This window comes from Corallococcus macrosporus (genome assembly GCF_017302985.1).
Classification (GTDB): domain Bacteria; phylum Myxococcota; class Myxococcia; order Myxococcales; family Myxococcaceae; genus Corallococcus; species Corallococcus macrosporus_A.
In genome coordinates, this window is sequence record NZ_JAFIMU010000004.1 from 1,031,313 (window position 1) to 1,088,983 (window position 57,671).

Annotated in this window: 20 protein-coding genes (2 of these 20 cut by a window edge); 9 read left to right on the forward strand and 11 right to left on the reverse strand. The window is 70.2% G+C overall.

Annotated elements, in window-relative coordinates:
• Together JYK02_RS09570 and JYK02_RS09575 are read right to left on the reverse strand one after the other, a co-directional pair.
• Nucleotides 1-243 carry the 5' portion of a hypothetical protein gene (locus JYK02_RS09570; RefSeq protein ID WP_207050561.1) on the reverse strand. It extends 129 nt beyond the left edge of the window, so 243 of the gene's 372 nt are visible here — the first part of the coding sequence; it begins with the start codon at nt 241-243; its stop codon lies beyond the left edge, outside the window.
• Between the two features lie 2 nt (nt 244-245).
• A complete protein-coding gene (locus JYK02_RS09575; protein ID WP_207050562.1) occupies nt 246-965 on the reverse strand; it encodes a hypothetical protein in 720 nt (239 codons plus the stop codon).
• A 229-nt stretch (nt 966-1,194) separates the two neighbouring features.
• On the opposite strand from JYK02_RS09575, the gene JYK02_RS09580 reads away from it, so the two are divergent.
• Nucleotides 1,195-2,097 carry a hypothetical protein gene (locus JYK02_RS09580; protein WP_207050563.1) on the forward strand — a complete coding sequence of 301 codons (903 nt, stop codon included), beginning with the start codon at nt 1,195-1,197 and terminating at the stop codon, nt 2,095-2,097.
• Between the two features lie 417 nt (nt 2,098-2,514).
• Nucleotides 2,515-3,486: a hypothetical protein gene (locus tag JYK02_RS09585; RefSeq protein WP_242588511.1), complete on the forward strand. Its 972-nt coding sequence runs from the start codon at nt 2,515-2,517 to the stop codon at nt 3,484-3,486.
• Between the two features lie 69 nt (nt 3,487-3,555).
• On the opposite strand, the gene JYK02_RS09590 is transcribed toward JYK02_RS09585, so the two are convergent.
• Nucleotides 3,556-4,809 (reverse strand): MFS transporter, encoded by a 1,254-nt coding sequence (locus JYK02_RS09590; RefSeq protein ID WP_207050565.1) that lies wholly within the window; start codon nt 4,807-4,809, stop codon nt 3,556-3,558.
• A 103-nt stretch (nt 4,810-4,912) separates the two neighbouring features.
• Between JYK02_RS09590 and JYK02_RS09595 the strand changes: the two genes are divergently transcribed.
• The gene (locus JYK02_RS09595) at nt 4,913-5,881 is read left to right on the forward strand and encodes a LysR family transcriptional regulator (RefSeq protein WP_207050566.1); all 969 of its coding nucleotides are present in this window, start codon (nt 4,913-4,915) and stop codon (nt 5,879-5,881) included.
• A gap of 385 nt (nt 5,882-6,266) precedes the next feature.
• Here JYK02_RS09595 and JYK02_RS09600 read toward each other — a convergent pair whose 3' ends face one another.
• Together JYK02_RS09600 and JYK02_RS09605 are read right to left on the reverse strand one after the other, a co-directional pair.
• Entirely contained in the window at nt 6,267-7,397 is a 1,131-nt protein-coding gene (locus JYK02_RS09600; RefSeq protein WP_207050567.1) for a 50S ribosomal protein L11 methyltransferase, read from the reverse strand.
• 63 nt (nt 7,398-7,460) lie between these two features.
• Complete coding sequence (locus tag JYK02_RS09605) at nt 7,461-7,955, reverse strand: endonuclease V (RefSeq protein ID WP_207050568.1); 495 nt, start codon at nt 7,953-7,955, stop codon at nt 7,461-7,463.
• A 134-nt stretch (nt 7,956-8,089) separates the two neighbouring features.
• Between JYK02_RS09605 and JYK02_RS09610 the strand changes: the two genes are divergently transcribed.
• Nucleotides 8,090-10,060, forward strand: a complete 1,971-nt coding sequence (locus tag JYK02_RS09610; protein ID WP_207050569.1) for a DUF4185 domain-containing protein — start codon at nt 8,090-8,092, stop codon at nt 10,058-10,060.
• A gap of 61 nt (nt 10,061-10,121) precedes the next feature.
• Here the strand turns inward: JYK02_RS09610 and JYK02_RS09615 are convergent, their stop codons facing one another.
• Nucleotides 10,122-11,102, reverse strand: a complete 981-nt coding sequence (locus JYK02_RS09615; protein ID WP_207050570.1) for a hypothetical protein — start codon at nt 11,100-11,102, stop codon at nt 10,122-10,124.
• A 64-nt stretch (nt 11,103-11,166) separates the two neighbouring features.
• On the reverse strand, nt 11,167-48,231 hold the full coding sequence (locus JYK02_RS09620) for a non-ribosomal peptide synthetase (protein WP_207050571.1): 37,065 nt from the start codon (nt 48,229-48,231) through the stop codon (nt 11,167-11,169).
• A gap of 300 nt (nt 48,232-48,531) precedes the next feature.
• Here JYK02_RS09620 and JYK02_RS09625 point away from each other — a divergent pair, with 300 nt between their 5' ends.
• Nucleotides 48,532-48,963 carry a hypothetical protein gene (locus JYK02_RS09625; protein WP_207050572.1) on the forward strand — a complete coding sequence of 144 codons (432 nt, stop codon included), beginning with the start codon at nt 48,532-48,534 and terminating at the stop codon, nt 48,961-48,963.
• Between the two features lie 23 nt (nt 48,964-48,986).
• Here JYK02_RS09625 and JYK02_RS09630 read toward each other — a convergent pair whose 3' ends face one another.
• Nucleotides 48,987-50,252, reverse strand: coding sequence for an amidohydrolase family protein (locus tag JYK02_RS09630; RefSeq protein WP_207050573.1), 1,266 nt, complete (start codon nt 50,250-50,252; stop codon nt 48,987-48,989).
• A gap of 151 nt (nt 50,253-50,403) precedes the next feature.
• On the opposite strand from JYK02_RS09630, the gene JYK02_RS09635 reads away from it, so the two are divergent.
• The 3 genes from JYK02_RS09635 to JYK02_RS09645 all read left to right on the forward strand — a co-directional run bounded on the left by JYK02_RS09635 (nt 50,404) and on the right by JYK02_RS09645 (nt 53,135).
• Entirely contained in the window at nt 50,404-50,700 is a 297-nt protein-coding gene (locus JYK02_RS09635) for a hypothetical protein (protein ID WP_207050574.1), read from the forward strand.
• Complete coding sequence (locus tag JYK02_RS09640) at nt 50,701-51,399, forward strand: MBL fold metallo-hydrolase (RefSeq protein ID WP_277991362.1); 699 nt, start codon at nt 50,701-50,703, stop codon at nt 51,397-51,399.
• A gap of 164 nt (nt 51,400-51,563) precedes the next feature.
• A complete protein-coding gene (locus JYK02_RS09645; protein ID WP_207050576.1) occupies nt 51,564-53,135 on the forward strand; it encodes a PKD domain-containing protein in 1,572 nt (523 codons plus the stop codon).
• An 8-nt stretch (nt 53,136-53,143) separates the two neighbouring features.
• Here JYK02_RS09645 and JYK02_RS09650 read toward each other — a convergent pair whose 3' ends face one another.
• The 3 genes from JYK02_RS09650 to JYK02_RS09660 are packed head-to-tail and all read right to left on the reverse strand — an operon-like array spanning nt 53,144 to nt 56,283.
• Nucleotides 53,144-54,178 (reverse strand): hypothetical protein, encoded by a 1,035-nt coding sequence (locus JYK02_RS09650; RefSeq protein ID WP_207050577.1) that lies wholly within the window; start codon nt 54,176-54,178, stop codon nt 53,144-53,146.
• Between the two features lie 60 nt (nt 54,179-54,238).
• On the reverse strand, nt 54,239-55,474 hold the full coding sequence (locus JYK02_RS09655; protein WP_207050578.1) for a PKD domain-containing protein: 1,236 nt from the start codon (nt 55,472-55,474) through the stop codon (nt 54,239-54,241).
• A gap of 5 nt (nt 55,475-55,479) precedes the next feature.
• Nucleotides 55,480-56,283 carry a hypothetical protein gene (locus JYK02_RS09660; protein ID WP_207050579.1) on the reverse strand — a complete coding sequence of 268 codons (804 nt, stop codon included), beginning with the start codon at nt 56,281-56,283 and terminating at the stop codon, nt 55,480-55,482.
• 250 nt (nt 56,284-56,533) lie between these two features.
• Here JYK02_RS09660 and JYK02_RS09665 point away from each other — a divergent pair, with 250 nt between their 5' ends.
• Nucleotides 56,534-57,671, forward strand: the beginning of a protein-coding gene (locus tag JYK02_RS09665; protein ID WP_207050580.1) for an ATP-binding protein. 1,592 nt of this gene lie beyond the right edge of the window; the window shows 1,138 of its 2,730 coding nt (coding positions 1-1,138); its start codon is at nt 56,534-56,536; its stop codon lies off the right edge, out of view.

Sequence of the window (57,671 nt, forward strand, 5' to 3'; positions counted from 1 at the left end):
GATGAGCGCCCAGCCAGCGTCTTCCGCCTTCTTCGCCTGCTCCGTGCCCTCGAAGAGGCACACCGTGGCCTCCAGGCCGCTCACCTTGCCGGCCTGGCACCTCCCGCCCGGCAGCTTCTCCCCGACGTCGGTAAAGCCAGAGGGCGACTCACCCGCCGCCTTCCACGCGTCCAGCACGTCGTTCGCATTGCTGGAGCATCCCGCCAGCAGCAATGCCCCCAGCGCCAATCCCTTGCGCCGCATGCTCAGTCCCGTCCCTTGTGCTTGTGCTTCTTGTGCTTGCCGTGACCGTGACCGTGGCCATGACCGTGGTCATGGTCGTCATCGTCGTCCTCGCGGATGATGATGACCTCGCGGGAGGGCGGAGGCGGCCTGCCACCGACCCTCACGTCCACGTCCACGTTCACGCCCACCTGGATGATGGGGCCGTGGTACTGGGGCGGCGGCGCGAACGCCACCACCGGCCGCGGCATCTCCCAGCCGCGATAGACCGTGTTGACCCGCACCAGCCTCGGGTTCTCCCGCCGGTAGGTTTCAGGGTACTCGCCCGCGTAGAAGTGGACGTCCTCCTTGTCCACGAACTCCTGGCGCGGCGGCGGCTCGTAGGCGTGGTAGTGCGGCCCGTCGTGGTAGCAGTACTCCACCACGTCCACGTCCACGTCGATGTTGACGATCACGTTGAGCACCACCGGATGGTGCCCGTAGTAGGAGTGCCGGGGACCCTCGTAGCCGAAGGGCGTCGGGTCGCCGATGAAGACGTAGACGTTGTCGCGCGTGCGGTAGAGCGTGTCCGCGTACAGCGGCGCGGCGGAGTGCACGTGCGTCGATTCAAGATGGCACAGCCCGTCCCGGGGCTGACCGGTGCGCGGGTGCATCCCCGCGTACCGCCACTGCTTCGCTTCGGCCGCGCTGGTGGCCACGAGCAGCAGTGCCGTGGCCAGAATGGCCAGATTCCTGTGTGACATGGTGGGGGTCTCTCCCTGGAGGCGGGCACGCTCCAGCGAACCTCTGACCCCGACCGCCCGGGAGCGATCACATCCGGGCGCGTGGCCCGCATCCGCCATGTCCGTGGAGGTGCTCCACGCGCCTCCCGGCGACAGCACGCGCGAAACATTTCGGTGCCGCGACACGCCCCGCATCCGGCGTGCTTCGCGGCCCCCGCCAGCCGCGAGGTGTCGACTAGGGTCCCGCCGCATGAACCCCCGTCTCCCCCTCGTGTTCCTCTCCGCCTTCCTCGCTGTGTCCAGTGCGGGAGCAAAGCCCTACCGCGCCATGGTGACGCGCACCGCGTCCACCACGAAGGCCGGCAACCTGGAGCTGGGTCTGCGCTACCAGGGCTTCTTCGCGCTCGACCTGGACGCGTCGCAGCCGTACCAGCAGATCTCCCCCAGCCTGCGCTTCGGCATCGTCGACAACCTGGAGGCCAACCTCTACGTGGAGGTGCTGGCGCTGGGGCTTCCCGGCGAGGACGACTTCAAGGTCGCCTTCGGTGACATCCCGCTCGGGTTGCAGTGGACGTTCCTGGAGACGAGCCAGGCGGCGCTCGCGGCCTACGGGCGCGTGACGCTGCCCACCGGACCCAGCGACGAGGACGGCATCATCCCCAGCCTGTCCGACGGCACCTGGGACTATGAGGGCACGCTGGTTGGTGAGCTGCGCGCGAGCAAGGACCTGCGCTTCATGCTCAATGGCAGCTATCTCCACCAGGGCACCCGGGACCGGGGAAGCCTGCCCGAGTTCGACGTCCCGGACGCGGTGCAGCTCGCGCTCGCGGCGACCTACAACCTGGACAACTTCACGATGCTGGGGCTGGAGGTGGTGGGCCGCCTCTACTTCGAGGACGTCATCACCCCTGTCTGGCGGGACAACGCCGCGCAGGTGGAGATCCTCCCGATGGTGCGCCACGAGGCGTTCCCGGGCCTGGTGCTGGAGGCCGTCGCGGGCGTGGCCGTCACCGAGGACCTGCGGGACATCTACCAGTTCCGCGTCCTGCTCGGCGCGACCTACGAGTTCGACCTCTCCTCGGGGCCCAAGCTGCCCAAGAGCAAGGAGGACCTGCGTCCGCCCAGGAAACCCGCGCCCAAGCGCCGCCGCTGAACATTCCCTCTGTGCGAACCCAGACGCCCCGGCGTGGGGAGGCAGGCGCGCCGGGGCATGTGGGCGTCCAGTCCTGAAAGCGCGGCTGTTGCCTGGGGGGCATTGGGAGGGGGCCGGGGCGTCCATACCCTTGCAGGCCACATCGACCTGAAGCGAGGCCCCCCGATGTCGAAACCCCGCTGCCCGTGTCACTCGCGGTTGTTGCGTGTCCCGGCCCTGGTGCTCTCCTTGATGCTGTGCAGCGCATGTGAGCCCGTGGGCCGGATCGAGCTCCCCGAGGCGCAAGCCTTTCCCGTGGATCCGGCGTCTTCGCCTCAGGAGGATTCGACTCCGCCCGTCGTACCGCCGGCCCCCGCCGGTCTTCGCTCCGTCGCGACCTGGGAGGGGATGTTCCTGGAGGAGTGGGGGCGTGCGCACATGCAGACCTTCCTGCCCTGGAGCAACTCGCGCGACAGCTGGGACTTCTACAACCTGGCCTACGGCCTGGACGCCAACACCGCGATGTACCGCGCCACCGGGAGGCGGGCGTACCTGGACCGGGCGCTGCTCTACGTCAACAACCTGGTGGCCTCCGCGCGCGTCTCCTCGGCGCTCCCGGGCAGCCAGTTCAAGGACGGGTACCTGGGCTGGACCTCGGCGCTCTCCGTGCCGGCCGGGCAGGAGGTGCCGCTGTATGAGAGCTATTGCTGGCGCTACGTGACGCGCCTGCTGCGCGTCATCCGTGAGACGCCGGACCTCTACGCCTCCGCCACCTACCGCGCGCAGTACGACCGGCTGCTGGCGTTCACCGAGAAGAACATCTTCGACAAGTGGTTCACGCGCGGGGCCAACGACTTCATCTATCGCAACCGCACGCACATGGCCGCGCACTGGGCCTTCATCTCCATGGACCTGTCGCGGATGACCCCGGACCCCGAGCGCAAGGCGCGCTACCTGGAGGTCTTCGACAACATCAACCGCGGCATGCCGAACTTCCCGTCGTCGCTGCGCTCGAAGCTGGAGCCCAACCCGGACCACCCGGCGGCCTGGTTCTGGAATGACAGGTGGGACTCGGACGCCCAGCCCGGTCAGGACGTGGCGCACGCGAACAACGTGCTGGCCTTCATCGTCGAGGCCCACGACGCGGGCATGGAGTGGAAGGACGCGGACATCCGCGGGTTCGTCGCGACGCTCAACACCGTCATCTGGCCCGCGCCCAGGGTGTATGCGGAGTTCGTGGATGGCACGGGGACGGGGGATGGCTGGTTCAACGACGGGTTGATGAAGCTGGGCCGCTACGACATCGACCTCCAGCGCCGTCTGGAGCAGCACCGCGTCGGGCAGAACAGCCAGTTCTTCGCCAACGGCGCGCTCAACGTGCGGCTGCTGTCCGAACAGGCCCTGCGGTAGGCCGCGTGGCTTTGGGGAGGGGAGGCCGGTGCGCGTCTTGCGCGTGCCGGCTCCTCCTTCCCCCGCGGGTCAGCGGGCCGTGCGCGCTCCAGGGAGCAGGCGGACGCCCAGGGCCGCCAGCGAGGTGAGCGTCGCGAGCAGCGTCACCGCCGTCCATCCCCACCGCGCCAGCACGAGGCTGCCGCTGGCCGCGCCGATGGACATGCCGATGAACATGGTGACGAACAGCACCGCGTTGAGGCGGCTGCGAGCGGCGGGGTCGATGCCGAAGACCAGGGTCTGGTGCGCCACGAGCGTGATCTGCGCCCCCAGGTCGAAGCCGATGGCGCTGGCGCCAATCAGCCACAACTGGTGGTTCGGCTCCAGCCACGGCGCCGCGAACATCGTGGCGAAGGAGACGACGGTCAGGCCGGCGCCCAGCCGGGTGACGACCTCCGGCCCGAAGCGATCCGCGATGCGTCCCGCCACCGGCGCGCCCAGGGCGCCCGCCGCGCCCGCCAGGCCAAAGGCACCCGCGGCCGCGCTGCCCAGGTGGAACGGAGCGCCATGCAGCATCACCGCGAGCGTGGACCAGAACGCGCTGAAGCCGATGGAGATCAGCCCCTGCGCCAGCGCCGCCCGGCGAAGCGCCCCGTACCTGCGCCACAGGACAGCGAGCGAGCCGAGCAGGGCGCCGTAGGACAGCGTGTTGGTCGGGTGGAAGCGGGGCAGGCCGCGCCAGGCCGCCACGCCGATGAACGCCACGCTGGCGGCGGCGACCGCGTACATGGCGCGCCAGCCGAAGTGCTCGGCGACCACGCCGCTGATGACGCGGGACAGGAGGATGCCGAGCAGCAGGCCGGTCATCACCGTGCCGACGACCTTGCCGCGCTCCTGCTCGGGGGCCAGCGTCGCGGCGGCCGGCACGATGTCCTGCGCCAGGGTCGCCGTCAGGCCGACGGCGAAGCTCACGAGCAGCAGCAGGTGGATGCCCGGGGCGATGCCGCCCAGCAGCAGCGCCACGCTCAGCAGGGCCGCCTTGATGAGGATGATGCGGCGGCGGTCGAAGCGGTCGCCCAGCGGCGTCAGCAGCAGGATGCCCAGCGCGTAGCCCAGTTGCGTGAGCATGGGCACCAGGCCCACCGCGGTGTCGGAGGCGCCGATGGAGCCCGCCATCACCCCGAGCATCGGCTGGCTGTAATAGATGGACGCCACGGACAGGCCGGCGCTCGCGGCCAGCAGCAGGCGCAGGCCGCTGGACAGGGACGGGCTGGCGGCGGCGGAGACCCGCGAAGGGAGGGGGAGGTTTCCGGCGGTTCCATGTACGGCGCGAATGAAGGACATGATGTGCACCTCGGGTGCTGCGCGACGAGGTGACAGTGCGCCAGAGGGGAAGGGCGCGGTAGACGCGTGCTCCGTACAGCGGTTATACGCTGGGCGTATCACCATGCCCTCCTCTTCGAAGCCGTCCCGGTCGCGGGTCCCCGTCCCCGCCGCGCCCGTCAGCGCGGACCGGCTGGAGCTGATGCAGACCTTCCTGCGCATCGTCGACGCGGGGAGCCTGTCCTCCGCCGCCGCGCAACTGGGCACCACGCAGCCCACGGTGAGCCGCCGGCTCCAGGCGCTGGAGCGCTCGCTGGGGCTGCGGCTGCTGCAGCGCTCCACCCACGCGATGAAGCTCACCGAGGACGGCGTGCGCTGCTACGCGCGGGCGAAGGAGCTGCTGGCCAGTTGGGAGCTGTTCGAGTCCGACCTGCGCGGGGCGAGCGACGAACCGGAGGGCACGCTGCGCGTCGTGGTGCCGCACGCGTTCGGGCAGCAGTTGCTGGTGGAGCCGCTGACGGAATACCTGGGCCGCCACCCGCGAGTCTCCGTCGAGTGGCTGCTGCACGACCGGGCGGTGGACTTCATCGCGGACGCCATCGATTGCGCGATCCACGTCGGCGAGGTGCATGACCCCAGCGTGGTGGCGCTCCGCGTGGCCGAGGTGCCGCGCATCGTCGCGGCCGCGCCCTCCGTGCTGGCGGGCATCCCGGTGCCGACGCATCCCGACGAGCTGGCCAGGCTGCCCTGGCTGTCGCTGCGCACGTTCTATCGCAACGAGCTGTCCCTGACCCACGTGGCCACCAGCGAGGTCCAGCCCATTATCTTCCAGCCACGCATGAGCACGGACAGCCTCTACGCGCTTCGCAGCGCGGCGGTGAAGGGGCTCGGCGTCTGCGCAGGCTCGTCCTGGGTGATGCACGAGGAGATCCAGCGGGGGCGGCTCGTGCACCTGGTGCCGCGATGGCAGGCTGCGCCGCTGCCCTTGTACCTGGTCTATCCCGCCGCGCGGTTCCATCCGGCGAGGCTGCGCAGGTTCGTGGAGCTGATGCGGGAGCGGATTCCCGCGGCCCTGGCCGTGGCGGTGCGCTGATCCATCCGTGATAGGCTTTGAGCGCTTTCCCGGTGCAATGCCATTCCACGAAGAGGAGCGTCCATGAAGAAGACCGCGCTGCTGTCCTTGCTGTCTGGGTTGCTGCTGGTGGCCTGTGGTGGCGTCCCCGACTCGAGCTCCGAACCGGCCGATGCGCCCCTGGGCACGACCGAGGCCGCGGTGTGCTCCGACGGAAGCTGTACGTGTATCGCGCCGGACTGCGACGCCCTGAACTGGACGACCTGCGGGAAGGGAAGCGCCACGACGACGTGCTCCTGGAATGACGGCACCACTTGCAGGACCGCCACCTGCACCTGCTCGAGCATGAGGTGGCTCTGCCCTTGAGGAGGCCGTAACGCCTCGGCGGCGCCCGTGTCCCGCCGTGCTACCTGGCGGCGGGCACGAGGCCGTAGAGGGTGGTGATCTCCTTGGAGCGCGCGGCGTGCAGCGGGTCCGCCTTGTCCTTCGCCTTGGAGTGCCGCGCCGGGTTGGACTTGCGCCACGCCACCTTCAGCCCGCAGCGCTCGAACTGCTCCTCGAGCCACCCGGCCGGACGCAGACCCAGCAGCACCGCCAGGTCCGACAGGATGAGCAATCCCTCTCCACCTGGCGTCAGCGCGGCGGGGAGCCCTTCGAGGAAGCGCCGCAGGAACTGGCTGTCCTCGTCGAACACCGCGCGGTCCACCCGGTTCTTGGGCGGCTCGGGGATCCACGGCGGGTTGCAGACGACGAGGTCCGCCTTGCCCTCCGGGAACAGGTCCGCCTCCGCCACCTGGAAGCGCTGGGCAAGGCCGAGCCGCTCCGCGTTCTCCCGTGCGCACGCCACCGCGCGGGAGTCGCAGTCCGTGGCCTGCGCGAACGCCGCGCCGCGCTGCAGGAGGAGGAAGGAGAGGACACCGGTGCCGGTGCCCACGTCGAACACGCGCTTGCCCTTCACGTCCGGTACAGCGGCCAGCAGCTCCACGTAGTCGGTGCGCGTGGGCAGGTAGACGCCGTAGTGCGGGTGGAGCAGGCCCTTGAGCCCGGGGACCTCCAGACCCTTGCGGCGCCACTCCGCCGCCCCCAGCATGCCGAGCAGCTGCTTGAGCGGCACGACGGTGAAGTCCGTCGTGGGCTCGCCCCACACCTGCCGGCACGCCTCCGCGACGTCCGGCGCGCGAGAGAGCTCCATGCGGTAGTCGCGGTCCAGCGCGACGACGATGCGCGACAGCGTCGCATGCTCCTGCTGCCGAGCCCGGCGTTCGGCCCGGAAGGCCTCCAAGGGTGAGCGGGCCTGCCAGGGCCGTTCGAGCCGCCGGCCCAGCGCGCCGAGCAACTGCTTGGCGTTGTGGAAGTCGCCGGTGTAGCGGAGGAACTCGCCCCGGCGGACGCGCTTGAGCGCGGCGTCGGCGCTGAGCCCGTCATCCACGGGCGACAGGCGCGTGGGTGCGGGCTCGTCACTCTCCGAGTGCCAGGTGAACGCGGCGTCGGCCGGAAACTCGAAGGTCGCGGCGGCGGGGCGGCGGGAACGATCCATGGGCCGTGGGGTAGCACGTCCTGGGCCCTCCGGCCCCGCGTCTTGCGACGAATTGTTCCGGAGTCAGGACTGACGGCACAGCCGGTCCACGAACTTCAACATCGTCGGCAGGCGCGATGAGCCATGCATCCGCCGGATGTGCTCCGCGGCGGTCGCGGTCTCCATGCCGATGGCCGTGATGAGCAACGGCTTCAAACTCTGGCCTCGCACGATGGGCAGGGCCGAGCCGGTGGTGACATAGGGCGTCTTCGCCACGCCGATGACGGGCACCGCCTGGCAGAGCGCCTCGTACAGGTGGGCACCCAGGCCCGGCTTGTCGTCCCCGAGCCACACGTAGCCGTCCACGACGATGGCCTCCAGCGGCTCCTGCACGCCCGCGAGCACGCGCAGCAGGTGCGGCAGCTCGCGGCGGTAGAACTGGCCGGGCTCATAGGGCGCCGCGACCGGGCCCCGCTCCACCAGGTGCCCTGCCTCCTTGCCGTCCGTCCAGCCACGGAAGAGGACGCACGCGGCCACGGTGACGTCAGGGCGGTAGTCCACGTCCACGCAGGCGAGCATCCAGGCCTCCTCGGCGGCCCCAGGCTACACGCGCCCGCGCTCCCCGACTGGAGTCTTCCGAGCAAGACCGCATAGATTCAGGATTTATCTGTTTTGCGGTGAATGCCCATTCGTGTGCCGGAGGAGTCCAGGTGATGCGGCGTGTGACGACTTGGAAGCGGGCGGTGGTGCTGCAGGTGATGTGTCTGCTGAGCGGTGCGGGGACGGCCGGGGCGGTGACGCCCACGAACGTGACGAAGGTGGCGCGGGTGACGGGCGCCACGCCGTCGGGTGAGCTGCTGCCCAACCCGAACCAGACGCATACGAACTACGAGGTGTACGGCACGGACCTGGGCATCGTCTGGGACAAGGGCGGAGGCGAGGTGTTCGTCCTGTTCGGCGACACCTTCGGCGCGGGCTGGTGCGGCAACGGCGGGTGCGGCGGCGGCTGGCGCAGCAACGTGCTGGCGCGCTCGGCGGACACCACGCTGTCCAACGGCCTGACCTTCACCACCATGGTGCAGGACGGCCCCCGTCACGCGAAGGAGGTGCTGCCGTCCAGGAAGGTGGACAACGACGAGATCACCGTCATCCCCACCGCGGGCGTCAGCGTCGGGACGCGCCACTACATCCACTACATGTCCGTGAAGCACTGGGGCGACCCGGGGCAGTGGACCACCAATTACGCGGGCATCGCGTACTCGGATGACAACGGCCAGAACTGGGTGAAGCACCCCACGGCGCGCTGGGTGAACAACGCGTCCTTCACCCATCCCTTCCAGATGGGCGCCTTCGTGAAGAACGGCGGCTTCGTCTACCTGTACGCCACGCCCAACGGGCGCTACGGCAACGTGCACCTGGCGCGCGTGCCGGAGGGCTCGCTGCTGGACATCAACGCGTACCGGTACTGGGACGGCAACGGCTGGTCCGCGTCCCAGGCGGCGGCGCGGCCGGTGGTCATCGGCATCGCAGGGGAGCTGTCCGTCGCCTACAACGCCGCGCTGGGCCGCTTCCTGATGACGTACCTCAACGAGCACCGGCAGGCCGTGGTGCTGCGCGACGCGGGCACGCCCACGGGGCCCTGGAGCGGGGAGAAGCTGCTGGCCACCGGCGCCGCCTTCCCCGGGCTCTACAATGGCTTCATCCATCCGTGGGGCAACAGCGCCAGCGAGCTGTACTTCATCACCTCGCAGTGGACGCCCTACAACACGTTCCTGATGCGCGCGACGCTCACGGCGGACGCGGACGGCAACAACCTGCTGTCCGAGCCGGGCTTCGAGACGCAAGCCGCGACGCCGACGATGGCACCCTGGTACCTGGCGGGCGCGGGCGGCATCGACCGGGCGCTGGGCGGCGCGCACTCCGGCCAGGACAACGGCTTCGTGCGCGCGTCCAGTGGCTGGAACGCGCTCAAGCAGAGCGTCGTGGTGCAGCCGTACACGGACTACACCCTCAAGGGCTGGCTGCGCTCCTCGTCCAACACCACCCGGGGCTACTTCGGCGCGCGCGCTGCGGGCAACGGCCCCATCCTGGGGGAGACGCAGTACGGCTCGCTGCCGTCCTGGGCGGAGCGCACCGTCACCTTCAACTCCGGCGCCAACTCCATCGTGGAGGTGTATGGCGGCGTGTGGGCGGACGCGGGCGACACGTGGGCGCAGCTGGATGACGTGCGTCTGACGCGTGGCGCGAACCTGGTGGCGCAGGGCGGCTTCGAACAGCAGACGTCCTCCACCGCGACCTCCCCCTGGTCGGTGTTTGGAAAGGGCGGCATCGACCGGGGGCTGGGCTTCGCGCGCACGGGCGCCAACAACGGCTACGTGCGCAACGACACCGGCTGGAACGCGCTCAAACAGGAGGTCGCGGTGACGCCCAACACCGCCTACACACTGACCGGCTGGGTGAAGACGTCCTCCAACCAGAACGACGGCTACTTCGGCGCGCGCGTGCTCAACGCCGGCCCCATCCTCAACGAGGTGCACCTGACGCAGCCGCTGGGCAGCTACACGCTCCAGACCGTCACCTTCAACTCCGGCGCGAACCACAGCGTGGAGATCTACGCCGGGACCTGGGCGAACGCGGGCGACACCTGGCTGCAGGTGGACGACGTGGCGGTGGTCCGCGACTGAAGGGGGCGCGCGGGCCGAGGGCCGTGCGGTCATCGGCCCTCGGCGTCTGGGGCCCGGCGGCTCAGGCGATGAGGACCTGGAGCCCCTGGAGGAGGTGCATCGCGGCGTCGCGCGAGGGCAGTCCTGCCTGTTGGACGAGCACGGCGTCGGGCTCCTCCTGGGCAACCCTGCGCTCCAGGTCGTGGAATGCAGCGAGCCGCGCCTCACGCAATCGCTGGCGCGCGTCGGAGGAGAGGCGCTCGGTTGCCCAGGCCTCCACGGCCCAGGACAGCTCGGCATGGCGCAGCTCATCCTCGGCGATCTGGCTCAGCGCCTCCCGCACCTGCGCATCGCGGGCCGCGCGTGCCTGCCACCCGGCCACCAGCGCGCCATGGGTTTCGCCGACGCAGCCTTCCTTCGCGTTCTCGTGCAGCAGGGCCTCCAGCGAGCGCGGGGAGAACGGAGCGACCTCCACCTCGGGCACGGTGGCGCCGTGTCGCCGGGCCAGTGCGCGTGCGGCGCGCGTGTGGCGGACCTCCTCTCCGGCCGAGCGCCGGGCCGCGCGGATCAACTCGGCGGGAGCCCCGTGGGCCTTCAGCTCCTCGGCGAGCCGGAGGAAGGCGGGCACGGAGGCCGCCTCCAGCCAGGCCATCCGCGCGAAGTGACTGCCCAGCGCGCACCGCGCTTCCGCTCGCGCTGCCTGGAGTCCTTCGGGCCGGCGGCCATCGGAAGCGCATCCCGCGGGCACGATGGTGAAGCAATTCGTGTAGGGCTCCAGGGTCTGCCCGCCGTCCGGATGCGTCGTGGGAACGGAGTTGACCTTGCAGCGATGGGCGGTTTGCTTCGTGCACACCTGCAAGCAGTTGAGGTCGTTTGGAACGCCCCCATCCGGAAGCCGGCTGCTGACGTCGTAGCGTCCCTCGTGTTCGTCATACGGGATGCAGCCCAGATCCTCTTCCGCGCACCCCATGACCGACAGAACGGGCGCGGCGAACAGCAGCCGGGCCACGGTCTGTCGAAGCAGCGGGTTGCGTGGAAGCAGACGGTCTCTGTCATTGGCCATGTGAGTCCCCCCCTCGGGTGTTGAAGGCTTTCAGGCAGGGAGCATTCCTATCACGCTCCCGGCGTCATCGGCTTTCGGAGTCCAGGGCGCGCAGTCGCTCCGTGAGCCGCTCTGCCAGCGTGGGGACCTGGGGCTCCTCCAGGATGGTCAGGTGCGTGCCCGGCACGTGGCATACCGAGACACCTCCTGGCAGCCAGGCCTTCCAGCCTTCGTCCTCGGCGCGGGTGGGATCGCTCGCGCGCACCGCGGCGCGGAAGAGCTCGGCGGGGCCTTCGTAGCGGCTGGCGGGCACGTAGCCTCGGTTGGCTTCTCCCAGCCGCTCGTGGACGGCGAAGAGGCGTTCAATCTGTCCCGGCTCCAGGCCACCCGCGGCGGGCAGGTTGCGCAGGAGGCTGATCATCCGTGACAGCAGGGCTTCGCCCTCCAGGCCTCCCAGTTGCTCCAGCTCGGGAGCAGGGACGTCCTGGACGGGGAGCCCGACCATCTTGCCGAACGCGGCCAGACGGATCAGCGGCGGCGGCTCCGGATCCGGCGCTCCGGACGGCGCGAGGCTGTCGAGCAGCGCCAGAAACTCCACCGGCTCGCCGAGGGCCTGGAGCTGACGCGCCATCTCGTAGACCACCAGGCCGCCGAAGGACCATCCCGCGAGCCGGTAGGGGCCGTGGGGCTGCACTTCGCGCACCTGCTCCAGGTAGAGCCGGGCCAGCGCCTCCATGGACGACGGCGGCAGGTCTCCGTCCTCCAGGCCGGGTGCGAAAATGCCGTACACGGGCCGCTCGTTGCCCAGGTGGCGCACGAGGTCCGCGTAGCTGAGCACGCCACCGCCACCGCCATGGACCAGGAACAGCGGCCGGCGCTGTGAGTCCCCCGTGCCGAGCCGCGCCAGGTTCGGTCCCAGGGCGCGGGTCTTGTCGGAAGGCGAGAGCAGCGCCGCGAGCCGTTCGACGGTGGAGCCCTGGAAGAGCGCGGACAGGGGCAACGCGCGGCCCGTCCGCTCACGGAGGAGCGCCATCAGGTGCACGGCGAGCAGCGAGTGGCCGCCCAGGTCGAAGAAGTCCGCATCGGCGCTGACGCGCTCCAGGCGCAGCACCTCCGCGAAGGCTCGCGCGATGAGCTGCTCCATGGGCGTGCGCGGCGCGACGTAGCGGCCGTGCGACGCGGCGGCGTCCGGAGCGGGCACGGCCCCGCGGTCCACCTTGCCGTTGGCGTTGAGCGGCAGGGCCTCCATCACGACGAAGGCCGAGGGCACCATGTAGCCGGGCAGTTGTTGCTGGAGCTGGAGCCGCAGTGTCTCCGCCAGGTCCTCGGGCGCAGGAGACGACGGGACGACGTAGGCGACGAGGCGCTTGTCGCCGGGCACGTCCTCGCGGGCCAGCACCAGCGCTTCCGCGACGGCGGGGAGCCGCCGCAGCGCGGATTCGATTTCGCCCGGCTCGATGCGGAAGCCGCGCAGCTTGAGCTGGAAGTCGGTGCGGCCGAGGAAGTCGAGCGTGCCGTCCGCGAGCCAGCGCGCCTTGTCGCCCGTGCGGTAGAGGCGCTGGCCGGGCGTGATGGCGAAGGGGTGCGGGATGAAGCGCTCGGCGGTGAGGTCGGAACGGTTCAGGTATCCCCACGCGAGGCCGTCGCCGCCGACGAAGAGCTCACCCGGGACGCCCACGGGCACCGGGCGCAGGTGCGCGTCGAGCACGTAGGCCGTGGCATTGGAGATGGGGCGGCCAATCGGCACGGGACCGTCCACGCGCGTGTCGGGATGGAGCGTGAGCGTGGTGGAGAAGGTCGTGTTCTCGGTGGGGCCGTAGCCGTTGATCAGGACGGAGCCCGGGCTCAGGCGCGAGAGGTGCTGGCGCACGCGCTCCGTGGGCAGCACGTCACCACCCGCGAGGACCTGGCGGACCTGCGCGAGGGCCTCGCCCTGGTGCAGCGTCATCTGCTCGAAGAGTGCGGCGGTGAGCCACAGCGTCGTCACGCGGTGATGACGAAGCAGGGCCGCGAGCTCCTCGGTGGACAGGGCATGGGGCGGCGCGAGGACGAGCTTCCCGCCGTGGAGCAGCGCACCCCAGATTTCGAGCGTGGAGGCGTCGAAGGCAACGGGGGCGAACTGGAGGAAGACCTCGTCGGATCCGAAGTGGATGAAGGAGCCGCCGAGCACCAACCGGGTGACGCCCCGGTGAGGCACCAGGACACCCTTGGGCCGACCGGTGGAGCCGGAGGTGAACATCACGTAGGCGAGGCTGTCCGGAGACGTGGAGACCGCGGGCGCATGCGTGGGCTGACGCGCGAGGAGTGAGGCCTCGTCGTCCAGCAGGAGGGTGCGGCCGGAGAAGGACGGCAGGCGCTGCGCCAGCGAGGCGTGGGACAGGAGCAGGGGCGAGGCGCAGTCCTGCAGCAGCAGGGCAAGACGCTCGCGGGGATGGGTCAGCTCCAGCGGGACGTAGGCCGCGCCGGCCTTGAGGACGGCGAGGAGCACGACGACGAGGTCGAACGAGCGCTCCAGGGCCATTGCGACGGGAACGCCCGGAGCGACGCCCAGGCCGATGAGGGCATGGGCGAGCTGGTTGGCACGTTCGTCGAGCTGCCGGTACGTGAGGCGGTCTTCGCCGGAGATAAGGGCCACGGCGTCCGGCGTCTGGCGTGCCTGGGCCGCGAAGCGCTGGTGGATGGACACCTCGTCGGGGAAGGGCACCCGCGTGTCGTTCCAGTCGAGCAACACCTGACGCTGCTCGTCCGGGGAGAGCATGGACGCGGACGTGAGCGGTGCCTCCGGATGCGAGACGAGCGCTTCGACGAGGGCGCCGAAGTGCCGCGCCATTCGTTGGGCCGTGGCGGGAGCGAAGAGGTCGGTGTTGAAGCCGAGCGAGCCCTCGAAGCCGTCGGAGGACTCGGAGAGGAACAGCTCCAGCTCCGCCTTGACGCTGTGGCCTTCCACGTCCAGGGGACGCAGGGCGAGGCCCGGCAGTTGGACGGCCGGCATGGAAGCGTTCTGCATGGTGAAGAGGGCCTGGAAGAGCGGCGGGCGCGTCAGGTCGCGCTGGGGCCTCAGGTCCTCGACGAGCCGCTCGAAGGGGACGTCCTGATGGGCGTATGCCCCCAGGGAGGCCTCGCGCACTTGCTGGAGCAGCTGGTGGAAGGACGCGCCAGGGGACACCCGCGAGCGCAGCACGAGCGTGTTCACGAAGAAGCCGATGAGGCTCTCCGTCTCCGCGTGCGTGCGGCCGGCGATGGGCGTGCCGACGCTGATGTCCTCCTGCCCCGCGTAGCGCGAGAGCAGCACCTGGAAGGCCGCGAGCAGGAGCATGAACGGCGTGACACCGTCACTCCGCCCCAGGGCCTTGAGGGCCTGCGCGAGCGACGCGGACAGCCGCAGCGGGACGACGTCGCCACGGAAGGACTGCACGGGAGGCCGAGGGAGATCCGTGGGCAGCTCCAGGGGCGCCGCGTCCGCGAGCCGCTGACGCCAGTAGGAGAGCTGGGCTTCCAGGACGTCTCCGTGCAGCCACGAGCGCTGCCAGAGGGCGTAGTCGGCGTACTGGACGGGCAGCTCGCGCAGAGGCGAGGGCTGGCCGCTGGAGAAGGCCTGGTAGAGCGCGGCCATTTCGCGGACGAGGACGCCGCGAGACCAGCCGTCGGACACGATGTGGTGCAGCGTGAAGACGAGCACGTGCTCGGTGGGTGCGAGCGTCAGCAGCAGCGTGCGCACGAGGGGTCCGGAGGCCAGGTCGAAGGGACGCTGGGCCTCAATGGAGGCCAGGCGCCGTGCTTCGTTGAGGGCTGCCACGCCCAGGTGGTTGAGGTCCACCGTGGGCAGGGGCAGGTCGCTGGGGGCATCGATGTGCTGGAAGGGCTGCCCCTGGCGAGAGGGGAAGCGGGTGCGCAGGGCTTCATGGCGGCGCACCAGCTCGGTGAGGCTCTGGCGCAGGGCTTCGACGTGCAGCCCGCCTTCCAGGCGGAGGATGGACGGGACGTTGTAGGTGGACGACCCGGGGACGAGCTGGTCGATGAACCACAGGCGCTGCTGCGCGAAGGACAGCGGCAGTTCTCCCGTGCGAGGTGCCGGCACGAGCGGTGGTGCCTTCACGCCGGACGCATGCTTCGCCGTGTCGTCGATGCGGCGTGCGAGGTCCGTCAGGATGGGTGCTTCGAAGATGGAGCGAAGGGGAAGTTCCACGCCGAACGCCGCACGCACCCGGGCCACGAGCTGAGTGGCGAGCAGTGAGTGACCGCCCAGCTCGAAGAACTGGTCCTGTGCGCCCACGCGGGGCAGACGCAGCACTTCGGCCCAGAGGGACGCGAGCAGCTCCTCCGTGGGAGTGCGAGGCGCCACGTAATCGGAGCTCGAAGCGGAAGCCTCCGGAGCGGGCAGGGCCTTGCGGTCGACCTTGCCGTTGGGAGTGAGAGGCAGGGCCTCCAGGAAGACGAAGGCGGAGGGCACCATGTACTCGGGCAGCCGCTGCTTCAGGTTCTCCCGGAGCGAGGGCACGTCGGTGGAGTCCGCGACGACGTAGGCGACGAGGCGAGCCTCACCGGGCGAGTCCTGGCGAGCGACGACGACGGCTTCATGCACGGAGGGGAGCGCACGAAGCACGGTGGCGACTTCTCCGGGCTCGACGCGGAAGCCACGCACCTTCACCTGGAAGTCGACGCGGCCGAGGAACTCCACGCGGCCGTCCGCGAGCCAGCGCACGCGGTCACCCGTGCGGTACATGCGAGCACCAGGGGCGGGGCTGAACGGGTCCGGCACGTAGCGCTCGGCCGTCAAGTCAGGCCGGGCGAGGTAACCGCGAGTCACCTGTGCGCCACCGACGAAGAGCTCGCCCGGGACGCCCAGCGGGGTGGGCCGCAGCGAAGCATCCAGGACGTAGAGGCGCGAATGGGCCAGGGGCCAGCCCAGCGGCACGGAGGCCAAAGCCGGCTGGGCCGGAGGCAGTTGCACGCGGCCGGCAAGGACGCCGACAGTCGTCTCGGTAGGGCCGTAGTGGTTGTGCACCTCGCACTCCGGAGCAAGTGCGTGCACGGACTGGAGCAGGGCCCAGGTGGAGGACTCACCGCCCAGCACCAGGCGCTTACGAGGCAGGACGTGGCGGGGCTGGGGCGCGGTGAGCAGCGCGGCCAGGTGGGAAGGCACCACCTTCATGCAGTCGATGGGGTGGCGTGAGAAGTAGTCGGCCAGGGCCGCAGGGCTGGAGGCGCACTCCTGGGTGAGGACGTGCAGCAAGCCGCCCGTGGTGAGGGCAGGGAAGAGGACGGTGTTGCCCAGGTCGGCGACGAAGGTGGAGACGAGCGCGAAGCTTGCGCAGGCCTCCAGCCCCAGGCGCTGCGTCACCGAGTCGACGTAGGTGAAGAGTTGCGAGTGGGCGACAGCGACGCCCTTGGGCCTGCCGGTGGAGCCGGAGGTGAAGAGGACATAGGCGAGAGAGTCCGGATGCGACTCAACCGGAGGCGCGTCCGTGCGCAGGCGCGAGAGCACCGTGGCGTCCTCATCCAGGCGAACGACGTGCACGCTGAGAGACGCAATGGAGGACGCGTCCTCATTCAGGCGTACGTTGCGTGAGCTGGTAGAGGCAAAAGCAGACGCATGGCGCGACGTTGTGACGACGACGGGCGCGGAAACCTCCTGCACCAGGGACTGCAAGCGCAGGGCGGGCTGAGCCGGGTCGAGCGGCACGTAGGCACCGCCAGCCTTCCAGACACCCAGCAGCGCGACGACGGTTTCAACGGAGCGCTCCAGGCATAGGGCAACGCACGAGTCGGTGCCGACGCCCAGGGAGCGCAGGTGCCAGGCCAGTTGGTTGGCGCGCGCGTTCAGCTCCCCGTAGGTGAGCACCTGTCCATCGCATGCCACGGCGGGCGCATCCGGATGGAGGGCCGCGCGCTGCTCGAAGAGGGCATGCACGCTGCGTGGCGGAGGAAGCGGCGCCTCGGTGGAGACGAAGTCCGTGAGGAGCAGCTTCTTCTCCGCGTCCGTCAGCAGTGGCAGCTCACTGACGCGTGACTCTGGCGACGCGAGCGCGGCCTCCAGCAGCACGCGCAGGTGTTCCACCATGCGAGTGACGGTGGACGCTTCGAACAGGTCGGTGCGATAGCCCAGGGTGCCGGTGAGGCCCTGCGCCGTCTGGGCGAGCGACAGCGTGAGGTCCGACTTGGTGGCCTCGAAGTCACGCGCGAGCGGCTGGAAGGACAGGCCGGAAAGGCTCAGCTCCGAGGCCGGCGCGTTCTGCAGCACGAGCATGACCTGGAAGAGAGGCGAATGGCTCAGGCTGCGCTGCGGCTGAAGCTCCTCGACAAGCTTCTCGAAGGGCAGGTGCTGGTGCTCGTAAGCCGCCAGGGTCGTGTCGCGCACCTGGGCCAGCAGCTGTCGGAATGAAGCCTCCGGCGCGACGTGGGCGCGCAGGACGAGGGTGTTGATGAACAGGCCGATGAGGCCTTCCGTCTCTCCGCGAGTCCGGCCCGCGATGGGCGTACCGACGGAGACATCCTCCTGGCCGGAGTAGCGCGACAGCAGCACCTGGAACGCAGCCAGCAGGGCCATGAAGGGCGTGACGCCTTCACGCTGGCAGAAGTCCGTCAGTGCATCGGACAGCGGCAGGTTCACGGGCAGGGACGCACCGCGCTGGGACTGCACGGCGGGACGCGGCTTGTCCGTGGGCAGTTCCAGCAGGGCCGGCGCACCGGTGAGCTGCTGCTTCCAGTAACCCAACTGCGCCTCCAGCACCTCCCCCTGCAACCACGAGCGCTGCCACACGGCGTAGTCCGCGTACTGGACCGGCAGCTCCGGCAGCGGCGAAGACCTGCCCTGCACGAAGGCCCCGTAGAGCCCCGTCACCTCGCGCACCAGCACGTCCATGGACCAGCCGTCGGAAACGATGTGGTGCATCGTCAAGAGCAGCACGTGCTCCTGCGAGTCGATCCGGATCAGCGAGGCACGCAGCAGTGGACCGCGCGCGAGGTCGAACGGACGCACGGCCTCGGCGTCGGCGCGTCCCTGGGCCTCGGCCTCCCGTTCGGCCCCGGGCAGCGCGCCCAGGTCCACCACGGTCAGGTGGAAGTCGCCGGCCGAATGGATCTCCTGGAAGGGTTCCGAGTCACGAACCACGAACGTGGTGCGCAGGGCTTCGTGACGGTGGAGGAGCGCACGGAAGGCCTGCTCCAGGGCCGGCACGTCCAGCGCTCCCCGCACGCGCAGCGCGAACGGGATGTTGTACGTGGCGGTGCCGGGCTGCAGCTGATCAATGAACCACAGCCGCTGCTGCGCGAACGACAGCGGCAGCGGACCCGAGCGCGGCACGGGGACCAGCGCAGGCGGAGCGGGCAGCTCCACCTTCCGCTGGGCCACCAGCGCCCGGTACACCTCGCGGGCTCGCCGGTACGCCTCGGCCCAGGTGAGCGTCTCGCCTTCCTGTTCCGCGGCCACGGCCTCGGGTGTGAGCCGGGCCTGGGCCTGGAGCAGCCGGTGCAGACCGGCGTCCTTCGCGGTGGCGGCGGACGGATCGCGCCACGCGTGGAACAGCAGGTGCCGCTCCCCTGCCGTGAGCAGGGGCAGCGCGTGGAGCGGATGATCCGGTCCCGCGAGCGCGCCCTCCAGCAGCACGCGCAGGTGGCCCATCATGCGCTCCGCCGTCGAGGCGTCGAACAGGTCGGTGCTGTACTCCAGCACGCCGCGCAGGCCCTGGCCCCGGTCGTTGACGGACAGGACGAGGTCGAACTTCGACGCGCGGTGCTCGATCTTGATCGAGCCCATCTTCAGCCCGGGCCCGAGCACCTCCGGCATCGGGGCGTTCTGGTACGCGAGCATCACCTGGAAGAGCGGCGCGCGGCCCGCGATGCGCTCGGGCCGCAGGGTCTCCACAAGCTTCTCGAAGGGCACGTCCTGGTGGGCGTAGGCGCCCAGCGTCACGTCGCGAACCCGGGCGAGCAACGCGCGGAAGCTGGGGACCCCAGCGAGGTCCGTGCGCAGGACCAGCGTGTTCACGAAGAAGCCGATGAGCCCTTCCAGCTCCGCGTGCGTGCGCCCGGCGATGGGCGAGCCCACGCTGATGTCCTCCTGGCCGGAGTAGCGCGACAGCAGCAACTGGAACGCGGCCAGCACCACCATGGAAGGCGTGACGCCCTCCTGACGGCAGAGGGTCTGGAGCGCTTCCGACAGCTCCACGGGGAACTGGAACGCGTACGCGCCACCCTGGAGCGTCGGCGCGGCCGGGCGCGGGCGGTCCGTGGGCAGCTCCAGCGTCCGGGGCGCACCCTGGAGCCGGGCCCGCCACCAGCCGAGCTGTGCCTCCAGCACCTCGTCGCGCAGCCATCCGCGCTGCCAGAGGGCGAAGTCCGGGTACTGCACGGCGAGCGGTTCCAGGCTCGCGGGACGCCCCTGCGCGTGGGCCGTGTAGAGCGTCGTCAGCTCCTGGACGAGGACGCCCATGGACCAGCCGTCGGAGATGACGTGGTGCAGGGTGATGATCAGCGCATGGCGTGCCTCCTCCAGCCGGAAGAGGAGCACGCGCCAGAGCGGTCCCATCGCCAGGTCGAAGGGCCGCCAGGCCTCGTGCTCAACGAGGCGCTGGAGCGTGGCTTCGCGTTCGTTGGCGGGCAGGTCGCGGAGGTCCGCCCAGACCGCGGGCAGCGGAGGCTCGGGGGCGATGACCTGGACGGGCTGGTGGCCGTGCTCCTGGAGCGTCGTGCGCAGGGACTCGTGGCGCTGGAGCAGGTCTCGGAGGGCGCGCGTGAGCGCGGGCACGTCGAGCGGGCCCTCCAGCAGCACGGCGGTGGGGAGGTTGTAGTTCGAGCTGTCGGGGTCCAGCTTCGAGAGGAACCACAGGCGCTGCTGCGCGAAGGACAGGGGCGCGGGGTCCTGCGTGGTCCGCGCGCGGAGCGGTGGCACGGGCGCCGCGGGCCGATCCAGGAGCAGCGCGTCGATGCGGCGGGCCATCGCCTCCACGGTGGGGCTCGCGAAGAAGCCGGGAAGCGAGAGCTCGACCCCGAAGTGCTGGCGCACGCGCGCGAGCACCTGGGTGGCGCTCAACGAGTGACCGCCCAGGTCGAAGAAGCTGTCGTCGGCACCCACGTCCTCGATGCGGAGCACGCGGCTCCACAGCGCCGCCAGCTCGCGCTCCGTGTCGGTGTCCGGTGGGCGGGTGGGAATGCGGGTCCGTGAGGTTTCCGGAGCAGGAAGGGCCTTGCGGTCCACCTTTCCGCTGGGAGTCAGCGGCAGTGCGTCCATCACCACGAAGGCGGAGGGCACCATGTACTCCGGCAGCTTCTCGTGCAGCCGCGAGCGCAATGCGCTCACCTCCACCGCTTCGCTGCCCCGGACGACGTAGGCCACCAGCCGCTTGTCACCGGCCGAGTCCTCACGTGCCACGACCACGGCCTGACGCACGCCGGGGTGCTGCTCCAGCGCGGCTTCAATCTCTCCCAACTCGATGCGCAGGCCGCGCACCTTCACCTGGAAGTCCGCACGGCCCACGTACTCGATGGCGCCATCCGGCAGCCAACGGGCCACGTCGCCGGTGCGGTAGAGCCGCGCGCCCGGCGTGTCGCCGAAGGCATCCGGGATGAAGCGCTCGGCCGTCAGCTCCGGACGGCCCAGGTAGCCTCGGCCCACCTGCACACCGCCGATGAAGAGCTCTCCCGCAACGCCCACGGGCACGGGCTCCAGGCGGGAGTCCAGGAGGCGGATTTGGGTATTGGCCACCGGCCGGCCAATGGGCACGGAGCGGCGAGATTCGCCAGGCAAGCACTGGTGGAAGGTGACGTCGACAGCAGCCTCGGTGGGGCCGTAGAGGTTGTGCAGCCCGGCCCAGGGCAGCCGCCGCAGGCACCGCTCAGCAAGCTCCACCGGGAGGGCTTCACCGCTGCAAACCACGCGGCGAAGCGAGGTGCACGCTTCCAGCGCCGGCTCCTCCAGGAACACCTGGAGCATGGAGGGCACGAAGTGCAGGGTGGTGACGCCCGCTTCGGAGATGAGGCGCGCGAGGTAGGCAGGGTCCTGATGGCCGCCGGGCTTCGCGACGACGAGGCGTGCGCCCGTCATGAGAGGCCAGAAGAACTCCCAGACGGAGACGTCGAAGCTGAAGGGCGTCTTCTGCAGGACGACATCCGAAGGCCCCAGGCCATAGGCGGACTGCATCCACCGCAGGCGGTTGACGACGGGGCCATGGGCATTCATGGCGCCCTTGGGGCGGCCGGTGCTGCCGGAGGTGAAGATGACGTAGGCGAGGCCGTCGGCGGTGGCGCGGGGAGGAGGCGCGTGCCGGGGCTGGGAGGCGATGTCGTCCCACTGCGCGTCCATGCACAGCACCTGGGCGTCATGCGCGGGCAGACGCGAGAGCAGGTGCTCCTGGGCCAGGAGGACGGCGGGGCGCGCGTCCTCCAGCATCCAGGAGAGGCGCTGGGCGGGGTAGGCCGGGTCGAAGGGGACGTAGGCGCCACCGGCCTTGAGCGTGGCCAACAGGGCAACGACGAGCTCCAGCGAGCGCTCCAGCAGCAGGCCGACGCGAACCTCGGGCCCGACACCGCGCGCGATGAGGGCATGGGCGAGCTGATTGGCCCGCGTGTCCAGCTCCCGGTACGTGAGGGTGCGGCCCTCGAACACGAGCGCCACCGCATCCGGCGTGCGCTCCACCTGCGCCTGGATCAGCTCAGGCAACGTGGCATCGCGCGGGAAGTCGGTCGCCGTCGAGTTCCAATCGATAAGCACCTGCCGACGCTCGGCGTCCGTGAGCGGGCGGACGTTGGCGGAGTCATCGCCCGGTTCCACCGGTGCGGGCCGTGCCACTTCGCGCGCCGCGACCTCCTCCAGGGGAAGGAGCGGCACGGACAGCGCGGGGCCTTCACTCCGGCGCGAAGGCGTCGGCAGGCCCCTGCCTTCAAGGGCCGCGTCGATTCGTGCGGCCAGTCCTTCGACGGTGGGCGCGTCGAAGAGGGCGCGCAGCGGCAGCTCCACGCCGAAGGCTTCCCGGATGCGGCTGATGGCCTGGGTGGCCAGCAGCGAGTGGCCTCCCAGGTCGAAGAAGCTGTCGGTCGCCCCCACCCGGTTGACGCCCAGGAGCGGACGCCACAGGCCAGCGAGCCGCTCCTCGGTACCTGTGCGCGGCGGGACGTGCTCGCGCTCATCGCCCGTGAAGTCCGGCGCGGGCAGGGCCCTGCGATCCACCTTGCCGTTGGCGGTGAGCGGCAGGGCGGGCAGCGCGACGAAGGCCGCGGGCACCATGTACTCCGGCAGGTGCTGCTTCAGGTGTTCACGGAGCGCGGACACGTCCGGCGCATCCGCGACGACGTAGGCCACGAGGCGCTTGTCGCCCGGCACGTCCTCGCGCACCAGGACCACTGCCTCCCTCACCGCGGGGGCCGTGCGCAGCACCGCCTCCACCTCGCCCAATTCGATGCGGAAGCCGCGCACCTTCACCTGCGCGTCGGCGCGGCCCACGAACTCCAGCGTGCCGTCCTCGCGCCAGCGCACCACGTCGCCCGTGCGGTACAGCCTTGCACCGGCATCACCCGAGAACGTGTCTGGCACGAAGCGCTCGGCCGTCAGCACGGGACGCCCCGCGTAGCCGCGCGCCACGCCCACGCCTCCCAGGTACAGCTCTCCTCGCACGCCCACGGGCACCGGCTGGCCGCGCGCGTCCAGCACGTAGGCGCGTACGTTGGACAGGGGCCTGCCGATGGCGGGCACCAGTCCGTCCGCCACGCAGTCGGTGAGCGTGGCCACCACCGTGGCCTCCGTGGGGCCGTAGGTGTTGATCAGCCGCCGCCCGGAGGCCCACCGCGCCACCACGTCGGCGGGCAGGGCCTCGCCTCCGGAGATGACGGTGCGCAGCGCGGGCAGCCCGTCCGCGGGAGTGGCCGCCAGCGCCGCGGGCGTGAGGCTGATGACCGTCAGGGCCTGCTCGCGCAGCAACTGCTGCAGCGGCGCGCCCGGCATCAGCTTCTCCATCGGTGCCAGCACCAGCGTCGCGCCGGCGCACAGCGTGGTGAAGATCTCCTCCACCGACAGGTCGAAGCTCAGGTTGGCGAACTGGAGGACGCGGTCCCCCGGTCCAATGCCATACGCCACGGCCTCGTGCGTGACGAGGTTGGCCCCGCTCCGGTGCTCCACCAGGGTGCCCTTGGGCAGGCCGGTGCTGCCGGACGTGTAGAGCAGGTAGGCCAGGTGGCGCGGGGTGACGCCGCAGGCAGGCGCGTCGGTGCGCTCCTGCGAAAGGGCGTCGCGTTCAGCGTCCAGGCAGAGCGCGGACGCGCTGTAGGCCTGGGAGAAGCGGTCGCGCAGCGCCGCCTGCGTCAGCAACACCCGGGCGCCGCTGTCCTCCAGCATGAAGGCGCGCCGTTCGCTCGGCAGGAGCGGATCCACCGGCACCCACGCGCATCCGGCCTTGAGGATGCCCAGCAGGCCGATGACGACGTCCAGCGAGCGCTCCATGCTCAGGGCCACGCGCACCTCGGGCCCGACACCCCGGCGGCGCAGCGCGTGCGCGACCTGGTTGGCGCGGGCGTCCAGCTCCGCGTACGTGAGGTGCGTTCCCTCGAACGTGGCGGCGCGTGCGTCTGGCGCACGGCGCACCTGCGCCTCGAAGAGCGAGTGCACGCAGGCGTCAGGGAAGTCCGCGCGCGTGGCGTTCCAGTCCACCAGCACCTGCCGGCGCTCGGTTTCCGTCAGCAGCGGGATCGCGGAGAGCCGGCGTTCGGGAGCGGCCACCAGGGCCTCCACCAGCACACGCAGGTGGTGCATCCACCGCTCGGCGGTGGCGGCGTCGTAGAAGTCCTGGGCGTACTCCAGCGTCCCCGTGAAGCCTCGCGCGGTCCGGCTGAGCGCCAGCGTCAGGTCGAACTTGGCGGCGCGGCCTCGCGACGGGAGCGCTCGGAACGTCAGCCCCGGGACGGACAGCTCCGCGGGGGGCATGTTCTGGAGGATGAACATCACCTGGAACAGCGGCGCCTGGTGCAGGTCGCGCATCGGCTGGAGCTGTTCGAAGGGCACGTGCTGGTGCGCGAAGGCGTCCAGCGCCGTGGTGCGCACGCGCGCCAGCAACTCGCGCACGGTGGGGTCCCCGTCCAGGCGGGTGCGCAGGACGAGCGTGTTGAGGAAGAAGCCGATGAGCCCTTCCAGCTCCGCGCGGTTGCGGCCCGCGACGGGCGATCCCACGCTGATGTCGTCCTGGCCGGAGTAGCGCGACAGCAGCACCTGGAAGGCCGCCAGCAGGAACATGAAGGGCGTGACGCCCTCACGGCGGCAGAGCGCCTCCACGGCCTCACTCAGCGCCAGCGGAAGCTCCACGGGGAGCAGCCCCGCCTGGAACGAGGCGTGGGGCGCGCGAGGCCGGTCGGTGGGCAGCTCCAGCGCGTGCGGAGCGCCGTCCAACTGGCGCCGCCACCACGTGAGCTGCTCCTCCAGCACGTCCCCCTGCAACCACTGGCGCTGCCAGGCGGCGTAGTCGGAGAACTGGAGCGACAGCGGCGGAAGGGACGCGGGGGTGTGCGTGGAGAAGGCCCGGTAGAGCTCCACCACCTCGCGCACCATCACGGACATGGACCAGCCGTCGCTGATGATGTGATGCAGCGTGAGGAGGAGGACGTGCTCCCCGTCGTCCAGGACCAGCAGCGACACACGCAGCAGCGGGCCCGTGGCCAGGTCGAAGGGACGCGAGGCCTCCGCGTCGGAGCGGCGCTGGGCCTCGGCCTCCCGCGCGTCGTAGGGCAGCGAGCGCAGGTCGATGGGCTCCAGCGTCAGCGGGCCGGGTGGCGCGATGACCTGGATGGGGCCCTCGGCGGTCGCGCGGAACGTGGTGCGCAGGGCTTCGTGCCGGTGCACCAGGGCTTCGAGGGCGCGGCGCAGGGCCTCGACGTCCAGCGCTCCGGACAGGCGCAGGGCCAGCGGCATGTTGAACGCCGTGCCGCCGGGAGACAGCTGGTCGAGCAGCCACACCCGGTGCTGCGAGTACGAGACCGGCAGCGCGTCGGAAGACGGCGCGCGCTGGAGGGGCGGCGCCGCCGCGAGCTGGCCGGACTGGAGCGCGGCGTCGATGCGCGTCGCCATCTCCGCCACGGTCGGCCCTTCGAACAGCGCCCGGAGGGGCAGCTCGATGCCGAACGTCGCGCGCAGACGCGAGACGAGCTGCGTGGCCAGGAGCGAGTGACCGCCCAGTTCGAAGAAGTGGTCGGTGGCCCCCACGCGCGGCACGCGAAGCACCTGCGCCCAGAGCGCCGAGAGCTGCTCCTCGGTGCTCGTGCGCGGAGCGACGTACCCGTCGGTGGAGACGGGAGCCTCCGGCATGGGCAGGGCCTTGCGGTCCACCTTGCCATTGGGCGTGAGCGGGAACGCAGCCAGCGCCATGAAGAGCGACGGCACCAGGTGCTCGGGAAGGTGCTGGCGGGCGAAGTCGCGCAGCGCCGCGCGCTCCAGCGTCTGCCCGTCCCGCAGCACCACCCACGCCACGAGCCGACCATCACCGGAAGCGTCGAGCCGCGCCCCCGCCACGGCCTGGAGCACGTCCGGGTGCCGGACGAGAACGGCCTCCACCTCTCCGGGTTCGATGCGGAAGCCGCGCACCTTCACCTGGAAGTCGGAGCGGCCCAGGAAGTCGAGCGTCCCGTCGGAGCGCCAGCGCGCGAGGTCGCCCGTGCGGTACATGCGAGCGCCAGGGTCGCCGGAGAAGGCATCCGGCACGAAGCGCTCGGCGGTCAGCTCCGGGCGCGCCAGGTAGCCGCGCACCACGCCGTCGCCCGCGATGAAGAGCTCACCGGCAACGCCCACGGGCACGGGCTGGCCTCGCGGATCCAGCACGTACATGCGCGTGTTCGCGATGGGCGCGCCAATGGAGATGGTGGCGGGCAGCGCGTCGCCAGTGACGGCGTGCTCGGAGGAGTAGACGGTGGTCTCCGTGGGCCCGTACATGTTCCGCAGCACGGCCGAGGGCACGGCCTCCCGCAGTTGGAGCGCGAGCGCCCCGGGCAGGGCTTCGCCGCCGACGAGCAGGTGCCGCAGCGCTCCCAGCGACGTCACGCTGTCGGGCGCGAGCACGAGCGTGCGCGCGAAGGCGGGCGTGCACTGCATGTGGGTGACGGCATGACGACGCAGGAGCTGCGAGAGCGGGAGCGCGGCGCCCCGGGCCACGGCCTGTTCGTCATGGAGCACGACCTGGAAGCCGCGCGTCAGCGTCCAGAGCAGCTCCAGGACGTGGATGTCGAAGGAGATGCTGGTGACGGCGAGCCAGATGCCTGGAGAGGACGTCCCCAGCACCAGGTCCATGGCCTCCAGGTAGTTCGACAGGGTGTGATGAGGAACCATGACGCCCTTGGGGCGTCCCGTGCTTCCCGACGTGTAGATGACGTAGGCCAGCGTCGAGGAAAGGGATGCGCCCGGAGCCTGCGCGGCCTCGCCGTCGCCGGTCTCCTCGATGAACACCACGTCCAGCCCGTCCGCAGGCACCGTGTCGCGCAGAGGCCGCTGGGTGACGAGCACGCGGGCCCGCGAGTCGCGGAGCATCCACGCGAGGCGATCCGCGGGGTAGCTCGGATCCAACGGCAGGTAGGCGCCGCCAGCGTGGAGGATGGCGAGCATCGCCACGACCATGTCCGGTGACCGGCGGGCGCACAGGGCCACGGGCTCGTCCGGGCGAACGCCCAGTGCCTGGAGTCTGTGGGAGAGGCGCAGGACTCGCTGGTGCAGCTCACGGTAGGTGAGCCGCTCCTCTCCGGCGACGAGGGCGAACGCGTCCGGAGTGCGAGTGGCCTGGGCTTCGAACCGGGCATGGACGCGGGTGGCGTCGAAGGAACGGGCGGTGTCGTTCCAAGCGAGGAGCACCTGCTGGCGCTCGTCGGAGGGAAGCAGGGGCAGATCATGCACCCGTGTGTCCGGCGTGCGAACGACAGCCTGGAGCAGCACACGCAGGTGGCCGGCGAGCCGGCGGATGGTGTCCTCACGGAACAGGGCCGTGCTGTACGTGATGGAACCCGCCAGCCCCTGGGGCGAGTGCGTGAAGGCGAAGGTGAGGTCGAACTTCGAGGACGTGCTGCCGTCCTGCTCGACGGGACGCAGGGACAGGACGTCGGGCTGAGTACCTTCCTCCGCGCGAGGCGCGTTCTGAAGAATGAGCATCACCTGGAAGAGCGGTGAGCGGCTCATGTCGCGCTGGGGCTGAAGCTCCTCCACCAGCTTCTCGAAGGGGATGTCCTGGTGCGCGTAGGCGCCGAGGGTGGCCTCGCGCACGCGGCCGAGCAGCTGAACGAAGGAGGGGTCGTCGTCCATGCGGGAGCGCAGGGCGAGCGTGTTGATGAAGAAGCCGATGAGGCCTTCCAGCTCCGCGAAGCGGCGGCCGGCAATGGGTGAGCCGATGACGATGTCGTCCTGGCCGGAGTGGCGCGCGAGCAGGGCCTGCGTGGAGGCCAGCAGCGCCATGAAGAGCGTGGCGCCGTGCCGCTGGGCGAGGTCCTGGAGGCCGTTGGAAAGCTCCGGCGGGAGCAGGAACTGGACGGAGGCGCCGCGGAAGGACTGGACGGCGGGACGGGGGAAGTCGGTGGGCAGCTCCAGCGCACCCGGCGCGCCGGTGAGGTGCTGGCGCCACCAGGAGCGCTGGCGCTCGAGGGCCTCGCCCCGCAGCCAGTCGCGCTGCCAGAGGGCGTAGTCCGCGTACTGAAGGGGCAGTGCGGCCAGCTGAGAAGTGAGGCCCGAGGAGAAGACACGGTAGAGGGCACCCAGCTCGCGCACGAGGATGCCCATGGACCAGCCGTCGGAGACGATGTGGTGCATCGTCACGAGCAGCACGTGCTGCTGCTCCGCTAGCCTCAGCAGCGAGGCGCGCAGCAGCGGGCCCCTGGCGAGGTCGAAGGGGCGCAGGGCCTCGGCGCCAGCGAGACGCCGCGCTTCGGCTTCGCGCGCGTCCGGGGTGAGGTGTTCCAGGTCCTGCACGGCCAGGGTGAAGTCGGCCGTGGCGTGGAAGCGCTGGACGGGTTCGCCCTCGCGCGAGTGGAAGGTGGTGCGCAAGGACTCGTGACGCTGGAGGAGTTCGCGGAAGGAGCGCTCCAGCGCCGCGAGGTCCAGCGGCCCATCCAGGCGCAGGGCACCCGGGATGTTGTACGTGGCCGTTCCCGGCTGGAGCTGATCCAGGAACCACAGTCGCTGCTGAGCGAACGAGAGCGGCGCTTCATTGCCCCGGGCGATGGCGCTCGGCGGCGGGAGGGCAATGCCGTCGGCGGCCTGCAGCGCTTCGTCCACGCGGAGGGAGAGCCGGGCGAGCGTGGGCGCTTCGAAGAGGGCACGCAGCGGCAGTTCCACGCCGAAGGCCGAGCGGATCCGCGAGACGAGCTGCGTGGCCAGGAGGGAGTGGCCGCCGAGTTCGAAGAAGTGGTCGGTGGCGCCCACGCGGGTCACGCGCAGTACCTGGGCCCAGAGGGCCGCGAGCTTCTGCTCGGTGGGGTTTCGCGGAGCGACGTACTCGGCGGTGGAGACCGGGGCCTCCGGTGCGGGCAGGGCCTTGCGGTCCACCTTTCCGCTGGGAGTCAGCGGCAGGGCCTCCAGCACCACGAAGGCGGAGGGCACCATGTACTCCGGCAGCTTCTCGTGTAGCCGCGAGCGCAGCGCGGAGACCTCCACCGCCTCGTCGCTGCCACGGACGACGTAGGCCACCAGCCGCTTGTCACCGGCCGAGTCCTCACGTGCCACGACCACGGCCTGACGCACGCCGGGGTGCTGCTCCAGCGCGGCCTCAATCTCTCCCAACTCGATGCGCAGGCCGCGCACCTTCACCTGGAAGTCCGCACGGCCCACGTACTCGATGGCGCCGTCGGGCAGCCAGCGGGCCACGTCGCCGGTGCGGTAGAGCCGCGCGCCCGGCGTGTCGCTGAAGGCATCCGGGATGAAGCGCTCGGCCGTCAGCTCAGGGCGGCCCAGGTAGCCGCGGCCCACCTGCACGCCGCCGATGAAGAGCTCTCCCGCCACACCCACGGGCACGGGCTCCAGGCGGGAGTCCAGGAGGCGGATTTGGGTATTGGCCACCGGCCGGCCAATGGGCACGGAGCGACGAGACTCACCGGGCAGGCACTGGTGGAAGGTGACGTCGACGGCGGCCTCGGTGGGGCCGTAGAGGTTGTGCAGCCCGGCCCACGGCATCCGCCGCAGGCACCGCTCAGCAAGCTCCACCGGGAGGGCTTCACCGCTGCAAACCACGCGGCGAAGCGAGGTGCACGCTTCCAGCCCCGGCTCCTCCAGGAACACCTGGAGCATGGAGGGCACGAAGTGCAGGGTGGTGACGCCCGCTTCGGAGATGAGGCGCGCGAGGTAGGCAGGGTCCTGATGGCCTCCAGGCTTCGCGACGACGAGGCGTGCGCCCGTCATGAGAGGCCAGAAGAACTCCCAGACGGAGACGTCGAAGCTGAAGGGCGTCTTCTGCAGGACGACATCCGAAGGCCCCAGGCCATAGGCGGACTGCATCCACCGCAGGCGGTTGACGACGGGGCCATGGGCATTCATGGCGCCCTTGGGGCGGCCGGTGCTGCCGGAGGTGAAGATGACGTAGGCGAGGCCGTCGGCAGTGGCGCGGGGAGGAGGCGCGTGCCGGGGCTGGGAGGCGATGTCGTCCCACTGCGCGTCCATGCACAGCACCTGGGCGTCATGCGCGGGCAGACGCGAGAGCAGGTGCTCCTGGGCCAGGAGGACCGCAGGGCGCGCGTCCTCCAGCATCCAGGAGAGGCGCTGGGCAGGGTAGGCGGGGTCGAAGGGGACGTAGGCGCCGCCAGCCTTGAGCGTGGCCAACAGGGCAACGACGAGCTCCAGCGAACGCTCCAGCAGCAGGCCGACGCGAACCTCGGGCCCGACACCGCGCGCGATGAGGGCATGGGCGAGCTGATTGGCCCGCGCGTCCAGCTCCCGGTACGTGAGCGTGCGGCCCTCGAACACGAGCGCCACCGCATCCGGCGTGCGCTCCACCTGCGCCTGGATCAGCTCAGGCAGCGTGGCATCGCGTTGGGCCTCAATGCGGCCATGCCGAGTGGCCTCGCGCTGGACCTCGAAGAGGCCATTCCGCGTGGCATCGCGCTGAGCCTCAATGAAGCCGTCCGGTGTGGCTTCGCGCTGGGCCTCAATGCGGCCATGCAGCGTGGCATCGCGTTGGGCCTCCTTGAGGCCATTTCGTGCGGCATCGCGCTCAGCCTTGATGAGGCCATCCAGTGCGGCATCGAGCTGGGCCTCACTGAGGCCATTCAACGTGGCATCGCGCTGGGTGTCACTGAGGCCATTCCGTGCGGCATCGAGCTGGGCCTCGCTGAAGCCATTCAACGTGGCATCACGCTGGGTGTCGCTGAGGCCATTCCGTGCGGCATCGAGCTGGGCCTCACTGAGGCCATTCCGTGCGGCATCGTGCTGGGCTTCGCTGAAGCCATTCCGTGCGGCATCGAGCTGGGCCTCGCTGAAGCCATTCCGCGCGGCATCGAGCTGGGCCTCACTGCGGCCATTCAGCGCGGCATCGAGCTGGGCCTCGCTGAAGCCCTTCCGCCCGGCATCAAGCTGGGCCTCACTGCGGCCATTCAGCGCGGCATCGAGCTGGATCTCGATGAGGCTATTCAGCGTGGCATCGCGCTGGGCGTCGACAGGCCCATTCCTCGCAACATCGCGCTGGACCTTGATAGGGCCATTCCGTGCGGCATCGCGCTGGGCGTTGATGGCACTATTCAGCGCAACATCGTGCAGGGCATCGATTTGGCTGTGCCGCGTGGCTGCGCGCGAGAAGTCAACTCGCGTGTCGTTCCAGTCGAATAGCACCTGGCGCCGCTCGGCCTCGTCCATGAGGGGCAGCGCGGACACATGCTGCCCGGCATCCAGGACGACAGCCTGGAGCAGCACACGCAGGTGGCCGACGAGCCGGCGGATGGTGTCCTCACGGAACAGGGCCGTGCTGTACGTGACGGAACCGGCCAGCCCCTGGGGCGAGTGCGTGAAGGCGAAGGTGAGGTCGAACTTCGAGGACGTGCTGCCATCCTGCTCGACGGGGCGCAGGGACAGGACGTCGGACTGCGCACTTTCCTCCGCGCGAGGCGCGTTCTGAAGAATGAGCATCACCTGGAAGAGCGGTGAGCGGCTCATGTCGCGCTGGGGCTGAAGCTCCTCCACCAGCTTCTCGAAGGGGATGTCCTGGTGGGCGTAGGCGCCGAGGGTGGCCTCGCGCACGCGGCCCAGCAACTGAACGAAGGAGGGGTCGTCGTCCATGCGGGAGCGCAGGGCGAGCGTGTTGATGAAGAAGCCGATGAGGCCTTCCAGCTCCGCGAAGCGGCGGCCGGCAATGGGCGAGCCGATGACGATGTCGTCCTGGCCGGAGTGACGCGCGAGCAGAGCCTGCGTGGAGGCCAGCAGCGCCATGAAGAGCGTGGCGCCGTGCCGCTGGGCGAGGTCCTGGAGGCCGTTGGAGAGCTCCGGCGGGAGCAGGAACTGGACGGAGGCGCCGCGGAAGGACTGGACGGCGGGACGGGGGAAGTCGGTGGGCAGCTCCAGCGCACCCGGCGCGCCGGTGAGGTGCTGGCGCCACCAGGAGCGCTGGCGCTCGAGGGCCTCGCCCTGCAGCCAGTCGCGCTGCCAGAGGGCGTAGTCCGCGTACTGAAGAGGCAGTGCCGCCAAGGGCGAAGTGAGGCCCGAGGAGAAGGCACGGTAGAGGGCACCCAGCTCGCGCACGAGGATGCCCATGGACCAGCCGTCGGAGACGATGTGGTGCATCGTCACGAGCAGCACGTGCTGCTGCTCCGCGAGCTTCAGTAGCGAGGCGCGCAGCAGCGGGCCCTTGGCGAGGTCGAAGGGACGCAGGGCCTCGGCGCCAGCGAGACGGCGCGCTTCGGCTTCGCGCGTGTCCGGGGTCAGGTGCTCCAGGCTCTGCACGCCCAGGGTGAAGTCGGCCGTGGCGTGGAATCGCTGGACAGGTTCGCCCTCGCGCGAGTGGAAGGTGGTGCGCAAGGACTCGTGACGCTGGAGGAGTTCGCGGAAGGAGCGCTCCAGCGCCGCGAGGTCCAGCGGCCCATCCAGGCGCAGGGCGCCCGGGATGTTGTACGTGGCCGTTCCCGGCTGGAGCTGATCCAGGAACCACAGCCGCTGCTGAGCGAACGAGAGCGGCGCTTCATCGCCCCGGGTAATGGCGCTCGGCGGCGGGAGGGCAATGCCGTCGGCGGCCTGCAGCGCTTCGTCCACGCGGAGGGAGAGCCGGGCGAGCGTGGGCGCTTCGAAGAGGGCGCGCAGCGGCAGTTCCACGCCGAAGGCCGAGCGGATCCGCGAGACGAGCTGGGTACCCAGCAGCGAATGTCCACCGACCTCGAAGAAGTCATCCTCCGCACCGATGCGCTCGATGCGGAGTACCTCGGTCCAGAGGGCCGCGAGCTTCTGCTCGGTGGGCGTCGTCGGAGGCACGTACCGTCCCGGCTCCAACGCTGTCGCAGTGGGGGCGGGAAGGGCGTTGCGGTCCACCTTTCCATTGGGCGTGAGGGGCAGGGCCTCCATCACGACGAAGGAGGTGGGCACCATGTGCGCTGGCAGCAGTTGCTGGAGGTGGCCTCGCAGTGCCGCTGCGTCCAGCGTCGGTCCACCGTCCCCGGAAGGAATGGCGACGTAGGCCACCAGGCGCTTGTCGCCGGGCACGTCCTCGCGAGCCATGACCAACGTCTCGGCGACGCCAGGCAGTTGTTGCAGCGCGGACTCCACCTCGCCCGGCTCGATGCGGAAGCCGCGCACCTTCACCTGGAAGTCAGTGCGGCCCAGGAACTCCAACGTGCCGTCCGCGCGCCAGCGGGCCTTGTCGCCCGTGCGGTACAGACGCTCGCCTGGAGTCGTGGCGAAGGGATGCGGAACGAAGCGCTCGGCGGTGAGGTCGGGGCGGCGCAGGTAGCCCCACGCGAGGCCGAGGCCTCCGACGAAGAGCTCTCCGGCCACGCCCACGGGCACGGGCCTCAGGCCTGCGTCCAGCACGTACGTCGTGGACTGGCCGATGGGCTTGCCGATGGGCACCGCATGCCCGACGGTCGCCCCCAGGCCCATGACGTGCGCGGTGGAGGCGGTGGTGTTCTCGGTGGGCCCGTAGCCGTTGACGAGCACGGAGCCGGGCGCCAGCTTTGCCAGGTGCTGACGGGCGCGCTCGGCCGGCATCACGTCGCCGCCAATCATGAGCTGAGGCACCCGCGCCAGGGTCTCACCCTGGTGGATCGCCATCTGCTCGAAGAGCGCCGTGGTGAGGATGACGCTGGTGGGCGAGTGGCGGCGGAAGAGGGCCGCGAGCTCCTCCAGCGAGAGTGAATGCGGCGGCGCGAGGACCAGCTCGGCCCCGTGCAGCAGCGCGCCCCAGATCTCCTGCGTGGAGGCGTCGAAGGCGGTGGGCGCCAACTGGACGAAGCGGTGCTCCGGGCCGAACTGGAAGTAGGACGCGCCGCACACCAATCGCACGACACCGCGGTGGGCCACCATCACGCCCTTGGGCCGGCCGGTGGAGCCCGAGGTGAACATCACATACGCGAGGCTGTCCGCCGACGCGGGCACGACGGGCGCGTGGGTCGGTTTGCGATCAAGAAGCGGAGCGTCGTCGTCCAGCAGCAGGGAGGCGCCGAAGAAGGACGGGAGGCTCTGCTCCCAGTCGGAGCGGGTCACCAGCACGGGCGCGCCGGAGTCCTCCAGCAGCATCGAGAGCCGTTCGTGGGGATAGCTCACGTCCAGGGGGACGTAGGCGGCGCCGGCCTTGAGGACGCCCAGGATGGCGACGATGAGGTCGAGCGAGCGCCCCAGGCCCAGCGACACGAGCGTGCCCGGACGCACGCCCAATCCGATGAGGGCATGCGCGAGCTGGTTGGCGCGCTCATCCAGTTGCCGGTACGTGAGGTGGTCGTCACCGAAGACCACCGCTACCGCGTCCGGCCTCGCGCGTGCCTGATCCGCGAAGCGCTGGTGGATGGTGGTCTCGTCGGGGAACGGCGACCGCGTGTCGTTCCACTGCACCAGGAGCTGTCGCAGCTCGTCCTGGGAAAGCATGGGGGCGGCGGCGAGCGGCGCCTCGGGCTGGGAGACGAGCGCTTCGACCAGGGAGACGAAGTGCCGCGCCATGCGCTCCGCGGTGGCGGGAGCGAAGAGGTCGGTGTTGAAGCGGAGCGCGCCCTCGAAGCTGTCGGAGGAATCGAAGACGAACAGCTCCAGCTCGGCCTTGACGTTGTGGCCCTCCAGCTCCAGGGCCCGCAGGGACAGCCCTGGGAGCTGGAGCGATGGCATGGAGGTGTTCTGCATGGTGAAGAGGGCCTGGAAGAGCGGCGGGCGCGTCAGGTCGCGCTGGGGCCTCAGGTCCTCGACGAGTCGCTCGAAGGGGATGTCCTGGTGGGCGTAGGCGCCGAGAGACGCTTCACGCACCTGCTGGAGCAACTGGCGGAACGACGCACCCGATGCGACGTGAGAGCGAAGCACGAGCGTGTTGACGAAGAAGCCGATGAGGCCCTCGGTCTCCGCGCGGATGCGGCCCGCGATGGGCGTGCCGACGCTGATGTCCTCCTGGCCGGAGTAGCGGGCCAGGAGCGCCTGGAACGCCGCCATCAGGAGCATGAAGGGCGTGACGGCTTCACGCTGGGCGAGCGCCTTGAGCGGCCCCGTCAGCGCCAGGGGCAGCCGCAGCGTCTGCATGCCTCCGTTGGACCGCTGCACGGCGGGGCGGGGGAAGTCCGTGGCCAGCTCCAGCGGCGCCGCGTCCGAGAGACGCTGGCGCCAGTACGCGAGCTGGGCCTCCAGGACGTCGCCCTGCAACCACGAGCGCTGCCAGAGGGCGTAGTCGGCGTACTGGACGGGCAGCTCACGCAGGGGCGAGGGCTGACCTTCGGAGAAGGCCGTGTAGAGCGCGGCCACCTCGCGGATCAGGACGCCGCGGGACCAGCCGTCGGACACGATGTGGTGCAGGGTGAAGACGAGCACGTGCTCGGTGGGAGCGAGCTTCAGCAGCAGCGCACGCACGAGCGGTCCGGAGGCCAGATCGAAGGGACGCTGGGCTTCGGTGGACGCGAGCCGCAGGGCTTCATCGAGTGCTGCATTCCCCAGGTGACCGAGGTCCACCAGCGGCAGAGGCAGGCCGCTGGGGGAAGCAATCCGCTGGAAGGGCTGGCCCTGGGTTTCGGAGAAGGTGGTGCGCAGGGCTTCATGGCGGCGCACCAGTTCGGTGAGGCTCTGGCGCAGGGCTTCGAGGTGCAGCTCGCCTTCCAGCCGGAGGATGGACGGGATGTTGTAGGTGGACGACCCGGGGACGAGCTGATCAATGAACCACAAGCGCTGCTGCGCGAAGGACAGCGGCAGTGCTCCCGTGCGCGGCGCCGGCACCAGCGGGGGCGCTTGGAAGGCATGCGCCTGTCGCGCGGCCTCGATGCGCGGTGCGAGGGCCGCGATGGTGGAGGCCTCGAAGAGCGCGCGCAGCGGCACCTCCACTCCGAAGGCGGCACGGATTCGGGAGACCAGCTGCGTGGCCAGCAGCGAGTGGCCACCCAGGGCGAAGAAGTCCTCCGCGATACCGACGCGCTCCACGCGCAGCACTTCGGCCCAGAGGGACGCGAGCACTTCCTCGGTGGGGGTGCTCGGGGAGACGTAGCCCGTGGAAGGCGTGGAGGCCTGGGGGACGGGCAGGGCCTTGCGGTCGACCTTGCCGTTGGGGGTGAGGGGCAGGGCCTCCAGGAAGACGAAGGCGGAGGGCACCATGTACTCGGGCAGCCGCTGCTTCAGGCTCTCCCGGAGCGAGGCCACGTCGGTGGAGTCCGCGACGACGTAGGCGACCAGGCGCATGTCACCCGGGGAGTCCTCGCGAGCGACGACGACGGCTTCATGCACGGACGGAAGCGTCCGCAACACGGTGGCGATTTCTCCCGGCTCGACGCGGAAGCCACGCACCTTCACCTGGAAGTCGACGCGGCCGAGGAACTCCACGCGGCCGTCCGCGAGCCAACGCACGCGGTCACCCGTGCGGTACATGCGAGCACCAGGGGCGGGGCTGAACGGGTCCGGCACGTAGCGCTCGGCCGTCAAGTCAGGCCGGGCGAGGTAGCCGCGAGTCACCTGGGCGCCACCGACAAAGAGCTCGCCCGGGACGCCCAGCGGGGTGGGCCGCAGCGAAGCATCCAGGACGTAGAGGCGCGAATGGGCCAGGGGCCAGCCCAGCGGCACGGAGGCCAAAGCCGGCTGGGCCGGAGGCAGTTGCACGCGGCCAGCAAGGACGCCGACAGTCGTCTCGGTGGGGCCGTAGTGGTTGTGCACCTCGCAGTCCGGAGCGAGTGCATGCACGGACTGGAGCAGGGCCCAGGTGGAGGACTCACCGCCCAGCACCAGGCGCTTACGAGGCAGGACGTGGCGGGGCTGGGGCGCGGTGAGCAGCGCGGCCAGGTGCGAAGGCACCACCTTCATGCAGTCGATGGGGTGGCGCGAGAAGTAGTCAGCGAGGGCCGCGGGGCTGGAGGCGCACTCCTGGGTGAGGACGTGCAGCAAGCCGCCCGTGGTGAGGGCAGGGAAGAGGACGGTGTTGCCCAGGTCCGCGACGAAGGTGGAGACGAGCGCGAAGCTCGCGCAAGCCTCCAGCCCCAGGCGCTGCGTCACCGAATCGACGTAGGTGAAGAGTTGCGCGTGGGCAACGGCGACGCCCTTGGGGCTGCCGGTGGAGCCGGAGGTGAAGAGGACGTAGGCGAGGGCGTCCGGATGCGACTCAACCGGAGGCGCGTCCGTGCGCAGGCGCGAGAGCACCGATGCGTCCTCATCCATGCGAATGACGTGCGCACTGGTAGAGGCAAACGAGGCCTCGTAGCGCGATGTTGTCACGACGACGGGCGCGGAGACCTCCTGCACCAGGGACTGCAAGCGCAGGGCAGGTTGCGCCGGGTCGAGCGGTACGTAGGCACCGCCGGCCTTCCAGACGCCCAGCAGCGCGACGACAGTTTCGACGGAGCGCTCCAGGCAGAGGGCAACGCACGAGTCGGTACCGACGCCAAGCGAGCGCAGGTGCCAGGCCAGTTGGTTGGCGCGTGCGTTCAGCTCCCCATACGTGAGCACCTGTCCATCGCACGCCACGGCGGGCGCATCCGGATGGAGGGCCGCGCGCTGCTCGAAGAGGGCATGCACGCTGCGTGGCGGAGGAAGCGGCGCCTCGGTGGAGACGAAGTCCGTGAGGAGCAGCTTCTTCTCCGCGTCCGTCAGCAGTGGCAGCTCACTGACGCGTGACTCTGGCGACGCGAGCGCGGCTCCCAGCAGCACGCGCAGGTGTTCCACCATGCGGGAGATGGTGGACGACTCGAAGAGGTCCGTGCGGTAGCCCAGGGCTCCCGTGAGCCCCTGGGCCGTCTGCGTCAGGGAGAGCCGCAGATCAAACTTGGTGGATTCGAAGTCCTGCTCCAGGGGCCGGAAGGTCACGCCCGCGAGACTCAGCTCCGCGGCAGGCATGTTCTGCAGCACGAGCATGACCTGGAAGAGCGGCGAATGGCTCAGGCTGCGCTGCGGTTGCAGCTCCTCGACGAGCTTCTCGAAGGGCAGGTGCTGGTGCTCGTACGCCGCCAGGGTCGTGTCACGTACCTGGCCCACGAGCTGCCGGAACGAAGCCGTGGGCTGCACGTTCGAGCGCAACACGAGCGTGTTGACGAAGAAGCCGATGAGGCCCTCGGTCTCCGCGCGAGTGCGGCCGGCGATGGGAGAGCCGACCGAGATGTCCTCCTGGCCGGAGTAGCGCGACAGCAGCACCTGGAAGAGGGCCAGCAGCGCCATGAAGGGCGTGACGCCCTCGAGCTGGCAGAAGTCGGACAGTGCCTCTGACAAGAAGAGCGGCAGGTGCACGGGCAGGGACGCACCGCGCTGGGACTGCACGGCGGGACGCGGCTTGTCGGTGGGCAGCTCCAGCAGCGCGGGCGCGCCGGAGAGCTGCTGCTTCCAGTAGCCCAGCTGCGCCTCCAGCGCCTCGCCTTGCAGCCACGAGCGCTGCCAGACGGCGAAGTCGGCGTACTGCAACGGCAGTTCAGGCAGCGGTGACGGCCTGTTCTCGACAAAGGCCGCGTAGAGCGCTGCCACCTCGCGCACGAGCACGCCGCGAGACCAACCGTCCGAGACGATGTGGTGCAGCGTCACGAGCAGCACGTGCTGGTGCTCGGCGAGCTTCAGGAGCGATGCGCGCAGCAGCGGACCGCCGGTGAGTTCGAAGGGACGCAGTGCCTCCGCGGCGGCGAGCCGCTGTGTTTCCGCCTGGCGCGCGTCCTTGGTGAGGTGCTCCAGGTCCACCCGGTCCAGGACGAAGTCCACGGAGGAGTGGATGCGCTGGACGGGCTCGCCCTCGTGCGCATGGAAGGTGGTGCGCAGGGATTCGTGACGGCGGATGAGCTCGTGGAAGGCGCGCTCCAGGGCGGAGGCGTCGGCCGGGCCCTCCAGGCGAAGCGCGTACGGCATGTTGTACGTGGCGGTCCCGGGCTGGAGCTGATCCAGGAACCACAGCCGCTGCTGCGCGAAGGACAGCGGCAGCTCCCCCGTGCGAGGAACCGCGACCAGGGGCGGAACCAGAGTGCCGGATGCACGGGCCCTGGCCTCATCGATGCGGCGAGCGAGACCTGTGAGGCTCGGGGCTTCGAAGACGGAGCGCAGGGGCAGCTCCACGTCGAAGGCCGCGCGCACCCGGGCCACGAGCTGCGTGGCGAGCAACGAGTGACCGCCCAGCTCGAAGAAGTGGTCGGTGGCGCCCACGCGGGGAAGGCGCAGCACCTCGGCCCAGAGGACCGCGAGCTTCTCCTCGGTAGGCGTGCCCGGGACGACGTAAGCGGTGGAGGGGGAGCTGGCTTCGGGAACGGGAAGGGCCTTGCGGTCGACCTTGCCGTTGGGGGTGAGGGGCAGGGCCTCCAGGAAAACGAAGGCGGAGGGCACCATGTACTCGGGCAGCCGCTGCTTCAGGCTCTCCCGGAGCGAGGCCACGTCGGTGGAGTCCGCGACGACGTAGGCGACCAGGCGAGCCTCACCGGGCGCGTCCTGGCGAGCGACGACGATGGCTTCATGCACGGAGGGGAGTGCGCGCAGCACGGTGGCGATTTCTCCCGGCTCGACGCGGAAGCCACGCACCTTCACCTGGAAGTCGACGCGGCCGAGGAACTCCACGCGGCCGTCCGCGAGCCAACGCACGCGGTCACCCGTGCGGTACAGGCGGGCGCCAGGGGTGGGGCTGAACGGGTCCGGCACGTAGCGCTCGGCCGTGAGGTCAGGCCGGGCGAAGTAGCCGCGAGTCACCTGGGCGCCACCGACAAAGAGCTCGCCCGGGACGCCCAGCGGAGTGGGTCGCAGCGAAGCATCCAGGACGTAGAGGCGCGAATGGGCCAGGGGCCAGCCCAGCGGCACGGAGGCCAAAGCCGGCTGGGCCGGAGGCAGTTGCACGCGGCCAGCAAGGACACCGACAGTCGTCTCGGTAGGGCCGTAGTGGTTGTGCACCTCGCAGTCCGGAGCGAGTGCGTGCACGGACTGGAGCAGGGCCCAGGTGGAGGACTCACCCCCCAGCACCAGGCGCTTGCGAGGCAGGACGTGGCGGGGCTCAGGTGCGGTGAGCAGCGCGGCCAGGTGCGAAGGCACCACCTTCATGCAGTCGATGGGGTGGCGTGAGAAGTAGTCGGCCAGGGCCGCAGGACTGGAGGCGCACTCCTGGGTGAGGACGTGCAGCAAGCCGCCCGTGGTGAGGGCAGGGAAGAGGACGGTGTTGCCCAGGTCGGCGACGAAGGTGGAGACGAGCGCGAAGCTCGAGCATGCCTCCAGCCCCAGGCGCTGAGTCACCGAGTCGACGTAGGTGAAGAGCTGGGAGTGGGCGACGGCGACGCCCTTGGGGCGGCCGGTGGAGCCGGAAGTGAAGAGGACGTAGGCGAGAGAGTCCGGATGCGACTCACCCGGAGGCGCGTCAGCGCGCAGGCGCGAGAGCACCGATGCGTCCTCATCCAGGCGGACGACGTGCGCGCTGAGAGACGCAATGGAGGACGCGTCCTCATTCAGGCGTACGTTGCGTGAGCTGGTAGAGGCAAAAGCAGACGCATGGCGCGACGTTGTGACGACGACGGGCGCGGAAACCTCCTGAACCAGGGACTGCAAGCGAAGGGCAGGCTGGGCCGGGTCGAGCGGCACGTAGGCACCGCCGGCCTTCCAGACGCCCAGCAGCGCGACGACAGTTTCGACGGAGCGCTCCAGGCAGAGGGCAACGCACGAGTCGGTACCGACGCCAAGCGAGCGCAGGTGCCAGGCCAGTTGGTTGGCGCGTGCGTTCAGCTCCCCATACGTGAGCACCTGTCCATCGCACGCCACGGCGGGCGCATCCGGATGGAGGGCCGCGCGCTGCTCGAAGAGGGCATGCACGCTGCGTGGCGGAGGAAGCGGCGCCTCGGTGGAGACGAAGTCCGTGAGGAGCAGCTTCTTCTCCGCGTCCGTCAGCAGTGGCAGCTCACTGACGCGTGACTCTGGCGACGCGAGCGCGGCCTCCAGCAGCACGCGCAGGTGTTCCACCATGCGAGTGACGGTGGACGCTTCGAACAGGTCGGTGCGATAGCCCAGGGTGCCGGAGAGGCCCTGCGCCGTCTGGGTGAGCGACAGCGTGAGGTCCGACTTGGTGGCCTCGAAGTCACGCGCGAGCGGCTGGAAGGACAGGCCGGAAAGGCTCAGCTCCGAGGCCGGCGCGTTCTGCAGCACGAGCATGACCTGGAAGAGAGGCGAATGGCTCAGGCTGCGCTGCGGCTGAAGCTCCTCGACAAGCTTCTCGAAGGGCAGGTGCTGGTGCTCGTAAGCCGCCAGGGTCGTGTCGCGCACCTGAGCCAGCAGCTGTCGGAATGAAGCCTCCGGCGCGACGTGGGCGCGCAGGACGAGGGTGTTGATGAACAGGCCGATGAGGCCTTCCGTCTCTCCGCGAGTCCGGCCCGCGATGGGCGTACCGACGGAGACATCCTCCTGGCCGGAGTAGCGCGACAGCAGCACCTGGAACGCAGCCAGCAGGGCCATGAAGGGCGTGACGCCTTCACGCTGGCAGAAGTCCGTCAGTGCATCGGACAGCGGCAGGTGTACGGGTAGGGACGCACCGCGCTGGGACTGCACGGCGGGACGCGGCTTGTCCGTGGGCAGTTCCAGCAGGGCGGGCCCACCCGTGAGTTGCTGCTTCCAGTAGCCCAACTGCGCCTCCAGCACCTCCCCCTGCAACCACGAGCGCTGCCACACGGCGTAGTCCGCGTACTGCACGGGCAGCGGAGCCACCTCCGGCGTCCGCCCGTCACGGAACGCCTCGTAGAACGAGACAAGCTCCCGCACGAGCACGCCCATGGACCAGCCGTCGGAGACGATGTGGTGCATCGTCAAGAGCAGCACGTGCTCGGTGTCCGTGAGCCTCAGCAACTGGACGCGCAGCAGCGGTCCTTGCGCGAGATCGAACGGACGCATGGCTTCGACAGAGGCCAGGCGCCGCGACTCCTCCAGCGCCGCGGCTCCCAGCGCGCTCAGGTCCACCACGTGCAGGGAGAAGTCGACGGTGGGGTGGATGACCTGGACGGGCTCGGGCTGCCGGGACGCGAAGGTGGTTCGAAGGGGTTCGTGCCGCTCGATGAGGGCGCGGAAGGCCTGCTCCAAAGCGGCGACGTCCACGGCTCCCTGCATCCGCAGGGCGGTCGGAATGTTGTAGGCGAGGCTCCCGGGCTCCAACTGATCAATCAGCCACAGCCGCTGCTGCGCGAAGGACAGCGGCAGGTCCTCCGTGCGCGCCACCGGCGTCAACGCCGGCCCCTCCTCTTCGGGAGCCCGAGGCCCGGACTCGTCAATGCGCCGGGCGAGCGCCGCCAGGGTGGGCGCTTCGAAGAAGGTGCGCAGCGGCAGCTCCACGCCGAAGGCCACGAGCACGCGCGAGACAAGCTGGGTGGCCAGAAGTGAATGTCCACCCACCTCGAAGAAGTCGTCCTCCGCGCCGATCCGCTCCACGCGGAGCACCTCGGTCCAGAGGGCCGCGAGCTTCTGCTCGGTGGGCGTCGTCGGAGGCACGTACCGTCCCCGCTCCAGCGCCGCCGCGGAGGGGACTGGCAGGGCTGCCCGGTCCACCTTGCCGTTGGGTGTGAGCGGCAGGGCCTCCATCACGACGAAGGCAGTCGGCACCATGTGCGCCGGCAGCAGTTGCTGGAGGTGGCCTCGCAGCGCCGCGGCGTCCAGCGTCGGTCCACCGTCCCCGGAAGGGATGGCGACGTAGGCCACCAGGCGCTTGTCGCCGGGCACATCCTCGCGGGCCATCACCAGCGTTTCGGCGACACCGGGCAGCCGCTGCAGCGCGGACTCCACCTCGCCCGGCTCGATGCGGAAGCCGCGCACCTTCACCTGGAAGTCGGTGCGGCCCAGGAACTCCAGCGTGCCGTCCGCGCGCCAGCGGGCCTTGTCACCCGTGCGGTAGAGGCGCTCGCCGGGCGAGGCGGTGAAGGCGTTGGGAACGAAGCGCTCCGCGGTGAGGTCGGGGCGGCGCAGGTAGCCCCACGCCAGACCGGCGCCTCCGACGAAGAGCTCTCCGGCCACGCCCACGGGCACGGGCCGCAGGTGGGCGTCCAGCACGTAGACCGTGGACTGGCCGATGGGCTTGCCGATGGGCACCGCATGCCCGACGGTGGCCCCCGGGCCCATGACATGCGCGGTGGAGGCGGTGGTGTTCTCGGTGGGCCCGTAGCCGTTGATGAGCACGGAACCCGGAGCCAGCTTCGCCAGGTGCTGACGGGCGCGCTCGGCCGGCATCACGTCGCCGCCAATCATGAGCTGGTGGACCCTCGCCAGCGTCTCACCCTGGTGGATCGCCATCTGCTCGAAGAGCGCCGTGGTGAGGACGACGCTGGTGGGCGAGTGACGGCGGAAGAAGGCCGCGAGCTCCTCCAGCGAGAGTGAATGCGGCGGCGCGAGGACCAGCTCGGCCCCGTGCAGCAGCGCGCCCCAGATCTCCATCGTGGAGGCGTCAAAGGCGGTGGGTGCCAGTTGGAAGTAGCGGTGCTCCGGGCCGAACTGGAAGTAGGACGCGCCGCACACCAGCCGCAAGACGCCACGGTGCGGCACCATCACGCCCTTGGGCCGGCCGGTGGAGCCGGAGGTGAACATCACGTACGCGAGGCTGTCCGCCGACGCGTGCACGGCAGGAGCGTGGGTTGGCTTGCGATCAAGAAGCGGAGCGTCGTCGTCCAGCAGCAGGGAGGCGCCGAAGAAGGACGGGAGGCTCTGCTCCCAATCGGAACGGGTCACCAGCACGGGCGCGCCGGAGTCCTCCAGCAGCATCGAGAGGCGCTCGTGGGGGTAGCTCATCTCCAGCGGGACGTAGGCGGCGCCGGCCTTGAGGACGCCCAGGATGGCGAGGATGAGGTCGAGCGAGCGCCCCAGGCCCAGCGCCACGGGAGTGCCCGGACGCACGCCCAGGCCGATGAGGGCATGCGCGAGCTGGTTGGCACGCTCATCCAGCTGCCGGTACGTGAGGTGGTCATCACCGAAGACCACGGCCACCGCGTCCGGCCTCGCGCGTGCCTGATCCGCGAAGCGCTGGTGGATGGTGGTCTCGTGGGGGAACGGCGACCGCGTGTCGTTCCAGTCGATGAGCAGCTGGCGCTGCTCGGCCTCTTCCATGAGCGGCAGTGCGGACAGGGGCTGCCGCACGTCCCGGACGACGGCCTGGAGCAGCGAACGCAGGTGCCCCAGCATGCGCGCGACGGTGGCCTCGTCGAAGAGGGCCGTGCGGTACTCGGCGGAGAGGCGCAGGCCGCGAGCCTCCTCGGACGCCACGAGCGTCAGGTCGAAGCGCGCCACGCCGCCGTCCACCGGCAACGTGTCCATGCGCAGGCCCGGGAGCGGCACGAGCGACAGGGGCGCGTTCTGCAGGACGAACATCACCTGGAACAGCGGTGAGACATTCAGCCAGCGCGAAGGTTGGAGCACCTCCACCAGTTTCTCGAACGGCACGTCCTGGTGCGCGAAGGCGCCAAGGGCGGAGTCATGCACCTGCGATAGCAACTGGCGGAAGGACGGGTCCCCGGACAGGTCCGAGCGAAGGACGAGCGTGTTGACGAACAGGCCGATGAGGCCTTCCAGCTCGGAGCGCGAGCGGCCCGCGACAGGAGTGCCGACGGTGAGGTCGTCCTGGCCGGAGTAGCGCTGGAGCAGGACGTTGAACGCCGCCAGCAGCACGGAGAACAGCGTGCGGCCCTCGCGCAGGGCCACGAGCTTGAGGCGCTGGACGAGCGGAAGGGGCAGCAGCAGCTCGTAGCGCGCACCCCGGCCGTCGGGCTGCGCCTGGCGCGGCCGGTCCGTGGGCAGCTCCAGCACGGCGTGCGGATCCAACCGCTGACGCCAGTACGACACCTGCGCTTCGAGCGCGTCCCCCCGCATCCACTGGCGCTGCCACGCGGCATAGTCCGCGTACTGCAAGCGCAGCGGGGACAGGGACGGGGCCTGACCGGAAGCGAAGGCCCGGTACAGCTCCGCCACCTCGCGGACGAGCACGCCCAGGGACCAGCCGTCGGACACGATGTGGTGGATCGTCAGGAGCAACAGGTGCTCCTGCTCCTCCAGGACCAGGAGGGCCGCGCGCAACAGGGGCCCGGTCGTGAGCACGAAGGGACGAACGGCCTCGGCGGTTGCGCGGCGGCGTGCCTCGGCCTGACGCTCCTCGTGCGGCAGGGCGCGCAGGTCGGTGAGGTCGAGCGTCAGCGCTGAGGGTGGCGCGATGATCTGGACGGGGCCTTCGGGCGTGTCGCGGAACGTGGTGCGCAGGGCTTCGTGCCGGTGCACCAACGCCTCGAGTCCCCGGTGCAGCGCCGCGACGTCCAGGGCCCCGGACAGCCGCAGGGCGACGGGCATGTTGTACGTGGCCGTCCCGGGCTCCAGTTGATCAACGACCCACAGCCGCTGCTGGGCGAAGGACAGCGGCGGAGCTTCCCCGCGCGCCACCGGCACCAGGGGTGGCAACCCGGTCGCGGACTCCGGCGTACCGGCTGCGTCGAGGTGTCGCGCAAGGCCCTCCAGCGTCGGAGCCTCGAAGACGGTGCGCAGGGCCAGCTCCACGCCGAAGACCGCACGCACGCGCGAGACGAGCTGCGTGGCCAGGAGGGAGTGGCCGCCCAGCTCGAAGAAGTGGTCGGTGGCGCCCACGCGGGGCAAGCGCAGCACCTGGGCCCAGAGGGCGGCGAGCTTCTCCTCGGTGGGATTGCGCGGAGCGACGTACTCGGCGGTGGAGACCGGGGCCTCCGGTGCGGGCAGGGCCTTGCGGTCCACCTTTCCGCTGGGAGTCAGCGGCAGGGCTTCCAGCACCAAGAAGGCGGAGGGCACCATGTACTCCGGCAGCTTCTCGTGCAGCCGCGAGCGCAGCGCGGAGACCTCCACCGCCTCGTCGCTGCGGCATGCCACGTAGGCGACGAGCCGCTTGTCACCGGCCGAGTCCTCACGTGCCACGACCACGGCCTGACGCACGCCGGGGTGCTGCTCCAGCGCGGCCTCAATCTCTCCCAACTCGATGCGCAGGCCGCGCACCTTCACCTGGAAGTCCGCACGGCCCACGTACTCGATGGCGCCGTCGGGCAGCCAGCGGGCCACGTCGCCGGTGCGGTAGAGCCGCGCGCCCGGCGTGTCGCTGAAGGCATCCGGGATGAAGCGCTCGGCCGTCAGCTCAGGGCGGCCCAGGTAGCCGCGGCCCACCTGCACACCGCCGATGAAGAGCTCTCCCGCCACACCGACGGGCACGGGCTCCAGGCGGGAGTCCAGGAGGCGGATTTGGGTATTGGCCACCGGCCGGCCAATGGGCACGGAGCGACGAGACTCACCGGGCAGGCACTGGTGGAAGGTGACGTCGACGGCGGCCTCGGTGGGGCCGTAGAGGTTGTGCAGCCCGGCCCACGGCATCCGCCGCAGGCACCGCTCAGCAAGCTCCACCGGGAGGGCTTCACCGCTGCACACCACGCGGCGAAGCGAGGTGCAGGACTCCAGCGCCGGCTCCTCCAGGAAGACCTGGAGCATGGAGGGCACGAAGTGCAGCGTGGTGACACCCGCCTCGGAGATGAGGCGCGCGAGGTAGGCAGGGTCCTGATGGCCTCCAGGCTTCGCGACGACGAGGCGTGCGCCCGTCATGAGAGGCCAGAAGAACTCCCAGACGGAGACGTCGAAGCTGAAGGGCGTCTTCTGCAGGACGACGTCCGAAGGCCCCAGGCCATAGGCGGACTGCATCCACCGCAAGCGATTGACGACGGGGCCATGGGCATTCATGGCGCCCTTGGGGCGGCCGGTGCTGCCGGAGGTGAAGATGACGTAGGCCAGGCCGTCGGCGGTGGCGCGGGGAGGAGGCGCGTGCCGGGGCTGGGAGGCGATGTCGTCCCACTGCGCGTCCATGCACAGCACCTGGGCGTCATGCGCGGGCAGACGCGAGAGCAGGTGCTCCTGGGCGAGCAGGACCGCAGGGCGCGCGTCCTCCAGCATCCAGGAGAGGCGCTGGGCGGGGTAGGCGGGGTCGAAGGGGACGTAGGCGCCGCCAGCCTTGAGCGTGGCCAACAGGGCGACGACGAGGTCCAGCGAGCGCTCCAGCAGCAGGCCGACGCGAACCTCGGGCCCGACACCGCGCGCGATGAGTGCGTGGGCGAGCTGATTGGCCCGCGCGTCCAACTCCCGGTACGTGAGGGTGCGGCCCTCGAACACGAGCGCCACCGCATCCGGCGTGCGCTCCACCTGCGCCTGGATCAGCTCAGGCAACGTGGCATCACGCGGGAAGTCGGTCGCCGTCGCGTTCCAGTCGCGCAGCACCTGACGCTGCTCGGCCTCTTCCATGAGCGGCAGCGCGGACACGCGCTGCCCGGCGTCCCGGACCACGGCCTGGAGCAGGGACCGCAGGTGGCCCAGCATGCGCGCGATGGTGGCCTCGTCGAAGAGGGCCGTGCGGTACTCGGCGATGAGGCGCAGTCCGCGAGCCTCTTCGGAGGCAATGAGCGTCAGGTCGAACCGGGCCGCGCCCGCGTCCACCGGCTGGGCATCCATGCGCAGGCCGGGGAGGGGAGGAAGGGAGAGCGGCGCGTTCTGCAGGACGAACATCACCTGGAACAACGGTGAGACGTTCAGCCGGCGCGAGGGCTGGAGCACCTCCACCAGCTTCTCGAAGGACACGTCCTGGTTCGCGAAGGCGCCAAGGGCGGAGTCATGCACCTGCGACAGCAACTGGCGGAAGGACGGGTCCCCGGACAGGTCCGAGCGAAGGACGAGCGTGTTGACGAACAGGCCGATGAGGCCTTCCAGCTCGGCGCGCGAACGGCCCGCGACAGGGGTGCCGACCGTGAGGTCGTCCTGACCGGAGTAGCGCTGGAGCAGGACGTTGAACGCCGCCAGCAGCACGGAGAACAGCGTGCGGCCCTCGCGCAGGCCCAGGTCCTTGAGCGCCTGGGTGAGCGCCGGGGACAGGACGATGGAGTGGCGCGCGCCCTGGACATCCATGTTCGTGGGACGCGGACGGTCCGAGGGCAGCTCCAGTACGGCGTGGGGATCCAACCGCTGGCGCCAGTACGACAGCTGCGCTTCGAGCGCGTCGCCCTGTGAGCCCTGCCGCTGCCACGCGGCATAGTCCGCGTACTGCAGGGGCAGCGCCTTCAGCGATGACGACTGGCCGGAAGCGAAGGCCTGGTACAGCTCCGCCACCTCGCGGACCAGCACGCCCATGGACCAGCCGTCCGACACGATGTGGTGGACCGTGACGAGCAGCAGGTGTTCGTCCGCGGAGAGCCGGTAGCGCACCGCGCGGAGCAGCGGTCCGCGCTCCAGGTCGAACGGGACGCGGACATCCTGCCGCACACGGCGCAAGGCGTCGGATTCACGCTGCGCTTCTGGCAGGTTCCCCAGGTCCACCTCCGCGATGGACAGCGCCAGGTCCGGAGTGACCTGTTGCAGTGGCCGGCCCTCGTGCTCCGGGAAGGTGGTGCGGAGCGCGTCGTGGCGGTCCACGACGGCCTGGAAGGCCCGCGAGAGCGCCACGGGGTCGAGCTGCCCGGTGAGGCGCACGGTGACGGCCATGTGGAGCGCGGCGTTGCCGGGTGACAGCCGCTCCTGGAGCCACATCCGTTCCTGTCCGAACGAGGCCGCCACGCGGGTGGACGGACGGATCTTTCCACGCAGCAATTCGGCCAGCCGCGAGCGCTTGTCATCAGAGGGGAGGGTCATGTTGGCGCCAGCTCCTTCGTGTCGCACGGACGGGCGCCGACTCCTCCTGTGGAGTGGCGTCTTCCTGAGGTGCGCGACGACGTGAACTGGGCGCCAGCTATGTCACTGAATTGATACCTTGTCCAAACAGCAGACAGCCACGGAGCCTGCCACCCAGGCTGGCGACCAGGATGTCCGAGCCGCGTCAATCGCTGGGCGAGAGCTGGGTGTCCACGAGCGCAATGACACACAGTGCGGGCCGCGCGCTGCGTTGATTCTTCGCGGTTGTCGGACGGGCCCGCGCACTTCTAGGCTTGCCGGATGAAACGACTCCTCGCAGCGCTGGTCCTGCTTCCGTCGATGGTTTTCGGGCAGGTGCGTGTCGACCTCAATGTGAAACTGCCCGACATCGTCTTCTCGACGCCGCCGCCGCTCGTCGTCGTGCAGCCCGGCGTGCAGGTGGTGGAGGACTACGACGAGGACCTCTACGTCGTGGACGATGCGTACTGGGTGCGTCGCGATGGGCGCTGGTACCGGGCGCGCGACTACCACGGTGGCTGGGAGGTCGTGGAGGAGCGGCGGGTCCCCGTCACCGTCGTGAAGCTGCCCCCCGGGCGCTACAAGAAGTGGAAGCGCTCGAAGAAGGGGTCCGTCGTGCCCGCGTCCTACCGTGAAGGTGGCCATGAGGGCCGGGGCCATGACGACGACCACGGCAAGGGCGGGAAGGGGAAGGGCAAAGGCAAGGGGAAGTAGCCCCCCGCTTCGATCCCTGGGCCTCAGTGGCCCGCCGGCTCGCGTACGAAGAGCGCCTTGCCCGCCCGGATGGTGCACTTCACGCCGGTGAATCGCCGGACGTCCGTGGCGGGATCGCCGTCGAGCACCACGAGGTCGGCGTCGAAGCCCGGCTTGACGCGGCCCCGGCGCTCGGCGGCGCTCCAGCGCGCGGCGGGGGCGGTGGTCAACGACGCGAGGATCTGCATCGGCGTCAGCCCCGCGTGCGCCATGAGGACGTACTCCTGCGTCGGGTCCAGGTCCGTCATGTACCCCACGTCGGTGCCGAACAGGACCTGCCCCCCGGCGCTCGAGAACGCCGCGAGCTGCCGCTCGGCTCCCGCCACGAGCCGATCCCGCACGGGGGTGGGCACCTCCGCCTTGGCGAGCTCGTAACCCCAGAGCTGGAGCGTGGGGACGACGGAGACGTGGCGGGCGACGAGCTGGCCGACGAGCTCGGCGCTCCACTCCATCTTCGGCGAGTCGATGGTGGTGTGCACGATGATGTCGGCGCCGGCCTGCACGGCGGTGCTCACCCCGTCGGGGTCCGTGGGATGCACCATGACCAGACCTCCCCGCTGGTGCGTTTCGTCCGCCGCGGCACGCGCGACGTCCGGGGCCATGCGGCGGATCTCGCCCTGCCCCTGGGGCGTGGCCACGAACAGCTTGGTTCCCTGGGCGCCGGTTTCGAAGCCCTGGCGGATGATGGCGCGGGCCTCCTCCGCCGACGCGGGCTGTGGAAGCTGTCGCAGCACCTCGGGGGGCAGGGCGCGCAGGTAGAACGGGATGCCGTTCTCCGGATACAGCGGGGAGCCGACGGTGAGGATCGCCGGTCCCTGGAGTTCGCCGCGCTCGATGCGCTGACGGAGCGCGCCGGTGTTCGCGGGGTCGGAGCCGGTGTCGACGACCGTCGTGAAGCCGAAGCGCGTGGTCATCTGGCTCAGCGGAGCCTGGAGCTCGTCGCGCGGCCGGCTGGCGGCCCCGGCGAACGCGGGGTCCGTGAAGTGGACGTGGCTGTTCTGGAACCCGGCCGTGATGACCCCGTCACCACAGGCGGCCTCGCGCCGGATGCCCACGGGCGGGGCGTCTGACCCGACGGCTTCAATCTTCCCGTCGCTCACGAGCACCCAGGCGTTGTCCAGCGGCGGCGCGTCCGGAGCGACATAGAGCCGCGTGCCCGTCAGGAGCCAACGATCGGAGGTGGCAGGACGCTGGTTCGACGCGCAACCCGCGGTGGCCAGCCAGACAACCAGTGCGACACGCTTCATCATGATGATCACCTCGCTGGGACGCAGCGTGTGCCCAAGGACGGGGCGCGTCAAACGGTTCCGCGATTTGAACGGCGGACGCGCGGGTCGCATCATGCGCGCCACGTCGGCACAAGCCACCCCATCCCTGTGTCGATGGAATGGAGTGCTTCGCATGTTGCCCCCTTCTTCGTCCCTGCTTCGCAATCTCGTCGTGGGCGCGCTGTGGGTTGGCGCCCCCCTGCTCGCGGTCAATGACGCGCACGCCGCGCCGCCTCCCCAGGTCAAGAGCTCCGCCCCGGGCTACTACCGGATGATGCTGGGAGACTTCGAAGTCACCGCGCTGTCCGACGGCACCATGACGCTGCCCATGGACACGCTGCTCACCAACGTCACGGCGGCCCAGCTGAAGACCCAGTTCGCGCACACGGGGCTCGACCCGAGCCACCTGGAAGGCTCCATCAACGCGTAACTGGTCCACACCGGCGAGCACCTCGTGCTGGTGGACGCCGGTGCCGGCAAGGCCTTTGGTCCGGACGCGGGCGGACGCCTGCTGAACAGCCTGCGCGCCGCGGGCTACCGCCCCGAGGACATCGACGCGGTGCTGCTGACCCACTTGCATGGAGATCACTTCGCCGGCCTGACGGCGGAGGGGAAGGCCGTCTTCCCGAACGCGACCGTCTACGTCGAGAAGAACGAAGCCGACTTCTGGCTCGATGCCTCGAAGGAGAAGACCGTCCCGGAGGTGTTCCGTCCCTTCTTCCCGCAGGCCGCCGCCGCGTTCGCGCCGTACCTCGCCGCCAACAAGGTGAAGAAGTTCTCGGGCAGCACGGAGCTCCTCCCGGGCGTCCGTTCCATCGCCACGCCGGGACACACGCCGGGCCATGCGTTCTACGCCGTCGAGAGCAAGGGCCAGCAGATGCAGTTCTGGGGCGACCTCATCCACGCGAAGGACGTGCAGTTCCGCTCGCCCGGCGTCACCATCAAGTTCGACCTCGATTCCGCGGCCGCTGCCCGCCAGCGGCTCAAGGCGATGACCGACGCGGCCGCGAAGGGCTACTACGTGGGCGCGTCGCACATCTCCTTCCCGGGCATCGGGCACGTCGTGCCGGAGGGCAAGGCCTTCACGTGGCTGCCGGCGAACTACAGCGTCGCCGGCCTCAAGCCCTGAGCTGAAGCCGAGCCGGTGCAGGCCGTCCGCCCTGCACCGGTCCAGGGCCAGCGTTTGACAGGAAGATTCCAATGCAGGCAGTTAAGTCTGATTATTATTGACTTGCGGTTTTTGGCGCTCGCAATGTCTCTCCGTCGCCAGGGTTGGCGACAGGGGAGCACACCATGCCGAAGTCGAAGCAACTCGCGTCCTGCCTTGCCCTTGCCCTGGCCGCGTCCGCACCGGCGGCCCTCGCGGATTCGGCCATCTACGGTGGAGGCCCGTTCTATTCCGGCGGCACCGCCGTGATGAACGACCTGCGCGGCTCGGGGTTCACCACGGTGATCCTCTGGAGCTTCCACATCGAGGACAACGGCGACCTCGTCTACAACGACATCCCGGTGGTCCGGAACGGCGCCTATATCGGCGACCCGGCGTGGCCCACGCGGCTGGCCTCGCTCAAGACCGCGCCCACGTCTGTCAATCGCATCGAGGTGTCCATCGGCGCCTGGAGCGTCCCCGACTTCGAGCGCATGGCCCGGCTGGTCAACGGCACCGCCGCGGGCTGCGGCAGCACCCTCGTCTGCGGCACGGGCACCAACAGCATCCTGTACCGCAACTTCCAGGCGCTGAAGACCGCCACCGGCGCCACCGCGGTCAACTTCGACGACGAGAGCGCGTACGACCTCGCCCCGACCACCCAGTTCGGGCAGATGCTCATGGGCCAGGGCTACAAGATCACCTTCGCGCCCTACACCAACCAGACCTTCTGGCGGAGCCTCAAGGACAACCTCGGCAGCGCGGTCGACGGCATCTACCTGCAGGTGTACGACGGCGGCGCCGGCAACAACCCGGCGAGCTGGAACACCGCGATGGGCATGACCGTGGACCCGGGCCTGTGGTCGCGCCACGGCTCAGGCTGCGCCAGCGGTGACAGCCCGGCCACGGTGCAGAGCAAGATGACCCACTGGAAGAGCACCGCCGGCATCAACGGCGGCTTCATCTGGTTGTACGACGACATCCAGGCGTGCTCGGCGCAGGGCACGAGCGCGCAGTACGCGGCGGCAATCAACACCGCGGTCAGCGGCAACACCCCGCCGGTGGCCAACTTCGGCGTCACCGTGAGCGGGCTGACCGCGACCTTCAGCGACGCCTCCACCGACAGCGACGGCAGCATCGCCTCGCGCAGCTGGAGCTTCGGCGACGGCAGCGGTTCGACCGCCACCAACCCCAGCCATGTCTATGCCAGCGGCGGCAACTACACCGTCAGCCTGACCGTGACGGACAACGGCGGCGCCAGCCACACCAAGACGCAGACCGTCTCCGTCGGCGCCGGCTTCGTCAACCTGGCGCTGAACAAGCCGGCGACCGGCTCCACCGCCTGCAACAGCAGCGAGACGCCGGCGAAGGCGGTCAACGGGAGCGTCTCCGGCGGCACGACCGACAAGTTCTGCTCGTTGGCCTCGGGGGCCTGGCTGCAGGTGGATCTCGGCTCGGCGCAGACGGTGAGCAGCTTCGTCGTCAAGCACGCCGGCGCTGGCGGTGAATCAACCACCTGGAACACCCGGGCCTTCACCATCCAGACCTCCACCAACGGCACGGCCTGGAGCACCCCGGTGACGGTGACCAACAACACCGCCAGCACCTCGATCCACGCCATCAGCGCCACCTTGGCGCGCTACCTCAAGCTCAACGTCACCACCGCGTCCCAGAACGGAGACCCGGCGACGCGCATCTACGAGTTCGAGGTGCGCTGACCCCGCCGCTACGGCTGGGGAACCCCCAGCCCGTAGGCCTTGCGGATGGCCTGGGCACAGGCGCGGGACTTCTCGCCCTCCTCGTCACCGAAGAGCTGTCGATTGCGCGCCAGGACCATGTACTGGGTCCTGGCGGCATTCACCCAGGGATAGAAGCCGAACGCTCCCGGGGAGGAGTGACCCGTCACGGTCCACGCCCCGTTGCGCACCTCTCCCTCGATCCAGTGCCCCAGGCCGTAATACGCCTCGCCCCCCGACCACGGCGTGGAGGACACGCCGGGGCCTCCCGGCCAGGCCGGAACGGCGTCCACGGTCAGCAGGGAGGACAGCACGTACTGGTCGTTGATCAGCTTCGTCAGGAAGACGCGGTACTGGGCCGCGCTGGCGGAGAAACCCCCGGCCACGGCGACGTCGCTGTCGGACTCCGGCAGGGTCGTCCCCAGCTTGTTGTTGAGCCAATCCATGACGCTCAGCAGCCCCGTGCCCTTCCTCGCGCCGATGTCATCCAGGGCCAGCTTCTGCATGTGGCCACCGTCGTAGAAGAACCGGCCGTTCTGGAGCAGGCGGTAGGAGACGTCCTTGTAGGCGGGGCCGTAGCACTCCGAGACCGTCGTGCCGGCATCGCCACACAAGGTCCTGCGCTCGTCGACGTAGCCGCTGGTGAAGTTGAGCCGCTTCTTCTCGTCCGGGGTGAGGTTCGCGTATCCCCGCGACTGCACGTAGGCCCCCGCGTACAGCCACTTGCTCGCGGACGCGATGGGCATCACGGTCGTCGCCGTCACGCCGCCGCCTCGCGGGATGGCGTAGACCGGCCCGGTGCCATCGCCAATCTCCCAGTAGAAGTTCCCGAGCGGCGTGCAGCTCGCGGAGGTGTTGGCCGTGGTCAGCGCCGCCTGTTCGCCCGCCGTGAGGGCCGCCTGGGACGTGGCCACAGGCTCGCCTTCGACCGGGGCGAAGGCGTCCTCCGCGCTGCCGCAGCCGATGAGTCCCAGGGCCAGCAGCCCGTACGCCGAGATGAACGTCGTCCTTCCGTGTTGCTTCATGGGGAGTTCCTCCAGGAAAGGCCCCTGTGAACCCGGGAAGCGTCCGGACGTCGCGCGACGCTACTTCGCGGGCGGGCGTTCCGAGGAGACGGGCACCGGGCGCAGGGGCTCGGCCTTGTAGGCCGACCAGGACAGTGACACCTCCGTGCCCGTCGCGTCACGACCGTGGAGGAAGTCGATGACCTGCTTCACCTCCGGCCGCACGTCGGAGCGCGGCACGGTGACGTGGCCCCGGAAGCCTCCCCGTCCCAGCTCCTCCTCCACGGTGACGACCTCGCGCCACGCACCCGTGCGGGTGTCCACCTGATCGTCCCACGTCACCGTGAGGCGCTCCACGCGCTCCCAGGTGATGGCCCCGCCTTCCGGCACGTCGACCTGGACCTGGCTCCTCCAGCCCTCGTTCTCGGGACGTGAGGCCTCGCGCGCCAGTTGGAGGCTCGCCCGGGGGGGCGCATCGGAAGCAGGCGCTCCCCGGACCTGCACGAACGCCATCGCGGTCTGCTCGGCGCCAGCGCCACGCGCGGACACCCGCACCGTGTGGACCCGCGCTTCCGGCTCGCCCGTGAAGACATGCGAGGCCGTGGGCGCTGCTGTCGCGGTGATGCGTCCATCCCCGAAGTCCCAGGTGTAGGCAGTGGCGGGGTGGGGTGACACCGCACGGAAGGCGAAGGCCGTGGGGCCCTGCTGCGTGACTTCGATGCGAAGCGCGCGGGCCTGCTCCTCGTCACCGCACGCGCGCACGTCGATGCTGGCGGCCTGCTCGGCCAGTACCCCGACGCGACGGCCACCCAGGTCCTTGCAGAGCTGGAAGCGCACGAAGTACCGGCCGGGCGTCGCCGGTGCACGCCAGGGAAGGCGGGTGCCGGGTTGCAGCTCCGCGCCCGTCTCCGTCCCCGGCCACACCCAGCGCGAGACGGCGTCCGGTTCGGCCGTGCCTCCCACGCGAGCGGACAACGTCATCAGCTCTCCCGTGCACACCCACGGGCGGTCCGTGTCGATCCCCTCGATGACGGCGGTCGAGGTCAGCACCACCCGCTCCTCGTTGAGCGCGGCGGAGAGGGCCTCTCCCGTCGCGGCGGGTGGAATGCGCCCGGGGGCGGGGGGCTGCGATGGCGCGGCCCGCTCGATGGGCGCCGGCGCCTCGCGCACGGGGGGCACTTCCTCGGCGGCCGGGACCGCCGGAGGCACGTCCTCCCGGGCCCGTCCGAAGAGCAGGAGGCCGCCAATCATCAGCAGCACCAGCACACCGCCGGCCTGCTTCCCATGGTCACGGCCTCCAGGGGTCCCGGGGGACATGCGCGTCAGAAGCCGAAGTCGTTGAGGTGGCGCCGGTAGCCCTGGGAGTTGGGCCGGTACCACTGGTCATCCCAGCCCGTGAACTCCACGTCGTCGAGCAGCCGCTCCGTCTTCCCGTTGAGCACGACCGCGTTGATGAGCTGCACGGCCGTGGAGCCCACGTTGCGCGAAGCGAGCTTGTTCGGGGTGGTGTCCAGGTATTGCGCCGTCGTGCGGCTGCAATAGTCCTGGGAGAAGCATCCCTTGTCGCACGTGGAGAGCGTGTTGTAGGCGGCGTGCTTGTCCTCGGCCATGTAGAGGACCGGCCACCCGCGATAGCCATTGCGTGAATCGCTCAGGTCGTACTCGAGCTGATCAAACGCATACCAGGCCGACGAGTCACACGCGCTCTTGCGGTGCGCGGACAGATAGGCCTGGTCGAGGTACCAGCGCCCGCCGGAGTAGTGCACCTCGAAGATCTGGAACTCGGGGTCGCCGTCGTGGCCGGTGGTGACGCCGGTGTCCTCGAAGAAGGTGTCCAGGTAGAAGATGCGCACGGTGCGTGTGGCGAAGGCCTGGCTCTTGACGGCGTAGTAGGGCCGGCGCGCCATGCCGCTCTCCCCGCTGTCGAACCAGAACAGCGGCATGAACCACTTCGCCAACTGATACTCGCAGTCATCGTTGAGCCCATCCCGGTCCGCGTCGGTGCCGGTGCCCCAGCAGTTGTCGCCGTAGGGGATGACGGAGAGGCCATCCGCCCGGGCCACCGGGGCGGACAGTGCGAGGAACAGGCCCAACGACACGACGGCGGTGCGAAGACCACGGTTCATGGAAGCACTCCGGGTGGAACGTCGAGGGAGCCGGGAGGCTACCGCACGATGAATCGTTTCCGTCGCGCAGCCGACGTTCAAGCTGGACGGCGTGCCTCCCGATGGCGGAAGTTCGGGTACGACTCATCGACTTCACCGAGCCACGCGCAACGGTCGACGCCGCGTTGTGTTGATGTCCCCACCCACCATGACGCCTGTCCATGGCCGCTCCCCGCGGCGCGCTCCCCGCCTGCTCTCGCAGGTGCTCCGCGTGGGAGGACTTCTCTGCGTTTGCATCCTGGCCGCGTGGAACCTCGATGCGCTGGCCCACAGCGTCCCCTTTCCCATCTTCCTCGCGGGAGTCATGGCGGCGGGCTGGTATGGCGGACTGTGGCCCGCGCTGGCGTTGACGGTCCTCTCGACGCTCACGCTCGACGTCGTGTTCATCCACCCGGTGCACTCGGTGGCCATCTCGAGCCCTGGTGAGGGCGTGCTGCTGGGGGTCTTCGGCGTCGTGGGCGTGCTCATCAGCACGGCCGCTGGCGCGCTGCATGATGCGCGCAGGCACGCCGAGCAACTGCTGCGGCTCAACGAGGCGCTCGCGCGGGCCGCCACGCCCACCGACATCGCCGAGGTCGCCCAGGCCCAGGCCCTGACACTCCTCGGTGCATCGCACACCGCACTGTGGGTGATTCCTGGCGAGGAGGGGACCGAGACCGCGCGTCACGTTCCCGTCCCCAACGCTGGGCTCCCTCCGCCCGAGGTGCTCACCGCCCTGGCCCAGGAGGCCCTGCGCACGGGAGCGCTGGTGTGGCCCCGGCGCGGTGCCTCGCGGGGGATCTGCCTGCCGCTGCGCAATCCCAGCCGGATGCTGGGCGCGCTCGCGATGCTCCTGCCGGAGCGCGCGTCGGGACCCCGGCAGTTCCAGCTCGCGCAGATCCTGGGGGACGCCTGCGCGACCGCGCTGGAGCGGGCCCTGCTCCATGAGCGGTTGCAGCGCGAACAGCGGCTGCTCGACTCCGTGCTCGGCCAGGCCCCCGTGGGCGTCATCGTCGCCGAGGCGCCCAGCAGCCGGATCCTCCTCTACAACGCGGCCTCCGAGCGCATCCTGGGCCACCCCGTCATCCCCTCGGCGGACGTGTCGCACTACGCCCGCTACGGCGGCTACCACGCCGACGGCTCCCCCGTGGCCGCGGAGGAGTACCCCACCGCGCGTGCCCTCCTGAAGGGAGAGCAGGTGCGCGGCGAGGTGATGCGCTACCGCCGCGGTGACGGCCAGAACTCGCTCCTGGAGATCAGCGCGGCGCCGGTGCGGACCCCCGATGGCGCCATCACGGCCGCCGTCTGCGTGTTCGCGGACGTGACCGAGCGGCAGAACGCCGAACAACGGCTGCGCGCCAGCGAGGAGC

What these genes read in the sequence shown, in the direction of transcription:
- JYK02_RS09575 (WP_207050562.1), bottom strand. Translation starts at nt 965, where the DNA reads ATGTCACACAGGAATCTGGCCATTCTGGCCACGGCACTGCTGCTCGTG.
- JYK02_RS09580 (WP_207050563.1), top strand. Translation starts at nt 1,195, where the DNA reads ATGAACCCCCGTCTCCCCCTCGTGTTCCTCTCCGCCTTCCTCGCTGTG.
- JYK02_RS09585 (WP_242588511.1), top strand. Translation starts at nt 2,515, where the DNA reads ATGCAGACCTTCCTGCCCTGGAGCAACTCGCGCGACAGCTGGGACTTC.
- JYK02_RS09590 (WP_207050565.1), bottom strand. Translation starts at nt 4,809, where the DNA reads ATGTCCTTCATTCGCGCCGTACATGGAACCGCCGGAAACCTCCCCCTC.
- JYK02_RS09595 (WP_207050566.1), top strand. Translation starts at nt 4,913, where the DNA reads ATGCCCTCCTCTTCGAAGCCGTCCCGGTCGCGGGTCCCCGTCCCCGCC.
- JYK02_RS09600 (WP_207050567.1), bottom strand. Translation starts at nt 7,397, where the DNA reads ATGGATCGTTCCCGCCGCCCCGCCGCCGCGACCTTCGAGTTTCCGGCC.
- JYK02_RS09605 (WP_207050568.1), bottom strand. Translation starts at nt 7,955, where the DNA reads ATGCTCGCCTGCGTGGACGTGGACTACCGCCCTGACGTCACCGTGGCC.
- JYK02_RS09610 (WP_207050569.1), top strand. Translation starts at nt 8,090, where the DNA reads ATGCGGCGTGTGACGACTTGGAAGCGGGCGGTGGTGCTGCAGGTGATG.
- JYK02_RS09615 (WP_207050570.1), bottom strand. Translation starts at nt 11,102, where the DNA reads ATGGCCAATGACAGAGACCGTCTGCTTCCACGCAACCCGCTGCTTCGA.
- JYK02_RS09620 (WP_207050571.1), bottom strand. Translation starts at nt 48,231, where the DNA reads ATGACCCTCCCCTCTGATGACAAGCGCTCGCGGCTGGCCGAATTGCTG.
- JYK02_RS09625 (WP_207050572.1), top strand. Translation starts at nt 48,532, where the DNA reads ATGAAACGACTCCTCGCAGCGCTGGTCCTGCTTCCGTCGATGGTTTTC.
- JYK02_RS09630 (WP_207050573.1), bottom strand. Translation starts at nt 50,252, where the DNA reads ATGATGAAGCGTGTCGCACTGGTTGTCTGGCTGGCCACCGCGGGTTGC.
- JYK02_RS09635 (WP_207050574.1), top strand. Translation starts at nt 50,404, where the DNA reads ATGTTGCCCCCTTCTTCGTCCCTGCTTCGCAATCTCGTCGTGGGCGCG.
- JYK02_RS09645 (WP_207050576.1), top strand. Translation starts at nt 51,564, where the DNA reads ATGCCGAAGTCGAAGCAACTCGCGTCCTGCCTTGCCCTTGCCCTGGCC.
- JYK02_RS09650 (WP_207050577.1), bottom strand. Translation starts at nt 54,178, where the DNA reads ATGAAGCAACACGGAAGGACGACGTTCATCTCGGCGTACGGGCTGCTG.
- JYK02_RS09655 (WP_207050578.1), bottom strand. Translation starts at nt 55,474, where the DNA reads ATGTCCCCCGGGACCCCTGGAGGCCGTGACCATGGGAAGCAGGCCGGC.
- JYK02_RS09660 (WP_207050579.1), bottom strand. Translation starts at nt 56,283, where the DNA reads ATGAACCGTGGTCTTCGCACCGCCGTCGTGTCGTTGGGCCTGTTCCTC.